Raw genomic sequence first — 57,671 nt, 5'->3', positions numbered from 1 at the left:
GTCCATTTATAATGCTTTCACTTGTCCACCGTCAATAATGAGAGATTGTCCTGTAATGTATGTATTTGCACCAGATGCTAAGAAGACAACTGCTTTCGCAAACTCCTCTGGCTGGCCGAATCGCTTCATTGGAATCTGATTCTCCGTCTCTTCTATGATTGTTTCAACACTTACTTGACGCTTTTCCGCTCTCACCTTGTATAGCTCAAGTATCCGATCCGTTTCAACCGTTCCCGGACCAACTGTATTGACTAAAATATTATCAGCACTTAATTCCTGTGCCAATGTTTTAGAAAGCCCAACAATACCTGGACGCATTGTATTCGATAGTACTAATTGGTCTAGGCTTTGTTTAATAGATGATGATGCAAGATTTACAATATGACCACGGTTTTGTTTTTGCATGAATGGAACGACTGCTCTTATTGTTCGGACAAAGCTGAGCAGATTTAATTCAAATGCGTGATACCAATCATCATCAGACATATCCATGAATGAACCCGCTGGTGGTCCTCCTGCATTATTAATGAGCACATCAATCGTACCATTCCAGGACAATGCTTTTTCAACAAGTCGATCAATTGCCTCTGAATCCTTCATATCGCAAACAGTATAATCAACCTGTTCATTTCCTGTTTCCTGCTTAATTTCCTGAACTGCAAGATGCAATGCTTCTTCATCCCTGCTACTTAATAAAACATGAGCACCTTCCTTTGCAAACTCTTTTGCAATTGCCCTCCCGAGTCCTTTGCTTCCTGCTGTTATAATCACTGACTTTCCTTTTAATTCTAAATCCATCCGGAACAACCTCCCTATTTACCTTTTTTTCAATTATAGCAAAAATCATAATGAATACGAGTAAACTTAATCACTTAATCCTTAACATGAACACAACGCGAAAATGCCCGAGACAAATTGTCTTCGGGCAAGTCACGTGTTTATTCTTTTTTCATTAAAGCAATGAAATAATAAACCCGATTACTACTATTGCTCCAATTATCATTAGTATTGTTCGAATCATATTAATCTCCCTTTTCTGGAATGCCTGAGCTTAATAAGAAGTTTCCCCTTATAATTCCATACCAAACATCTAAATTAAACAATGATATTTAACAGAATACTAAGTGTTACAATACTAACTAATGTTGCAATGAATGTAATACTTGAAACTAGGTCTGGTTCTGTATCAAACTCAATGGCGTACATTGTTGTTGTAGCAGCCGTTGGCATTGCAGAAATGATAATGATAACAGCGGCAATTACTGGATCTACATCAAGAATTGAAACAAAGATTATCCCAATTATCGGAGCAGCAATCATCTTCAATGTCACTGCAGAAATAACAACCTGCCAATTAAGTTTCAGTGCTGTTATCGAAGCTAACTGCATTCCAAGCATAATCATCATTACCGGAATAGCCGCACTTCCAACCATGTCTAATGTCGAATGAACCGAATCAGGAATTTCAACAGAAAAAAACTGGAAAACAAATGCCAAAACCGCCGCATAAGTAGTAGGCATTTTCAATACATTCTCAAACGCGCGTCGAAAACCACTTTTACTTCTGGAAGCATAATAAACACCAAAAAAGTTATTTTGTAATGCTTGAACAACCATTATGAAAATAGCATACGGTAATGCAGCGTTTCCTACTGTATACAGTACAACAGGCAAACCATAATTACCTGAATTCATAAAACCTGAAGCTAGAATCGAAGCACTTTCTGTGTTTGGATCCCATTTGAATATTTTTGCCAATATTTTATTGATGGCAACCATTATGTAAAATAATACAAGCATGTAAACTACAATCACCATATAGCCACTATTAAACTCAGTATCATATAAGGTTACAAATATAAGTGCTGGTGACAATATGTAAAGCGAAATAGCTGATATCGACCTTACATCTAGAATACGAATTCGTTGCAATATAAAACCTGAAGCAAAAACTGCCATAATCGGTACAATAATATTCAGAAATAAACTCATCCATGACATCTCCATTTTATTAGAACTATTCACTAGTTTATCACAATTTTTGGCACTTCTAGAATGAAAGACTATTTATCATATTTTCTAGCATCTAATATTTCATTGTGTCTCCCTTTTTTTATCGTAAGCTCCTTGCCCCCTCGTTCAGGTGTAAAATTATGATTTGACAGAAGTACTCATGCATGGTATGATTACTCATCTAGTAACAAATAAGTAATTCTGGCATTCTACAATGTTTTTGAAGATGCTTATTCACACTGGCGCGACTTAGGGGTCGCAAGGACGTAGAGCAGGTAGGGCTACGTTGCTTAAGTTAGAGGACATCCAGTGGAACACGTACCGCGGTTAAGTGAAATTCTTGGCAGATAGAAAAGAATAAATGCTGCTATCTGTATATTGCAATGAATATTTGCATAGAAGACTTGGTAAATACTACGTTTTTGAAAAATAACTTTATTGAATAAAACAAGTAATACACTTTCTCACGCTATCAATTAATAGCTGATGAACAAGAATTTCCCACCCGAAACAATCGGGATAATAAAATAAAATTAAACTTATGTGTTACTTTTAAATCAAAGGGGTACTCTTAATAATGAGGGTACTCCTTTTCCAATACATACTAGGATTGCGCACATTTAGGACACTTTAGAAAAGAATGAAAGTAGGTAAATATATGCATACATTACCAATAGGCAAGGTACAAACAATGACTGTTTCTCGAAAAATTGACACCGGCTATGTATTAGAAAAAAACGGACAAGAGGCGCTTTTACATCATAATGAAGCCAATCATACTTACGACGAAGGAAGAGAAATTGATGTTTTTCTCTATAATGACAAAAAAGGAAACATTGCAGCTACAGCGACATTGCCATCCGTTCAAATGGATGTCTATGATTGGGCTGAAGTAGTAGAAGTTATTCCTAAATTAGGAGCTTTTGTTAACATTGGTATCGCAAAGGAAATGCTAGTATCTGTTGACGACCTTCCATTATTCGAAGCTGTTTGGCCAAATCCAGGAGATAAACTTTTTATTACTCTAGGTAAAGATCAAAATGGACGTCTGCTTGCAATACCTGCTACGGAGGGTGTCATTGCTAGAGAAATCGAACTAGCACCAGAAGAACTATACAATCAGCCGATAAGCGGAACCGTTTATCATACAAGCAAAGAAGGATCCGCTATTATAACCGAAGATGATTATCGCGGATTCATTCATCATACAGAACGTAAAGAAGAGCCAAGACTCGGTGAATTCGTTCATGGGCGTGTGATTGATGTGAAGGAAGATGGGACATTAAATGTTTCCCTTCGCCCATTAAAACAGGATAGTATCGGAGAAGATGCTACGAGCATTTTAGCACATTTGGAAGAAAACAATGGTGTTATTCCCTTTAACGATAAGAGTGATCCAGAAGACATCCGTGGAACATTTCGTATCAGCAAGGCAGCATTTAAACGGGCTTTAGGCAGACTTTTAAAAGAAGGTAAAGTGGAACAACGTGATGGAATGACTTATTTAAAGTAAAAAACACAGCATCTTTCAAAAGATGCTGTGTTTTTTATGCAGTTACATTTTGGTAAGCGTCAATAATTGATGTAATAATAAATCCAATTGCTGCTGAGAATAATGCTGCAATTCCCCAACCACCAAATCCTGCTCCTAGTATGTCTACTTTAGGAGCAATCGATGCTACTCCTAGTAGTAATAATCCAACAATCACTAAGAAGATATTTGGATAATAGCAAGACCTTGATTCTTTTGCGGTCATTTTAACAAGTAGAACGTTTGCAAGAAGTGTTACGATTGTTAAAATTCCCCCGATTGTAAAAACTGCCAAAATCATAACTTTCACCCCATAAATATTAAATGACATTACCTATAGTCTACAATTGAAAGAAATCAAAGTCAATTAGAATATCGCTTTTCAGGTAGATCGTGTCATCTTTTTGGAAGCGGTTCCTCTGGTTAAGTCATCCCTATTTTACATGGATTCGTCCAACTTGACCGTCCTCTAATCTAACTTTAATTCCATGTGGATGAAATTCTGATTTTGTCAAAAGATCTTTCACAACTCCTGCCGTTGTTTTTCCTGTGCGTTGATTTTGCTTCAATACGATTTCTGCTTTTTGCCCAGGATAAATATTTTTTCGATATCTTCCATCAACTATCATCTTGCTATTCCCTCCCCTAACTTCATTTCTTTAACAAAAATCTGATTTTAAGCATCTCATTTACTTCTACCGTTAGCCATAATATACTAAAATAAAGAAAAATGCACGGTTATCATTCATAGCGTGTATGACTATTTTCGTAAAACTTTCTGCTTTTAGTATACAATATAATGCACTAGAAATTGATGAAGGGAATAAACAAGACATATGGCCACTATTACACAGCTTCATATTTTTTCAAAAGTTATTGAAATCGGCAATTTCACGAAGGCAGGTCAAGCCTTAAAAATGACACAACCAGCTGTCAGTCAGGCTGTTTCCAGTCTTGAGGCTGAACTTGGTGTGTCACTATTGATCCGAGATAAATCAAGGGGACTCATTCTGACAGACATCGGTGAAAAGATTCTTCTGCAAATCCGTACGATTGAAAACAGCCTTAAAATAATTGATCAGGAGGTTGCGGCAGAAAAAGGCCTTGAAACTGGCACAATCAAAGTCGCTGGTTTTCCCGATGTATCCGCACGTTTTCTGCCTAAGATTATTCAGGCAATCCAGCAAAAATATCCGAATATAACCATCGAATTATTTGAAGGGTCTGTCGAAGAAGTTTTTAACTGGATCACATCACGTATGGTTGATATTGGATTTATTTACTCTCCACATAGCAGCCTGGATATTATTCCATTAGTGGAAGATAAATATATGGCAGTATTTCCTCCTGAACATCATTTACTTAAAAAGTCATTAATTACGTTGTCAGATCTATCAAATGAATCATTGATTGTTGGTAAGTGGGGAGATCCAAAAGCGATTGAACAACTATTTATCGATAAAGGACTTCCCTATCATCAAAAATATACCGTTTCAAACTTAAATACAATGCTCGGAATGATTCAGGAAAGGCTTGGTTTATCCATACTCCCTGAACTTGCTATAAAAGATACGGAAATGTGGAAATACGCTCGTCCAATTTTGACCGATTATCGTCGAAATATCGCATTAGCTGCTATTTCACTACAGCACGTTTCGCGAGCGACCAAGCTGTTTATTGACATTGTGAAGGAACAGGTCAATTAAGAACAAAATGCACGTTACTGAAAGAACAAGCCTCCCCCCTTCTCCACGGGGGCCTTTTTTTATAGAAGTCACAATGCTTATACTTCTTCATACCTCCTCAATCCTATTAAAGGTTCAAGATGATCACCTATATGACCTAGTGTTTGTTATGAGCTTGATTAGCTGCTCATTCAGTATCTCTATCGGTGTTGTATAGTTTTGTTTATGCCACTCAATGATAATTCCGATTATTGCATTGGCGTGGTAGCTTATGAGGTAATCGAAGTCAACATCCAAATACACTGCATTATTATCTATGCTCAAGGATTCTTCCATAAATTTACGAATTGTATCAAAGACGAGATAATAATAAGTCATTGGAGATTTTCCATCAAATATAATCTGATAAAAAGCTTTATATTTTTTTACATGATTAAAAATATCAATCATATCAGGTGTCATATTATTTATATTAAAATTTGTATTCAAATATGGTTTCTCATATGCCTTTCTAAAATCTTCCACAATCACTTCAAAGTAATGACGAAACACATCATGGACATCACGATAATGCAGATAAAAGGTCCCTCGATTAATTTGCGCCAACCTACATAGCTCTGAAATGCTTATTGTTTCTAAAGTCTTTGTTTTTAATAGTGTGAGCAGTGCCTTTCGCAAGCTTTCCTCAGTCTTTATAATACGTAAATCTTTTTTCACTTTTTCTCCACCTTTAATCAACATATTTCTTAATAAGCGTATATTAATCAGCATTTCTCGATTTTCTGTTGATTGCGCTTTCTTATTAGACCATATATACTTTTATTGTACAGGTGTTCATTATCTTCATCAATATGAAGGAGGAAATTAAATGAAATTACAAGAAAAAGTTGCGATTGTAACTGGTGCTGCTTCAGGTATGGGAAAAGCAATTGCGAAGTTATATGCTAAGGAAGGTGCTAAAGTAGTTGTAGCTGACCTTAATTTTGCAGGTGCTGAAGAAGTTGTAAAAGAAATCATTGCAGATAATGGGGTTGCTGTGGCCGTTCAGGTTAATGTGGCAAACCAAGAAGATATTGATCACATGATTGATACAGCTGTTAATGAATACGGTAAATTAGATATTTTAGTAAATAATGCAGGAATTATGGATGGGTTTGAGCCAGTTGCTGACATTACGGACGAACGCTGGGATTTAATATTCGATGTAAATACGAAAGGTGTTATGCGTTCGATGCGTAAAGCAATTCCGTTATTCCTTAAGCAAGGCGCTGGTGTCATTGTGAATATCGCATCAACAGGTGGCTTAAATGGGGCACATGCGGGAGCAACCTATGGTGCTTCCAAGCATGCAGTTGTTGGTTTAACGAAGAACACAGGTTATATGTACGCACAAAAGGGTATCCGCTGCAATGCAATCGCTCCTGGTGCAGTAAATACAAATATTTCTGCTTCCATGAAAAATATTAATCCGTTTGGGATGGAGCGAACCAAAACAGTTCAAGGTGTTATTCCGAAAGTTGGGGAACCAGAAGAGATTGCAAATGCTGCACTTTTCCTTGCTACAGATGAAGCGAGCTTTGTAAATGGAACAGTTCTTACAGTTGATGGCGGCTGGACTGCTGCATTCTAATATGGATAAGGCAAAAGCACTTTCTTTTTTCACAAAAAAAGAAAGTGCTTTTAATTCTAATATATTAATACTTGCACTTCAACAGCTGTCACACAGTGAAATATTTTGGGGAATATATTCTAATGAACAATTAAACGAGTGATCCGCCACCATCTTTAAGATATTTTATAATGCCTTCTGAAGCTCTGTAAGATAGCGCACCAATCGTACCTGTCGGGTTAAATGAACTGTTATGCGGAAATGCGGAAGCACCAATAACAAATACATTCTCGGCTTCCCACATTTGTAAATAAGAGTTTACTGCCGATGTTTTCGAATCAGCCCCCATAATTACGCCACCAGTGTTATGAGTATTTGTATCCACATTCACATTAAAGGTTGCTTGTTCTTCAGTAGTTTCATAATGATCCGCGCCAATTTTCTCCGCAATTTTACGAGTTACTTTAGACATATATTTTACTAATTCTTTATCTTGTTCGGTATAGTCATATGTCATGCGTAATAATGGCATGCCATATGCATCTTTATACTCAGGATCAAGATCAAGATAATTGTCTTTATGTGGCATGCTTGCACCTTGTGATTTCACCTGTAACGTACTATTTGCGTATTTAATCGATTGCTTTTTAAACTCTGCTCCCCATGACGGTGTTCCGCTTGGTACTTGATTAATGGCAATTGGTCGGTTGCCATATTGCGTCATGCGAATCCCTGAACCATGAATAAAGTTTACATCTGAATGGTCAAAGTTATCTCCAGCGAAATCAGGAATTTCAATTCCTAAGGCCCCAGCCCCAGCATAGTTATTAAACGCTTTATCCTCATAGAATAACGTAGTAGCACCTGCACTTACTTGATAGCAATAGTTTTTGCCAATTGATCCTTCCCCAGTCTCTGGGTTATATGGTGTACCTAAGTTAGAGTTTAATAGTAAACGAACATTATTAAATACATAGCTTGTTACAATAACAACATCAGCTGGCTGTTCAAATTCTTCACCAGTAATTGTATTTACATAAACAACTCCTGTTGCTTTTGTTCCATCATTTAAAATGCGCGTTACATTGGAATGTGTTCGAAGATCGAGGTTACCTGTTTCCTTAGCAACCGGGATAACCGTAACTACTGGATCGGCCTTCGCTCCATACTCACACCCAAAGTTTTCACAGAATGCACAGTATTGACATGCTGATCGTGAGATACCATCAGGATTCGTATAGTTTTCCGATAGGTTAGCTGATGGCAACATATACGGATGATAGCCTAATTTTTTCGTTGCTTCCTCAAACAATTCAAAAGTAGGTGTCTTCACCATTGGTCCTGTTGGATAAGGATTTGAACGGTGTCCATACATTTCTACCGTTTCACCAGAAATCCCAGCCATTTTTTCGAATGTATCATAATATGGCTCAATTTCATCGTATGTAATTCCCCAGTCCTGTAATGTATACTCTGAACCTAGTTTATTTGTGCCATATTTCTCTTCAGTCAAGGATTTAATTTCAAAATCATATGGAAGAAATCGATAGGTTTGACCATTCCAGTGACTTCCTGCTCCACCAACACCATCTCCAACAATAAATGTTCCGTAACTGCGCATTGGAAGTGCACGCATATTGGGATCATTACGATGTGTAATGGTTTCTTTCGATAAGTCTTGCATTAATTCTGTTCGATGTTGAAAGCGAAGCTCATCATGTCCCATTAAATAGTCATTTGTAGTTCGCTCTTTCCCACGCTCAATGCCTACAACTTTAATTCCTGCTTTTGTCAGTTCAGAAGCAATAATGCCTCCTGCCCATCCCATTCCAACAATAACCGCAGGCACTTTAGGTAGTTTTGTGCTCATGTTTGTCAATTCCTTTCTTCAAGTCCCTCTTCAATTTAGTGCCCCATATGGCTTTGTAAACTTTCAGGTTCCAATTCAATAAATTCTTTGCTTACCACTTCATTGTTATAGTTCATTCGAGAACCCGGGAATTTGCGCATTGCCCAGCCTTCCATGTCTTTGTTCCCGCCATACATTGGATCTGCGTACGCACCTTCGATCGTTAATATACGAAGCAAGTCAAAGAAAATACTGCTCGATACACCGGAAAGTTTGTATTCCCCATTTTCAAACTCGGTCAAAATCTCATCCTGCTGTTCGCCTTCTAATGAAGTAAATTTACTGTCAAATTTATTCCCACTATAGTCATCCAGTCCCTTTAACCCCAATAAGAATAAATCTTTCCGTAAAATACGTACTTGTTCCTGTTGAGTGGCCTCTGCTTTATAAAATGCACCTAACATATAGTCCTTTGCATTAATTCCCCAAGGACTCGCCAATTGATGGTCAATATAAATAGCTACATTTAAATCAGCTGCACCTGGTCCATTCTCATCTGCAGGGAAAATCCGCTCTGTTGCAGCAATTGTAGTTTGGTACTGATCAGGTGTGAAAAACATTAATGCAGCATTTGGATTTGCTGCAGGAGCGGCATGTTCGTGCTCAGTTTTTGGTGCTTGGTGCTGTTTTTCACCACCAAAACCAATTAAGCCTCCAAGCACACTACCAACTACTACCCCGCCAGCTGCTACTCCAGAATTTCTAAGGAATTTACGCCTTGAAGACCCCTTCTCGTCAAGTCCATATTTCTCTGATTCTTCCATCATATAACCCCCAGTAAATAGACTGATAATATTTGATTTGGTTGCTTATGAAAGGAATTAATTACCCATTCAAAAGCACTACAAAGAAACTCTCACCCATTTCGGATGAGAGAGCTTCCATTTTACTATGTAGTAGAAAGCTTTTTTTAATCTCAGTTAAAAGAATTATAGCATAGTAATCCTTCTAAATAACAATGCGAATTTGGTTATATATCATAATCAAATACTTATGAAAACGTTATATATCATAATTTTAGAATTTTATGTAATCATAAATTTTAAAAAGGATTACTTAAATTTAGAGGTTTCTTTACACAAGAAGTCGAATTATTAAATGATATATATTTGAGGGGGTCCACCATGCTAAAATTTGAAGAATATGTTTATGAAAGACCTATACTCCATGAGGAACAGGCGACATTTAAAGTGCTATTAAAGAAATTTACAGATGCACAATCAGCTGAAGAAGCAATTGCTGGCACAGAAAGCATCAATGCTTTTCGTAACAGACTATCAACTTTATTTAATTTGGTCTATATACGTGCATCAATCGATACAAAAGATGAGTTTTATCAAAAGGAACGTGACTATTTCGATGAGATTCAACCAAACCTAAAAGAAATGACCACCGAATTTTATAAAGAACTGGTTAACTCTCCCTATCGCAAGAATTTAGAAAAGCAGTTCGGTTCTCAGCTCTTTCAGCTTGTCGATAACGAAATTAAAGCTTTTTCACCTGAAATAATTAGCTTATTACAAAAGGAAAACAAGCTTTCTTCAGAATACTCAAAGCTTGTAGCCTCAGCAGAAGTAGCCTTTCAAGGTGAAACCTATACATTGGCACAGCTTGCCCCATTTGCACAAAACGAAGATAGAGAAGTTCGGAGGCAAGCAGTCACTGCATATGCAGGCTTTTTCGCGAGCCATGAGGATCAATTTAATTCCATTTATGATCAGCTCGTAAAAGTGCGACATGAGATTGCCGGGAAGCTTGGTTACAAAAATTTTGTGGAAGTTGGTTACTTACGAATGCAGCGAATTGGTTATAATGCTGAAATGGTTGCCGCATTCCGTAAGCAAGTTCGGGACTACATCGTTCCACTTGCTACAAAGCTATATGAGAAACAGGCAGCACGCATCGGTGTTGATACATTAAAATTTTATGATGAAAGCTTTCAATTTAAAAGTGGAAATGCTAAACCAAAAGGTTCCCCAGAATGGATTATTGAAAACGGCCAAAAAATGTACAAGGAATTATCCAATGAAACAAATGAATTTTTCCATTTTATGCTTGATCGTAATCTGATGGATCTTGAAGCAAAAAAAGGAAAAGAAGCCGGCGGATACTGTACATTCATTGAGGATTACGAGGCTCCATTTATCTTCGCCAATTTCAATGGAACCTCTGGTGATATTGATGTGCTAACACATGAAGCAGGACATGCTTTCCAAGTTTATACTAGTCGGAATCTGAAAGTGCCAGAATACGTTTTTCCTACAAGTGAAGCTGCAGAAATTCATTCCATGAGCATGGAATTTTTAACATGGCCATGGATGGAGCTTTTCTTCAAGGAAGATACCGATAAATATAAGTACTCCCATTTAACTGATGGCCTACAATTTCTTCCTTACGGGGTTGCTGTTGATGAATTCCAGCATCTTGTATACGACAATCCAGACTGGACACCAGAACAACGTAAAGATGCTTGGAGAAAACTTGAAGAAATCTATTTACCACACCGTGATTACGACGGCAATGCATATCTAGCTTCTGGTGGGTATTGGCATCGTCAAGGACATATCTATGATATACCTTTCTATTATATTGATTACACGCTTGCTCAAATTTGCGCTTTCCAATTTTGGAAAAAGTCGCGTGAAAACCATGAGGATACATGGAAAGACTATCTAAACCTCTGTAAACAAGGCGGCTCACAGTCCTTCCTTAATCTTGTAAAGACAGCAAAACTGAATTCTCCGTTCGAGGCAGGAACAGTCCAAGCAGTTATTCAAACAATTGAAGATTGGCTCGATTCTGTGGACGATAAATCATTATAATATTATTTTAAAGCAGTATTCCGAATTGGGTACTGCTTTTTTTAGTGTATCTAAAACCCAAAAGTTAATATTATGTAAACGTAATTGGTATTAGTACAATCCAAATTTCCTTTATGCTAGAATAGACTACAAAGCATACATAAAGGAGAACATTATGAGTTATAAAGTACTTTTTCTAGATATCGACGGTACCATCCTAAAACCAGATCACACATACACAGATTCAACAAAAGATGCTATTGAACAAGCAAAGCAAAATGGGGTTGAAGTTTTTATTGCAACCGGCAGACCATATATTGAAATTCAGGATCTTGCTGAAGAATTAACTATTGATTCATTTATTGCTTATAACGGCGGATATGCAATCTATCAAGATCAAACCGTGGTCAATGAACCAATGGATCCAACGATTGTAAAAGAATTCATCGAAATCGCTAAACAGCATAATCATGAACTTGTTCTTTATACAAAGGAAAAAAACTACTTCACAGATCTTAACCATCCATTTGTTAAAAAATTCAATGACATTTTCCAGTTGAAACAAAATGCGTTATTTACTGAGGAAGTTGCAGATCAAATCATAGGTGCTACCGTATTGAATATTGAACCAGGAGATGCATCACTTTATGAAATAGAAGAAAATATTCGCTTGTCACAAGTAAATGTAGAAGGGGCAACAAAGGCCTTTGATATTATTCGAAAGAACGTCAATAAAGGAGAAGCCGTTACAAAAATTCTTCAGCGCATCGGTATACCAATGGAGCAAGCTATCGCTTTTGGAGATGGAATGAATGATTGTGAAATGCTGCAAGCTGTAGGCGAAGGATTCGCAATGGATAATGCACATCCAGAACTATTTACTTACGCAAAGCACCGTACCACATCTGTTAGTGATTCTGGTATCTATAACGGCTTAAAAAAGCTCGGGGTTATCGAGTAATGGGAATATAAAAAGCAAAACCCAACAATCAAGGGGTTTTGCTTTTTTTCATAAGTTGAGGCTTATGGAGTCGATAAGGGCTAGATCTATTTATAAAAGAAAGCCACCGTAAATAAGAGCTCCGGCAATTACAAATGCAGGGTGTATTTTAAAACGCTCGATTAATAGAAAACTAACGCCAACCAGTAGTACCGTCTGCCAAATTCCAATTCCTATATAAGATTCACTGAAAAACCTCCATGCCATAACACCGAGCAATATAGCAATGACCGGCTGAACAAAAAGCGTTAACCGCTTTACTTTAGGAGAGTCCTTATATTTTAACAACAGTCCACCAAGGAATATTAATAAAATTAGAGATGGAGCCACAGTAGCAAATACGCCTACAATCGACCCAATAACCCCTCCTACTTCATAGCCTATGTACCCTGCCATCTTCGTTGCAATTGGACCTGGTAAAGAGTTTCCAAGCGCTAAAATCTCACTAAATTCCTGCACTGACATCCAACCATATCGTAATACCACTTCATTTTCAATAAGGGGAATGGAAGCAGGTCCTCCCCCATAGCCCAGAATACCCGGAATAAAAAAGGCGACAAAAATATCAATATAGATCATACATCTTCACCTTCTTTATTCTTTTTTTGCTTCTTGTGGACTGGCAGAGACAGCGCCAGGATGAGTAGAACAGCAATCAAAATTCCTGGATGCACCTGAAGAATTTGCAAAGTGATAAAGAAAATGGCAAGAAATATACATGTCTTTACCCATCCCAAGCCAATAGCAGCTTTTTGGGCAAATTGCCATGTCAAGACAGCCATCATCATCCCCACTACTGGAACGACTGCTGCCGTCATTCCTTGCACCCAATCAAATTCTTTAACTTGTGAAAGTGTAGTGAGTAAAACAATCATTAATAAAATCGTAGGTACAATCGTAGCAAGAACGGCATTTATCATTCCTAGTGTACGGGCAACCCGATAACCAATATAACCAGGTAGCTTTGTTGCAATTGGACCCGGTAATGTGTTTGCTAAAGCAAGAATATCACCAAATTCCTCGTTATCCATCCATTTATAGTGATCAACTACTTCCTTTTGAATAAGCGGTATCGAAGCAGGTCCTCCCCCAAATCCGAGTATACCAACACGAAAAAAAGCAATAAATAAATTCCAATGTGTTTTCATTTGTCACAAACCTTTATCTATTTTTAGTATGTTGCCAGCCTATCCAGTGATGAGCTTTCGAGTAAGCCCGTGAATCCAGTAAATAGGCCCCAAATGTTGATGCTCTCTTAATGATGGAACCCCATTCGCTTTAGGTAATCAAATAACTCACTGCGCCAAGAAGCTCATAGCCTACATAACTTACAGAATGAACTTATCATTCCTTTGATTGGTAACTCATCTTTGACCAATCAAAGGAGCCTACTCTCTTCCCATTAGGACTCTCATCACTTCTATGAACGACCAAATAAACTTATTCTCTTCTCATTCGGGCACTCATCACTTCTATGAATGACCAAATATACTTACTCTCTTCTCATTCGGGCACTCATCCATTTATGATTTCCTTTAATATGACGTTCAAATCATTTATACCATTATACGTGAATGAAACATATTTTTAAATATTTCATTCCTTCTTCATCGACACGATATAGTTACAATTCTGACACACTTCTTTAACATTTTAAATAACTTCATCTAAAAATATGTGATATGATAAATATATAAAGAATGCTCAATGTTTCACAATATCTTTTTAGGAGGGTTATTATGGTTGTAACTGCTCAAAACAAAATGGATTTTAAAAGTGGAAAATGGCAAGAGGAAATTAATGTTCGCGACTTTATTATGCAAAACATTACTGTCTATACTGGTGATGAAAGCTTTTTAGCAGGATCGACAAGGAACACGACAATTTTATGGGAACAAGTGATGGATTTAACAAAGCAAGAACGAGAAAATGGTGGCGTATTGGATATGGACACATCAATTGTATCAACCATTACGTCACATGGAGCAGGCTATTTAAATAAAGGTATTGAAAAAATTGTTGGTGTCCAAACAGACCAACCTTTTAAGCGCTCTCTTCAACCATTTGGTGGTATTAGAATGGCAGAAGATGCTCTACATGCATACGGATATGAGTTGGATGAAGAAGTAAAGCATGTCTTCAACAATTATCGGAAGACACATAACCAAGGTGTTTTTGATGCATACACACCTGAAATGCGAGCAGCAAGAAAAGCTGGAATTATTACAGGTCTTCCTGATGCTTATGGACGTGGACGGATCATTGGCGATTACCGAAGAGTTGCTTTATATGGTGTTGACAGGCTAATCGCAGATAAACAAAAAGAACTTGCAGCAACGGGAGTTAATGGTGTGATGTCCGAGAAAATCATTCGTGACCGCGAAGAGCTTTCTGAACAAATTCGTGCCTTACAAGAGTTAAAACAGCTCGGTTCAGATTATGGATTTGATATTTCCAATCCTGCTACTAATGCAATCGAAGCGTTCCAATGGTTATATTTTGGTTATTTAGCAGCTATCAAGGAGCAAAACGGCGCAGCTATGAGTCTTGGCAGGGTTTCTACCTTCTTAGATATTTATATTGAGCGTGACATTCAAAATGGTGTCATTACAGAAGAAACAGCACAAGAGCTTGTCGATCATTTTGTAATGAAACTACGACTTGTAAAATTTGCAAGAACTCCAGATTACAATGAATTATTTAGTGGAGATCCAACTTGGGTTACAGAATCAATTGGTGGTATTGCTAAAGATGGTACACCGCTTGTGACAAAGAATTCGTTCCGATTTTTACACACATTAGACAATCTTGGGCCTGCACCCGAACCAAACTTAACGGTTTTATGGTCTGATCAATTACCACGCCCTTTTAAGGAATACTGTGCATCTATGTCCATTAAAACAAGTTCAATTCAATATGAAAATGATGACCTCATGAGGAAACAATTTGGAGATGATTATGGAATTGCATGCTGTGTTTCTGCAATGGAAATTGGCAAGCAAATGCAGTTCTTCGGTGCAAGAGCTAACTTAGCCAAAGCATTGCTATATGCAATTAATGGCGGGGTAGATGAACAATCGTTCACTCAAGTAGGACCGAACTATGAACCAATTACTTCCGAATATCTACACTATGAGGAAGTAATGGAAAAATATGACCAAATGCTAGAATGGCTTGCCGGATTATATATTAATACACTAAATGTGATTCACTACATGCATGACAAATATAGCTATGAACGAATTGAAATGGCATTACATGATAGAGACATTCTCCGGACAATGGCAACTGGGATTGCAGGATTATCAGTTGCAGCTGATTCACTAAGTGCAATTAAGCACGCAAAGGTAAAAGTAATCCGCAATGAAGCTGGCTATGCCATCGACTACAAAATAGAAGGAGATTTCCCGAAATACGGAAACAATGATGACCGAGTTGACGCTATTGCAGTCGAACTTGTCACAGCCTTCATGAATAAAATCAAAAAGCATCAAACATACAGAAATTCTGTACCAACACTTTCTGTATTAACAATTACTTCCAATGTCGTTTATGGGAAGAAAACTGGAATTACACCAGATGGACGAAAAGCTGGAGAGCCCTTTGCTCCTGGAGCGAACCCATTGCATGGACGTGACGAAAAAGGAGCACTTGCATCCCTCAGCTCTGTCGCAAAATTGCCTTACGAATACGCATTAGACGGAATAAGCAACACCTTTTCCATTGTACCAAAAGCATTAGGGAGAGAAGAAAGTACACGAATTCAAAATCTAGCAGGAATGCTAGACGGATATACGATAAAAGGTGGACATCATTTAAACGTCAATGTGTTTGATCGCGAAACATTGCTCGATGCAATGGAGCATCCAGAACAATATCCACAGCTAACCATCCGTGTATCTGGATATGCGGTAAACTTTATTAAATTAACGAGAGAACAACAATTAGATGTTATTAATCGAACATTCCATAAAGGGATGTAAGCAAACCACTTGTAAGGAAAAAAGCATGCAATAGTTAGATGATATAGGTCTCGCTTCCCTGTTTAAGGGGAGCACCCTATTACGTCAACAATTTTAATGGGGAGGTTTTTCAAGTGAAAGGTCGAATTCATTCTATCGAAACATGTGGAACCGTCGATGGTCCAGGTTTGCGCTATATAATTTTTATGCAAGGCTGCCCGCTCCGCTGCCAGTTTTGCCATAATCCAGACACATGGAAAATGGGCGATGGCAAGGAAATGACGGTAAATGAACTCGTCACGGACATCAAGGATTACCTCCCCTTTTTCCAAGCATCTGGTGGAGGCGTTACCGTAAGTGGCGGAGAACCATTGCTCCATGTTAAGTTTCTGATAGCCCTTTTTAAAGAACTAAAAGAATTAGGTATCCATACAGCAATTGATACTGCCGGTGGCTGTTTCTCCAAATCTCCTGCATTTCTGAAGCAGCTTGACGAACTCTTGGAACTAACTGATCTAGTGTTAATGGATATCAAACAGATTAATCCAGTGAAGCATAAAATACTAACTGGCATGTCTAACGATCATATTCTCCTACTTGCTCGTTATTTAGATAAAAAAAATATTCCTGTCTGGATCCGTCATGTGCTTGTTCCTGGACATAGTGATAATGAAGAGGATTTAAAGGATTTATCTCATTTTATTCATACACTAACTAATATCAAGAAAATCGAAGTATTACCTTATCATAAAATGGGCGTATATAAGTGGGAAGCACTAGGGTTAGAATATCCGCTTGACGCTGTCGAACCGCCAACAGATGCACGCGTTCAAAATGCAATACAAATTTTAAATGCATAACAAAAAGTCAGGACTCTCCTTTGAAAAAGGGCCCTGACTTTACATGTAATCTACTTTTCTGGTAAAACTGCTTCCGTAGTCATTTCCCATTCATGAATATCATACCCTCTTGCTCCATAAACAACATATGGATCGTTTTTCACAATTTCTTCAACCTCTTCAAAGCTTTCCGCGATGTAAATAACAAGTCCACCAGTACTATCCGTAAAACGACCTTTAGCAAAAACTTTCCTCTGTTCGGCTAACTTGCCTAAATAGTCTAAATGATCTTGACGGTACTGCCTGCTTTTTTCAGCATTCTTCATTGGTGAAAATGCAGCATAATACTTCATATGTATCCCCCTCCTAATTGAAACTAGCATTATTATATCGCAATTTTCAAAGAGTTACATAATAAAAGGTTCTTTTAAAAGGGAGCCAATCCTTTTAAGAGAACCTTTCTATCAAACTTGAATCTTCACATCATATTTACGTAGCCAATAATCAATTTGACATAAGTGTGCAATTAATTGGGGGCCGCGCATTAACTGACCATACCATGGCTCCTTAAATTCCTTCCCTTCACTGTTTACAATAGCTTCCACTTTTTCATGCTTCATAAATTCAAATAAACGAGCATTCGGATCTGCTAAAATTGTTTCCATCCACGCTATTACCTGCTTCGTATATTCTGGTTGAAAGGTCCTCGGATATGGACTCTTTTTTCGATATAAAACATCATCTGGTACAATACCTTCCAGCGCCTTGCGTAAAATTCCTTTTTCACGTCCATCGAGATTTTTCATTTCCCATGGGATATTCCAAACATATTCCACAATACGATGATCTGCATAAGGGACACGTACTTCTAGACTGGCTCCCATACTCATCCGATCCTTCCGGTCAAGCAGCTGCGCCATAAACCATTGCATATTTAAATAAAAAAGCTCTCTGCGCTTGGCTTCTTCAGGTGATTCACCATCCAGCCTTGGCGTTTCCAGAATAGTTTCCTGATAACGATTTTGAACATAGCTTTTTAAATCTAATTTCTTTTGCCATTGGGAATGAAGCAAGTCGATTCGCGCATCTAAAGAACGCATCCAAGGAAAACCATCTTGAATGGCCGACGGATCATGAAACCATGGATAGCCACCAAAGATTTCATCAGCACACTCACCGGACAATGCCACCGTTGTTTTTTCTTTAATCCGACGACAAAACCATAATAAAGATGAATCAATATCCGCTTGCCCTGGCTGATCTCGAACATCTACCGCTTCCTTCAGTAAAGCAGCAAGCTCAAGTCCAGAGATAATTTCATCATGATGATCTGTCGAAAATACATTAACCATCTGTTCAATCCAAGGCTTATCACTAGAGGGCTGGAAGGTACTTGACTGAAAATGTTGCTCATTTCCAGCATAATCTACTGAAAAAGTCGTTAATGTTCCCTTTCCTTTTTCCTTAAAATAGTCTGCAGCTATAGCTGTAATCGCGCTAGAGTCTAATCCACCAGATAACAAAGTAGATACAGGTACATCTGCTACAAGCTGCCGTTGCACTGCATCTACAACTAGTTCTCTTACCTTTTGCGCAGTATCTTCCAGTGAATCAATATGTGGCTTACTGACCATGTTCCAATAACGCCAAACTTTTAACCCATTTTTGGAAAAGATTAATGAATGCGCTGCACGAAGTTCACGTATACCTTTAAATAATCCGTGCCCAGGTGTTCTCGACGGCCCTAGACCAAAGATTTCCGATAAACCTTCATGATCTATTGCTGCATCAACAGCATCATGAGCTAGAATTGCTTTCAATTCAGAGCCAAAAATGAACTGCTCTTGTTCCTCATAAAAAAACAACGGTTTTACACCTAAACGGTCTCTCGACATAAAAAGCTGTTCTTTTTCTTCATCCCAGACACCAAATGCATAAATGCCATTGAGATAATTGACGCAATCTTCTTTCCACTCCAAGTAAGCTGTCAGCAAAACCTCTGTATCAGATGAGGTCTGGAATACATAACCTTTTTGAAGAAGCGTTTGGCGTAATTCCTCCGTATTGTAAAGCTCTCCATTATAAACAATCGTATAAGTAAAATCATTCTTTTTCTTACGCATTGGTTGTTTTCCGCCTTCTAAATCAACAACCGACAGCCGCTTATGTCCAAACCCAGTATGTTCATAGATCCAATGATTTGTTTCATCAGGTCCCCGTAATGATAACGTATCTGTCATTTTCTCCAAAACCGCTAGTCGTGTATGCGCATGCCTCTTCCAGTCAACAAATCCAGTTATTCCACACAAATGATGCCACCCTTTCCACCCACATTTTTAAGTCTACTTCTCATCGTATGCAAAAAAGTCGGATAAAGTGATAAAGTGAGACTTCATTTAGCGGGGAGACTCCTTCCAACTAAATATTAGTACCACAAGGGTATGACCTAAAGGCCCTTGAACAGAATCAGGAATTTACGGGCTGTTTTATCCCCTATCCTCAACATTTTGATTTTCTTCAGGATTGGAGGTCGAGATATCACAGCTCGTTAATGCGTGGTAAAAACACCCAAAGAATCTCTTCTAGGGTGTCTCTTCTATTACATCATTTTACTCGACAACAGTAACCGTTTCTTTATTTCCAATAATTACTTTCGTTGTCATATCGATAAATAAGCCAGTTTCTATTACTCCAACAATTTGCTTCAATTGTTTATTTAATTGATCTGGATCTGGTATTTTATTGAACGGACAATCCAATATGTAATTCCCATTATCGGTAACTAATATTTCTCCATCAAGCGTACGCAGCTTTGGCACACAGCCAAGTTTCGAAATTTCATTTGCTGTTCGTTCCCAAGCAAATGGAAGCACTTCGACAGGCAGTGGATACTCTCCCAAATGTGAAACCATTTTTGATTCATCCACAATAATAATCAGTTCCTTAGCAGCCTGTGCAATAATTTTCTCACGAAATAACGCTGCACCTCCACCTTTGATGAGTTGATGATTTTCATCTACTTCATCCGCACCATCAATTGTAATATCCAATTCCTTTACTTCCCGAAAATCAGTAAGTGGTACGCCAAATTCCTGCGCCCATTTCTCTGTTTGTTTTGATGATGGAATTCCCTCAATATTTACACCAGCATCAACAAGCTCACCTAGCTTCCGTACCATCCAATATACAGTTGATCCCGATCCAAGACCTATTTTCATACCATCTTTTACAAAAGTCGCAGCTTTTTCTCCAACTGCTTTTTTCATTTGATCTTGTTCCGTTAGCATTACTTACGCCTCCTTGATTATATAGCTATTAATTATTATAGCTTATTCGACCCGTCCAGCAAAATCAGGAGAAATTTTATAAATACACTCAAATCGCAAGTTTGATAAATTTATATTAGATACGTAACCGCACAAAAAGAAGACTCACAAAACGAGCCTTCTTTTCATTTACTATTTATTCAGCTACAATTGGTTCTTCTTGCGTAACTGCAATATCATAACGATACATGTTTGTTCCATCACCGATATAGTAATTATGAACTCGATTATTTACAGGTACAAGCTCTGAACGGTATAATGTTGGGAATACAGGAACTTCATCAATCATGAATTGCTGCCACTCATTGTATACTTTTTGACGATTCTCTAGTTCAAAGGCATCCTCCGAAACTCCAGCAGCCAGTAATTCATCGTTTTTGTCACTTGAATAACGAGAGAAGTTGAAGATCGCGTCTCGGCCATACAATCCTCTAGGATCTACGTCGATTCCAACGCCCCAAGCTGCTGAGTAAATATCAACCGCTGGGTCATCATCACCATTTTGACCTACACGATCGTAGAATGAATTAAATTCTTGTAAACGTCCATCTAAAAGCTGCACATTTAAACCAACTTGTTCCCAAGCCTGGATATAGTATTGAGCTAATGGTTCTGCCACTTCTCCTCCAGACATAGAAGCAAAATTAATAACAAGCTCTTCGCCATCAGGATTTTCGCGGAAGTTATCTCCATCTACATCTACATAACCAGCCTCATCCAAAAGTTGTTTTGCTGCTTCTGGATCATATGAAACTCCAGCGTTTGAATCATCATGGAATTCTGGATGTGACGGTGGAATGAGTGTTGTTGCATTCCAACGTAGACCGTTATAGAAACGTTCACCAACAGTCGTGTTATCTACTGCATGCCACATTGCTTTACGTAGATTAACATCTGCCATTTTTGCTTCAGGATCTGTCACAACTTCACCATTTTCTTTGTCCCAAGTACCTAATTTAAATCCAATATACGAATATGACCTATCAATTCTTCCTAAATATTCAACATTGGACATATCTGCATTGTCAGGGTATTGATCCACCTGGAATGCACTCACGGTATCAACACCACCGGATTCAAGCTCTTGTACAACCACATTCGGGTTAATTACTTTTACAGTAACACCATCTAAATTTGGCTCGCCTCTCCAGTAGTCTTCATTTTTAACCATGGTTACAGATTCCCCCGGTACAATGCTTTCTACCTTAAACGGACCAAATCCAATTGGGTTTTCACGTACTTCTGGTGATGCAGACATTTCTGCTACTTCCATATCACCAAAAATATGCTTCGCTAATGGATATGTCCAAATACTACCAGTTACTAGTGATGGTGTTGCTTGAATATAGGTGATCTCTAATGTTTTATCGTCAATCACTTTGATACCTGAAATTGTATCCGCTTCACCTGCATGGTACTCTTCCATTCCTTCAATATTAGTAAAATCTGAACCATATCGTGGACCATCATAGTCTGGATGGCCAATTACTTCATGCGCGAACAACCAATCTTCAGCAGTGACTGGCTCACCATCATGCCAGTTTACATTATCACCAATCGTGAACGTAAAGACATGCCCATCTTCACTGATTTCATACGTAGCTGCTCCATCATTTGTATACACATAGTTTTCATCCCAAGTTAACAAAGCCTCATCAAACCAATCTAAGATTTGAGCATCTGGGTCTCCTGAGTAGAAATTCCAGTTTAGCGTTCCTTCAAATGCAGTATCCGAAACTAAACCAAATGTAAGTGTTCCTCCATCAATTGCTTCCCCTTCATTTGTCTTAATTTGATTAAAATCATCAATTGAATAAAGTTCACTTTCACTATCACTTTCTCCTTCATCATCAGCCTCTGCTGAATCCCCAGAATCAGAACCACTATCAGTCCCTTCACTTTGACCATCATCAGAGTCCCCGCTACAAGCAGCTAATGCAACTAAAAGAACCAACATTAGTGCTAACAGCGCCTTCATAAGTTTTGTCTTACCCATAACTCTAACCTCCCCTTTTTTTAAAAGCTTTTTCTTAATTTCAGTTTTTAATGACTGAAATTATATATCTAACATTAATACGATTTGAATAAAGGTATTAATGTAGGTACCAAAGTAAGATGTGTACACAACCATCCTTTATTAACCTCTTCGCTGCCTTGCATCAGTAGCGCGTTTTAATGCCTGGCCAACATTATTTATAGCAAGCATCAAAATTAGAATGAGTATTGCTGCCGGTAGCCAAATCCACCATCTAAATTCAAGCGTTTGCGGATTTCTAGCATAACTGATAAGTGTTCCAAGGCTTGGTGTACTTTCCGGGAAGCCAAATCCAAGGAAAGAAAGACCAGATTCAATTCCAATATTCGCTGCTAAGTTTAATGTCATTGTAACAATAATTATAGAACTTAAGTTAGGCAGAACTTGTGCAAACATAATTTTAAAATTGGACGAACCCAAAGTCTTCGAAGCTTGAACATAATCGAGCTCCCTTTCCTGTAATGCTTTCGAACGAATAAGCCTAGCAATCCCCATCCATAAAAAGGCGGACATAATAAGAGAGAAAGACCAAATGCTATAATCAGATACAATGGTTACAAAAACAATAACGATCATTAATGTTGGCAAAACCATGAAAAAGTCAACTAACCGCATAGCAGCGTTATCAATATGGCCTCCAAAATACCCAGAAATTAAGCCGAGCAAAATCCCAACTGTTCCTGATATTAAAGTAACTAATATTCCAATAGATAACGAGTTTCTCGTTCCAATAATTAATTGGCCAAACACATCACGACCACCATAATCCGTACCTAATATAAATTGATCATTTGGAGGTTCATGTATTGCAAATAAATCAACTTTTACAATTTCCCCTTGATCTAAAAATAAAGAAATACCATATACAAACATGCATGTAAGTATCAACAGGATTAAAGATATTAACGCAACTTTATCTCGGACAATTTCCCTCCATAAAATTGAAAATCCGGAGGGACTTCTTACTTGATCAGACGCTTGAACGTCTGCATTAACCTTGTTCATTTCCATTTTAATTCACCTCAGTGTCTCTCGGATTCTACTTGATGCGTATCCTTGGATCAACGATACTTAAAATAATATCAGAAAGCAAAGCACCTAATATGGCAGCAATACCAAAAATTAATACAACTGAAGTTACGACACTATAATCTCGTAAAAGTACCGAATCAAGGAATAATTGCCCCATTCCTGGAAAAGAAAATATACTTTCAATAAATATAGATCCTCCGATTAACCCTGAAATTTCATAGCCAAAAAAAGCAGCAATGGGCAATAATGAATTCCTGAAAATATGTCGATTATATACTCTCGATTCAGGAGCTCCCTTAGCCCTCGCAGTTACAATAAAGTCTTTCTGTTTCGTATCAATTATTTCACTTCGCAAATATTGAACCGTAGAAACTGTGGTAATTACTGCCATTGAAAATGCAGGTAATAATAAATGTTGTAACTTACTTATAAAATACTCAAATGTTCCTGGTGTTAGTCCTGGTGCAACACTTCCACCTGTTGGAAACCAACCAAAATGAAAACCGAAAACCCAAACCATCAATAAGGCGGTAATAAACAGTGGGGCTGCAAATCCAATATAGGTATAGCCTGTAATTGCACGGTCTAACCACGTATCGTTCCAGCGTCCGCTAATAATGCCCAACGGAATCGCCATTGCATATGTAAAAATTAGTGTAAGAAGTGACAACCAAAATGTGTTAATCATCCGTTGTTCAATCAGATCAGATACGGGCATCTTATATCGAAATGATTGTCCAAGATCCCCTTGTACGACGCCTTTAACCCAGTCACTATATTGAACATACCATGGATTGTTGAGACCTAGCCGTTCACGCTGCTCTTCGATTGCAGCCGGATCAATATTTGGATCGATTAAGCCAGTAAGTGCATCTCCCGGCATCATTTGCGCTAGAATAAAAATAATTACACTAAGTATTACAATTTGAGGAAAAGTTACAAAAAGTCGTCTAACAATAAATTTCCACATAGAATCAACCTCTCTTCGGCAAAGCAACTTTATGTGTATCCGATATCGATTGCAAGCTGTACGCTAATCCTTCATGATCAAAATAATCATTATAGGAACTGTTGTATTCTTCTTGTACCTCTTGACGATATCGATATTGCTTTTCACGCATTCGCGGATTAATATCAGGAATTGCAGCAACGAGACGTTTCGAATAAATATGATGAGGTTTCGTAAAAATCTCTTCTTTTGTCCCTTCTTCCACATAACGTCCCTTATACATAATTCCTATGTGATCACACATATGTTTAATGATACCTAAATCATGACTAATTAATAGGTATGTCAAGTTTAGCTGATCTTGAATTTCTCGCATGAAATTGAGTACCTGGGCTTGAACAGAAACATCTAATGCTGAAACAGGCTCATCAGCAATAATTAACTTTGGTTTTAAAGCTAGTGCTCTTGCAACACCAATCCGTTGCCTCTGTCCACCAGAGAATTGATGGGGATATTTCAATATACTCTCTGGACTCAATCCTACAAGTTCCAATAAGTCTTGTACTTTCTTTTTTTCCTCCTGTTTAGAATGCATTTCGAAATTTCGCAATGGTTCTGCAATAATATCGAGAACACGCTTTTTAGGATTCAAAGACGAATACGGATCTTGAAAGATCATTTGAATATCTTTTCTCAAATCTTTTGTCTTACTTTTCATTGATGTAATATCTTTACCTTCAAATAATATCTGTCCAGAAGTTACATTTTCTAAACCAATAATTGCTCTTCCAGTGGTTGACTTCCCTGAACCTGATTCTCCAACTAGCCCGTATGTTTTACCTTGTTCCAGAGAAAAAGAAACACCATCAACGGCTTTGATATGGCCAACGGTGCGATTGAAAACTCCGCCTTTAATCGGAAAATATATTTGTAAATCCTTAACCTCAAGAAATGCCATTCTTCTCAGCCTCCTTACTTTCTTCAGAGAAGTAAAAATGCGTGTGACAACTGCACCTTACAAAATGACCTGGTTTAACCTCATGCAATACAGGATTTTCTTCGTGGACAGAGGCGTCAATCCAAGGTATTCTTGATGCAAAACGGCACCCTTTACGCGGTAAATTTTTTAACGATGGGACAATCCCTTGAATGACGTGAAGCTTGTCTTGTCCTTCCGTTGGTACTGAATTCAGTAATGATTTGGTATAAGGATGTAATGGATTTTCGAACAATGTATGTACTTCAGCAATTTCTACAATTTGTCCAGCATACATAACAGCTACCCGGTCAGCCATTTCAGCAACAACACCTAGATCATGCGTAATTAGAATAATTCCGGCATTCATTTCTTCTTTTAGCTTGCGAATTAAATCCAGTATTTGCGCCTGAATCGTTACATCTAGTGCTGTAGTCGGCTCATCTGCAATTAATAATTCTGGTTTATTCGAAATTGCAATCGCTATAACAACTCGTTGTCGCATCCCCCCAGATAATTCATGCGGGAATTGCTCATATACAAATTCCGGACGTGGAATTCCTACTAAATTTAATAATTCTATAACTCTTTGCTTACGTTGTTTCTGTGTCATTCTAGGATTATGTAAAAGTAATGCTTCACTAATCTGTTCTCCAATTTCCATTAGCGGATTTAATGCTGTCAGTGGATCTTGGAAAATCATTGCCATATCGTCACCACGTAATTTATTTAAATTAGCAGCAGACATGTCTACAATATCCTGATCATTGAGCAGAATACTTCCTTCTATTTTTGCCCGATTGTGGAGTCTCATTATGGAGAATGCAAGTGCACTTTTTCCCGAACCCGATTCTCCAACAATACCTAATACTTCGTTTTTATTTAGCGTTAATGTAACATCATCCACTGCAGCATAATAATCATCACCGATGCGGAATGAGGTTGATAGGTTTTTAATTTCCAATAATTTATTACTCAAATTAATCCCCCTAAAGTATTAATTTACCTCTACTATGAAGTATGATTGATATAAAAGAGCTACATGGTACTTAAAAAATTTAATCTACTGCACCCCCTCTAAACAGAAGGTTCTGATAATTATTAAAAAATAAAAAGTCTTCCTAACTAATAAATATAATAGACTTATAACTATTTTGTAATTATTTTCAGCATATTAGCTTTTGTGATTTTTCTAATAATTCACATCCTGAGTCAATACAAAGACAAAAAGGTTGTATTTCTTTATCGACTTATTCGGAAACTTATATTTGTTTTTTAAACATTTTGTATTATCCGAAATCAAATCGTAAATATTTCTTAATATATTAGAAGATTATAAGTGAATATTTTTATAAAAGCAATATCTTTTGATAAAATTTAACAGTAATAAATTCTGATAATTTTCGTTATTAATAAGAATTCTCTTTATAAAGTCTTTACTATTAAGGGTTTAACAAGTAAACATATAAATATTTTTTTAATTAATTTTTTTCGCATTATATGAAAATTTTAAATCTTAATATCTAATTTTGCAGATAAATTTAATTGACTAAATCAATTTTTTTCGCCTAAAATCTGACAAACTCTGACAAATCAACGGATGTATCCGCTTACCATTTTTCCTGAAAACAGAAAAAAAGCCTCTTGGAAAATAAATGCCAAGAAGCTTTTTCTTATAATGCCATGTAAGCTTTTTCTTTTTTTGGGGTTTTTTGTTCGGCAAGCTGCTGAATATTGGACATTGCACCAATATCCAAATTTCCTCCACTTACAATCACACCACAGTGCCTTGATTTTATTTTATCATTATGGGCGAATAAGGCTGCCAAGGCAGCTGCTCCCGCTCCTTCCATTAGTGTTTTATTTCGTTCGAGCATATACACAATGGCTGAAGCAATTTGCTCATCTGTCACTGTAACTATATCGTCTACATACTCCCTGATAACTGGTAAGGTTAGACTTCCTGGTTCTTTAACAGCAATTCCTTCTGCTATAGTTGAAACCTTATTCGATTTCATCACCGAATTAGCATGGTAGCTCTCATATATTGCCGGGGCCCCTTCTGCTTGAACACCGATTATTCTAATATTCCGGTTCACATGCTTCGCAGCAACAGCAATACCGCTAATTAATCCTCCCCCACCGATTGGGACGAGGATCGTATCCATTCTGTCTTCTTGCCGAAGCATCTCCATTGCAATGGTTCCCTGTCCTGCCATAATATCATAGTCATCAAAAGGATGGATATAAACTGCCCCAGATACCGATTGATGTTCGATGGATGCCTGATATGCTTCCTGGAAGCTCTCACCAATTAATACTACTTCAGCACCATAGTTTCGTGTAGCATTCACTTTCGCAAGTGGCGTACCTTCTGCCATAAAGATGGTTGCTTTCACGCCAAGCTTCGCTGCTGCATGCGCAACCCCTTGTGCATGATTTCCTGCAGAGGCAGTAAGCACACCTTTAGCAAGCTGTTCTTTTGACAGCTGCATCAGCTTAAAGCTTGCTCCACGAAACTTAAATGCTCCTGTTTTTTGCTGATTTTCCATTTTGCAATAGACGTGTTTTCCTACTATATTATCTGTCGTATGTGATGTTAATAATGGTGTACGATGAACAATGGGGGTCAGCCGCTTCATTGCATGGTAGACCTTATCACCGTTTAAGAAATCCCCAAGACCATTCACTCCTTCTTCTCGTTCAAAATTCATTTAATTTCTGTTGGCTTCATATGCTAATATTTTATTTTCTTGAAGCAAGGTTAATGCAATATCATCCCAACCATTCAACAGCTTTTCCTTATGATATTCAGGGATATCAAAGGTTATGACATTCCCCTTCTCATCAGAAATTTGTTGGTTCCGTAAATCAACATGCAAAACAAATTGTGAATCTGCAGCATCTTGCATCCATTCATGAAGTTGCTCTTCTTCCATCTTAATCGGAATAATTCCATTTTTCAATGCATTATTATAGAAGATATCAGCAAAGCTTGGTGCAAGAATCACCTTAAAACCAAAGTCTGTCAGTGCCCACGGCGCGTGTTCTCTTGAAGAGCCACAGCCAAAATTCTCACCTGCTATTAAAATCGATGCGTTTTTGTATTGCTGTTGATTTAACGTAAAGTCTTCTCTTGGGTTACCGTCATCATCAAATCGCCAGTTATAAAATAAAAATTCTCCAAAACCTGTACGCTCAATTCTTTTCAAAAACTGCTTAGGAATAATTTGATCCGTATCCACATTTGAGCGATCTAATGGGTATACTAATCCTTTATGCTCTTGAATTGCTTCCATTGTTCGTCATCTCCTAGCTAAGTACTCCTGCAAAGTTACGTACATCTACAAATCGCCCTTCAATCGCTGCGGCTGCTGCCATTTCGGGACTGACAAGATGCGTACGTGCTCCATTTCCTTGCCTTCCTTCAAAATTACGATTCGAAGTGGAAGCACAACGTCCTCCAGCTGGAACAATATCATCATTCATTCCAAGACACATACTGCACCCTGATTCTCGCCATTCAAATCCTGCTTCCGTAAAAACTTTATCCAAGCCAGCTGCTTCAGCTTGTAATTTTACACTAAAGGAACCAGGAACGACGATTGCTTTAATATGATCCTTCACTTTTCTACCTTTAACAATTGCCGCTGCTTTTTCTAGGTCACTTAATCTTGAATTTGTACATGAACCAATAAACACATGATCAATTTCAATAGAAGTAATTGGCTGATTTTCTTCCAGACCCATATATTCAAGAGCTCGCTTCACATCTTCTTTATGGTCCGAATCTGCAACAACCGGTGTATTCCCACCAATAGGTACACACATTCCTGGATTTGTCCCCCATGTAACCTGTGGTTCAATTTCATCAGCTTGAATGGTCACGGTGTGATCATACGTAGCACCTTCGTCTGTTGCTAAAGCAAGCCATTCTTCTGCTGCTTTATAGAATGCTTCTCCATTAGGAACATATTCTCTTCCTTCTAAATAATCAATCGTTTTCTGATCCGGGCTGATCAATCCTGCCCTCGCACCTGCTTCAATTGACATATTACAAACAGTCATTCTTCCTTCCATGGATAAGTTACGAATTGCTTCACCTGTATATTCCATGACATACCCTGTACCAAAGCGAACTCCAAATTTCCCTATAATAGCTAGAATCAAATCCTTTGCAGTTACACCTGGACCGAGATCACCAATAACTTTAACATTCAATGATTTTGGGCGTTCTTGCCAGATCGTTTGAGTTGCAAGTACATGCTCCACCTCACTCGTGCCAATCCCAAAAGCTAACGCACCGAATGCTCCATGCGTAGAAGTATGACTATCCCCGCATACGATTGTCTTTCCTGGCTGTGTCAACCCTAGCTGTGGTCCGATTACATGAACAATACCTTGGTCTGGGTGAAACATATCTGCAAGTTTAATTCCAAAATCGGCACAATTCTGCTTTAATGTCTCCATTTGCTTTTTTGAAATCTCATCTTTGACAACTTGTCGATTTATAGTTGGCACATTGTGATCCATCGTCGCAAATGTCAAATCAGGGCGACGAACCTTTCGATTGTTCATCCGTAAACCTTCAAAGGCTTGTGGCGAAGTTACTTCATGAACAAGGTGCTGGTCAATATATAGAAGGTCTGGTTTTCCCTCTTCTTGGTGTACCACATGCTTCTTCCATATTTTATCAATGATTGTTTCCGGTTTTCCCATTTCCTAACACCTCACTCTTTAAAATACGTATGAATCTTTTACACGTACATATTGCAAATTGAATCTGAAATACTCTTCGTAGTTAAATTCTCTAGTACGATTTCTGTTATTTTCTTAGTTCCAACCTGTTTTCCGTTTTGTATCTGCAAATCAGCCGTATGGTAGCCTTGTTCAAGACATTCATTTACTGCTCTTTCAATTTCAGAAGCTTCCTCCTCCAATCCAAAAGAGAAACGCAGCATCAATGCAGCAGATAAAATCATCCCAAATGGATTCGCAATCCCCTTACCTGCAATATCAGGTGCAGATCCGTGAACTGGCTCATACATTCCAACACCATCTGTCCTGAGACTAGCAGACGGTAACATGCCAAGTGATCCAGTTAATACGGATGCTTCATCACTTAAAATATCTCCAAATAGATTTTCCGTTACAAGAACATCAAATCGATTTGGTTGTGTAATCAATTTCATTGCGGCTGCATCTACTAATACGTGCTCAACCGTAACATCTGGATATTCCTGCATTTTTTCCTCAACAATTTCTCGCCACATACGACTGGATTCTAAAACATTTGCTTTATCTACAGAGGTTAAGTGCTTATTCCTAATCCTTGCACTTTGGAAACCTTTATCAATAATTCGTTCCATCTCTGCCCGCTTATAATAGAGTGTATCGACGACAGCATTACCATTCTCTCTTCTTTCACTCGGTTCACCAAAATATAACCCACCGGTTAATTCACGTATGATCAAAATATCACTGTCTTTTATGATTTCTTCCTTTAATGGAGAAGCATGCAACAGAGGGGAAAATCCTTTTACAGGACGAATATTTGCGAATAATCCAAGGGCTTTACGGATACCTAATAAACCTTTTTCTGGCCTTAAATGAGCCGGATTAGAATCCCATTTTGGACCTCCAACAGCACCAAGCAAAACCGCATCTGCGCTCTTACAAGCCTGTATTGTATCCTCCGGTAACGGGTTATTGTGCGTATCAATCGCACTTCCACCAATTGCATGTTCCTCGAAAGTAAAATGATGGTTATACTCAGCTGCAATTGCTAGTAACACAGCCTTAGCAGAATCCATAATTTCTTTCCCAATACCATCACCAGGAAGTAATATGATTTGCTTTTCCATACTCGGGGTCCTCCTTTTTCAAAGTATTTTTAAGAAAGCTCACGCCCGATTTTATAACTAGCTCCGGGCGCTTGCGCTCTTGGTTATTACGTCCAGCTTCAGCGCCCAGCGACTAGCGAGACTTCCCTCACCTCCGTACAATAAGTCAACATCGACTCTAGGTAAAGGATGGCCGACTAAAATCAGGCTAAAGCCTAACGTCGGCATACCCCTAAAGGGGCATGTTTCCTTTATCTCCTGCGTAAGAATGTTCGGCAAGCCGAACCACCCCAAAATACGGGGCGCAGTCAGTACGTCGCTAAACGGGCGCTTGCGCTCTTGGTTATTTCACAAGTTCTTTCTTTTCTATTGTTTTTACTTTGATAATATAACGATTTACTGCATTCAAAAATGCTGATGCAGATGCTTGAAGCACATCTTGTGCTGAACCTCTTCCATTTACGGTTTCACCATTTACAACTAGTTGAACATGTGATTCTGCTAAAGCATCCTTCCCTCCACCAACTGAGTTCAATTGGTAGTCTACTAGCTTTACATCTTCTTCCACTAAACTATCAATGGTTTGATACAAAGCTTCAACACTACCTGGAGCAGAGCAAGAATTCTCTACAACATCTCCTGCTGGTGTTTTTAAAATGACAGTAGCTGTTGGAACATTCTCTGTTCCATACTGTACTTGGAAGTTTTCTAATTGATACTTACTCACTGCTGAAGAATCTGTCTTGACTTCCATTGCAATTGTATATAAATCATCATCTGTAACTTCTTTTTTATGATCCGTAAGCTTTTTGAATTGATCAAAGGCTTGCTTCAATTCATCCTCTGTAAATTCGATTCCAAATTCTTTTACACGATCTTTAAACGCATGGCGACCAGAGTGTTTACCTAAAAACAGATTGTTTGAGCTAACGCCAACCATTTCTGGTGTAATAATTTCATAGGTTTCAGCATTTTTCAGCACGCCATCTTGATGAATTCCAGATTCATGGGCAAATGCATTTCTTCCTACAATTGCTTTATTTGCTTGAACGTACATACCAGTAAGTTTGGAAACAAGGTCACTCGTACGCTTTATCTCATTTAATTTCAAGCCTGTTTCAAAGGAATAAAAATCCGAACGAATTTTGAATGCAACTGCAAGTTCCTCTAAGGATACATTTCCAGCACGCTCTCCAATACCATTAATTGTTCCTTCGACCTGAGTGGCCCCATTTTCAACAGCTGCAATGGAGTTTGCTACTGCCAATCCAAGATCATTATGACAATGACAGGATAATGCAACTTGATCAATGTTCGGGACGGTTTCACGGATAAATCGGAATAGTTCACCATATTCTTTTGGTGTCGTATAGCCAACCGTATCCGGTAAATTTATGACCGTTGCACCAGCATCAATAACCTTTTCAATTATTTGGGCTAGAAAGTTCCAGTCCGAACGTGTAGCATCTTCAGCAGACCATTCGACCTCAGAAAACCTTTCTTTTGCGTAGGTGACCATACTGACTGCTGTCTCCATTACTTCTTCGGGAGTCTTCTTCAATTTATAAGTCATATGAATTGGTGATGTTGCAAGAAATACATGAATCGCAGGCTTCTCCGCCCCCTTTAATGCATCCCAAGCAATGTCAATATCGGATTTAACAGCTCTTGCAAGTGCAATAACGGATGTATTTTTAATCGTATCGGCGATCGCTTTTACTGCCTCAAAGTCACCTTTGGAGGAAGCAGGAAATCCTGCTTCCATCCGATCAACTCCAAAACGTTCAAGCTGTCTTGCAATTTCCAGCTTTTCTTGCTTATTCAAGTTAACCCCTGGTGATTGTTCGCCATCTCTTAGAGTCGTGTCAAAAATCTTAATTAGTGACATGTTCCTTCACATCCTTCTGTTTTGATTTAACGGATTGTTTAACAAAAGGCATTAAGTCACGGAGCTCCCTTCCAACAGTCTCAATTTGATGTTTATTTTCTTGGTTATTGATTGCATTAAATTGTGGACGACCTGCCTGGTTCTCAAGAATCCAACCTTTTGCAAATTTACCATCTTGAATATCTGTTAGAACATCTTTCATACGTGCCTTTGTATCTTCATTTACAACACGTGGTCCAGATACGAAGTCACCCCATTGTGCTGTGTCTGAGATGGAATAACGCATGTTTTCTAGTCCACCTTCATATAGAAGATCAACGATTAATTTCATTTCATGCATACATTCGAAGTAAGCAACTTCTGGCTGGTATCCAGCTTCCACTAATGTTTCGAAGCCAGATTTGATTAAGCTTGTAACCCCGCCACATAGTACTGCTTGCTCACCGAACAAATCTGTTTCTGTTTCCTCTTGGAAAGAAGTTTCCAAAACTCCTGCTCTTGCTGCTCCAATTCCTTGTGCATATGCTAATGCAAGCTCTTTTGCATTACCTGTTACATCTTGATACACACCATATAGAGCTGGTACTCCTGCACCTTCTTCATACGTTCTTCTTACAAGGTGACCAGGTCCTTTTGGAGCTACTAGAAATACATCTACATCAGATGGAGGTACAATTTGTGAAAAGTGAATATTGAACCCGTGTGCAAAAACAAGCGCATTTCCAGCCTTAAGATTTGGTTTAATGCTTTCTTCATAAACCTTTTGCTGCATTTCATCTGGAAGAAGAATCATGACAACGTCCGATTGTTCAACAGCTTCAGCTACTGAATATACATTAAAACCATCTTCCTCTGCTTTAGCTTGAGATTTTCCTGGTCTTAAACCAATAACAACATCATAACCACTTTCACGGAGATTCAATGCATGCGCATGCCCTTGTGAACCATATCCTACTACCGCAATTTTCTTTCCTTGTAATACCTCTTTTTGGATGTCTTTTTCATAAAGTACTTTAGCCATTAATATCTTCCTCTCATTAATTAGTAGTTTTTTATTAGTAAAGTATAAATACTTAACTCGCAATTTATTTGTTTCAAACCTGAATTGTTACAAAAATCAGTTAATTATATTTTGCATTCAATTTAGATGGACAACGAATTTAGTTCTGTTACCTGTTCTGGCTGCTGTCCTCTTAAAAATGCTGTAACACCAGTTTTCGTTAATTCCTTTATGCCATATGGTCTGAGTAATGCGATAAGTGCATCCACTTTATCAGGACGCCCTGTAACTTGTATGATTAAGCTGTCCTTGCTTACATCAATGACAGATGCTCTAAACGGAGTGATAATCCCCTGTATTTCAGCACGTGTCTGCCCAGTACTAACAACCTTAATGAGTGCTAATTCTCTCGCGACCATTGCTCTATCCGTTATGTCGGATACTTTTAACACATCAATTTGTTTGTTTAATTGCTTTGTCAGCTGTTCTAATTTCTGATCATCACTGACTTCTACTACAAATGTCATCTTAGAGACACCCTCTACCTCCGATGCTCCGACAGATATACTTTCAATGTTGAATTGACGTTTGTGTAACATACCCGTAATCCGATTCAGAACCCCGCCACGGTCTTGAACCGTAGCTGTTATAATTCGTTTCATTTTGTCACCCCAACCATCTCATGAATTCCTTTTCCTGGTGCGATCATCGGATAGACACAGGTTTTTCGTACAACTCGGAAATCAGCAACCACAGGACCATCATAAGCAAAGATGTCTTGTAATGTTTGGATTACATCTGCTTCCTTGTCAACTTTCACACCGCGGACACCATAGCTTTCTGCCAATTTTACGAAGTCCGGGTTTTCTGAAAACAGTGATTCTGAATAACGTTCTTCATAAAAGCTTTCCTGCCATTGTCGAACCATACCTAATGCCTCGTTATTAACGATAATTACTTTCACCGGGAGATTTCGTTCCTTGATTACGGATAATTCCTGTAACGTCATTTGGAATCCACCGTCACCAACGATCGAAATAACTAAATCATCTGGTCTTCCTAACTGTGCACCAACTGCTGCTGGAAAACCAAAGCCCATCGTACCAAGCCCACCTGAAGTTACCCAATTATTTGGCTTATCAAATTTATAGAACTGTGCTGCCCACATTTGGTGCTGACCTACATCAGTAGTAACAATCGCTTTCCCACTTGATATGTTATAAATTTGCTCAATCAGCCATTGTGGTGATATTGGTGAATCTGTGCGTTCGTACCACAGTGGATAATCCTGCTTATTTTTGGATAGCTCCTCAAGCCATTGGATATTATTTTGCATATCAATTTTACTATCTAATAATGCAATCAAGGTTTTCTTCGCATCAGCTACAACCGGAATATCCGTTTTGATATTTTTTCCGATCTCTGCCGGATCGATATCGATATGTGCAACTTTAGCGTTTGGTGCAAAGTCAGCAATCTTCCCAGTTAATCGATCATCAAACCTTGCACCAATATTGATTAACAAATCGCATTCATAAATTGCCATGTTTGCTGCATATGTTCCGTGCATCCCTGCCATACCTAGCGAAAGCTCATTCGTACCCGGAAAAGTCCCTAGACCAAGCAACGTGGTCGTGACAGGAAGCTTATATTTTTCAGCAAATTGCTTCAGTTCCTCTGAAGCATTTGCAAACAATGTACCTGCTCCTGCTAGCAGCAGTGGACGCTTTGCACGACTTAGGGCTTCTGCAAGTTTAACAATCTGTAATGGATTCGGGTTAATTGTCGGTTGATAACCTGGTAGATAAAAGTCATCTTCAAAATCATTTATCGTGATGTTCGCTGAAATATTCTTCGGTATATCAATTACGACTGGGCCAGGTCTACCTGTTGTCGCTATATGAAATGCCTCTTTAACAATTCTCGGCAAATCCGCAACGTCACTTACCTGATAATTGTACTTGGTAATCGGTGTTGTTATCCCCATTACATCTGCTTCTTGAAAGGCATCGGTCCCGATAACATTTTTAGCTACCTGACCAGTGAAGATAACAAGTGGTATAGAATCCATCATGGCATCCGTAATCCCAGTAATTAAGTTTGTTGCACCAGGACCTGATGTTGCTAGAACTACTCCAGGCTTACCTGTCACACGAGCATATCCTTCTGCTGCATGAATGGAGCCTTGCTCATGACGCGATAGGACATGCTCAAATGGTGTCTCGTTACGATACAACGCATCGTAGATCGGTAATACCGCGCCACCCGGATAACCGAATATGGTGTCCACTTTGGCGTCCACTAATGTTTTAATTAATAAATCAGCACCTGTTATCAAATTCCCCTTCATTTCCACTTCGTGACTAGCCTCAACTTTCACTACTGCTACCTCCTTAGGTTCATATTAATTTTAGAAAACTTGGCATTCAGTATGTTGCACTTATGCAGTAAGGAAATTGTGGGTTTTCCTTCCAGTAAAAAAAGACCCTTCTCTCCCCTATAATCTGCATAACATCAGAATTATTGGGGAGAAAAGAGTCTTCTTTTCACGGTACCACCCATGTTCATAGCATCCTCACGAATACTACCTCGGCAGGCTGATAATCAGCCTACTTGGATAACAGGTACACAAAAACTGCACCTGACCGAATCTAATAAAAGCATCGTTCTTACGCTCCGTTCAAAACGGCACTCAGAGAAGATGTCAGAACAATATGTATTTCTGGGCTTCCAGCAACCCCAGCTCTCTGTGAATACACGTGGCATGTTCTTTTTTTCTCGTCATCGAGTTATTGTATTTAGTTTTAAACTAACAGTTATAAGATTTTGAAAATTCATAGTAACAACTATAATTCGTTATTCAGAAAAATAGGTTTGTTAATTGAATTCTTGATATTGCGGTCAATCATATAATGTTTTCCGGGAAGAGTCAAGAGTTTTTCAGAAGTTTTTAGATAATTTTATTTAGTTCGTCTTTTTGTATGCGTTTACAACATTGAAGCCTCATGCTCTCTTAGATTTGTAAATTTTTCTTAGCAGATTTGGGATTTTCATATCCTTTAGGAAAATAATTTTCTTTCACTAATGCAGATAAAAATATTTTCATCTGTTTTCTACCTACTAAAAAACGAGCGTCTTCAAACAGACGCTCGCAATGAATGTTATCTATTCAAATAATCTGTAACAGCACCTTTGGATGAACAGGAAACATTATGTGCGTACTTGCCTAGTATCCCTTTACTGTATAACGGTGGGGCTATCCAGTCTTTACGACGTTTCTCCAGATCAGCTTCAGAAAGATCGACAGAAATTAATTTTTCACCCGAATCAATAGTTACCATGTCACCTTCTTGTAAGAGTGCAATTGGACCACCTGCTTGTGCTTCTGGTGAAATATGACCAACTACAAGACCATGTGTACCACCAGAAAATCGCCCATCGGTTAATAGCGCAACCGATTCACCCATTCCTTTACCTACAAGAATACTAGAAATGGAGAGCATTTCAGGCATACCAGGTCCGCCTTTAGGCCCCACATAACGAATTACAAGAACATCTCCATCCTTGATTTCATTCGCCATAACGGCTGCAGTCGCTTCTTTTTCGGTATCGAATACACGTGCCGGTCCTGTATGACGTGTGACTTTCACCCCGGATACTTTAGCAACAGCTCCTGTTGGCGATAAGTTCCCTTTTAAAACAATTAATGGTCCATCTTTACGTTTTGGACTATCAAAAGGCATTATGATTTCCTGACCATCTGCAAGTGATGGTGCGTCCGCAAGGTTTTCAGCGATTGTTTTTCCTGTCACCGTTAGACAATCTCCATGCAGATAGCCATTTTCAAGAAGCAGCTTCATAACTGCTTGCACCCCGCCTGCTCGATGCAAGTCTTGCATCACAAAACGTCCACTAGGTTTCAAATCTGCAAGATGCGGTACTTTATCCTGCATTCGATTAAAGTCATCAATTGTTAAATCTACTTCTGCTGCATGAGCAATTGCAAGCAAGTGAAGAATTGCATTGGTCGATCCTCCAAGTGCCATCACAACTGTAATCGCATTTTCAAATGCTTCTCTTGTCATAATATCTTTAGGATAAATATCGTTTTCCAGCATGGAATAAACAGCTTGTCCAGCAGCTTTTACATCTTCCTCTTTCTCTTTAGATTCTGCTGGATTGGAAGAGCTTCCTGGGAGACTCATTCCCATTGCTTCTACGGCCGAAGCCATTGTATTAGCAGTATACATTCCTCCACATGCACCAGCACCAGGGCATGCACTGCATTCAATCGCTTTTAATTCGTTATCATCAATATCACCATTGTTATGCTTACCAACGCCTTCAAACACGGAAACGATGTCAATGTCTTTTCCACGATGTGTTCCAGGTGCGATAGTTCCCCCATAAACAAAAACGGATGGGACATTCGAATTCGCGATTGCAATCATGCATCCTGGGATATTTTTATCACAAGCACCAATTGCCACAAGTCCATCTAAGTTTTCTGCTCCGACAACCGTTTCAATCGAATCAGCAATTATGTCACGACTTGGTAATGAATATCGCATTCCTTGTGTCCCCATCGAAATTCCATCAGATACTGTTATCGTATTAAAAATCAATGGAACACCACCAGCTTCTCGCACTCCTTTTTTAGCACGAACAGCCAGTTCATCAATATGGATATTACACGGTGTTACTTCCGCCCAAGTACTTGCTACACCTACCATTGGTTTTTTAAAATCTTCATCTGAAACACCAACAGCCCGCAGCATTGCACGATTTGGGGCTCGCATAGTTCCGTCAAAAGCATTACTTTTGATTCGCAAATCCTTACTCATTTGAGGATACCACCTTTCTTTCGCACTATTATATGATTAATCAATCTATACTTCAATCAAATTGTAAAAATAAACAGAATGTTCATAGCATGAAAATATTAAAATGGACAATGTTAAATTAATTACGGATCCAACCACATACATACATAAAGCGATTACATTTATTGCAGTTATTTTTACTGAAAAATATTACTTCGCAAAATTTGTTGACAACAGTTGTATACTTGTTATATTGAATAACTAATATGGGTTGCTATATGAATGAATTCGTTTCTCAAAAAATGACATCCGTACAAGAGTAAATGAATCATATAAACTCAAAAAAAGGAGCAGTGCAACATGCTAGCAGATCAGCATTTATTAAGAATACCCGGACCAAGCCCAATTCCACCAAGTGTGCAGCGGGCTATGAACCAAACGATGATTGGACATCGTGGAAAAGAAACAAAAGATTTAATCCAGCGAATCAAACCAAGATTAAAACCGATTTTCGGAACAGAACAAGACGTATTAATTGTTTCTGGAAGTGGTACAGCAGGACTTGAAACTGCTGTTGTTAATACAGTTAAACCTGGTGATGAGGTACTCGTTATTGTTACTGGAGCTTTCGGTGATCGTTTTGTGAAAATTTGTCAGGCATATGATGTTGCCGTACAGCGCTACGATGTAGAATGGGGTGCAGCATTTGATCCAGCATACATAAAAACATACTTAAAGGATCATCCGAATATAAAAGCCGTTTTTGCTACTTATTGTGAAACTTCCACAGGTATATTAAATCCGATTCAAGAATTGTGTACAATTGTTCACGAAAATTCGAATGCACTTGTGATTGTTGATGGTGTCTCTTGTGTTGGCGGAGTCGATACAGAAGTAGATGCATGGGGAATTGATGTACTCGTTACAGGCTCACAAAAAGCAATGATGCTTCCAGCAGGATTAACTTTTATTACAGTGAGTGAAGAAGCATGGAAAATCATTGAGCAAAACAAACAAGCCCGTTTCTACCTCGATTTGCGAAAATATCGCAAGAGTCTTGCCGATGATTCTACGCCATTCACACCTGCACTATCCTTATTGTTTGGATTAGATCAAGTGTTGAATCTTGTAGAAGAGGAAGGTCTGCAAAATGTCTATACAAGACATGAATTAATGAAAAAAATGACACGTTCAGCATTTAAAGCAATGGGAATTCCTTTGCTGACAGCGGATGATGCAGCTTCACCGACGGTTACTGCAATTAGACCGAATGATTTTGCTGCAGAGGATTTAAGAAAAGTAATGAAGCAAGAATTTAATTTATCAGTTGCTGGCGGGCAGCAGCATCTACAGGGTAAAATTTTCCGAATTGGCCATATGGGCTATTGTTCTCCTGCAGATGTGCTGCAAATTATCGGTATCGTAGAAATCAGCTTAAGAAAAATCGGCAAGCAGATTGAGTTGGGACAAGGCATACGCGCCGCTCAGGAAGTTTATTTACAACAGGGGGTACTAGCATAATGTTTAACATTTTAATCAGTGATCCGCTAAGTGAGGATGGTATCGGACCACTACGTGAAGCGCCGAATATGAATCTTGTCATCGAAACACATTTAAGTAAAGAAGAACTGGAAGATCGAATCGGCGAATTTGATGCTTTGCTCGTTCGAAGTCAAACACAGGTAACGCGTGAATTAATTAATAAAGCTAAAAAGTTAAAAATCATTGGTCGTGCTGGTGTTGGAGTTGACAATATTGACCTCGATGCTGCTACTGAGAATGGTATTATCGTTGTCAATGCGCCAAATGGAAATACCAATTCAGCAGCAGAGCATACAATTGCGATGCTTATGTCACTATCAAGAAATATTCCACAAGCGTACCATGCATTAAAACATAAAAAGTGGGACCGTAAAAAATATGTCGGTGTAGAACTAAAAAATAAGACACTTGGTGTAGTTGGTCTAGGTAGAATTGGTGCAGAAGTTGCTTTCCGTGCAAAAGGTCAGCGTATGAACGTCATTGCCTATGACCCATTTTTAACAAAAGAAAAAGCAGATAAAATGGGTATTGGTTATGGGACACTAGAAGAGGTTATTGAGCAAGCTGACTTTATTACAGTTCATACGCCATTGATGAAAGAGACAAGACATCTTATTAACGCTGAAGCCTTTGAACGCATGAAGCCAGGGGTTCACATTATAAATTGTGCACGCGGTGGAATTATTGATGAAGATGCATTATATGATGCAATTATTTCAAAAAAAGTGGCTGGGGCCGCATTAGATGTCTTTGAAGAAGAGCCTTTTATCGATCATAAATTATTAGAACTGCCAGAAGTAGTAGCGACACCACATTTAGGTGCAAGCACCATTGAAGCACAGGAAATTGTAGCTGTTGATGTCAGTCACGACGTGCTCAGCTTTTTGAATGGAGATGTCGTGAAAAATCCAGTCAACCTTCCCTCTGTTCCAAGTGAGCTGATGCATAAAATTGAACCTTATTTCCATTTAGCTGAGAAATTAGGAGTTTTCTTAATTGATTTGACGAAGGATGTAGCAGAAGAAATTAATATCTCCTATTCTGGTGACCTATCCGATATGGAAGTAGCACCATTAACACGCAACACAATTAAAGGGATTTTAAAACGTCACTTAGGTGATCACGTAAATGACGTCAATGCATTATATCTTGCAAATAAAAAAGGAATTATCGTTAATGAAAATAAAACCTCTTCAACAAAAGGATTTACGAATTTAATCACAGTAGAAGTAAAGAGCAAATCAGGAACACGTAAAGTTGCCGGTACCTTGCTGAATGGATTTGGACCGCGGATTGTGAAAGTCGACGAATATAGTATTGACGTTACTCCAGAAGGTCACCTTGTTGTTATCCAGCATGTTGACCAGCCTGGTGTTATTGGTCGAATGGGAAGCACCATTGCAAAGCATCAAATAAATATTGCTACGATGCAAGTAGACCGTTCAGATATCGGCGGGAATGCAATCATGGTACTGACGATCGATAAACATTTAGAAACAGAAGCAATGGAAGAATTAAAGAGTCTTGAGGAGATTAAAGAAGTAACATCGATTGATTTATAGCAGATTAAAAGCACACCTCTATTTTTGGACGGTGTGCTTTTGTGTATTACCTAATCTTCAAGAATTGGCAAAAGCTCTAATAAGTTTGTGATTTCATACGTTGGTTTAACATCTACTGGTTTTCTGTCATGTCGATTTAACCATACAGATGTTATCCCAGCCCTTTTTGCTCCAAGTATATCAGTATTCAGGTTGTCACCGACCATGACTACTTCACCTTTATCGAGCGAAAGCAATTTTAAAGTATGCTCAAAAATCGTTGGATCCGGTTTTCCTTTTCCAAAGTCACCAGAGATCACGATTTGATCAAAATAGGCAACTAATTCCGGTGTTAGTGTCAGTTTTGTATTTTGTAACTCTGGAGATCCATTCGTTAACATGAGCAGTTGATAGTGCCCTTTCAATTTATCCAGTACTTGAATCGTATCATCAAATAAAAGTGCTGTTTTCTTTCGCTCCCGCGGGAAAGCTTCTGCTAGCTCCAAGCCAAATTCAGGATCATCAACACCTAGCGATTTTAGCCCTGCTGTCCATGCTTCCCTACGATACAGGGGAGCAATTTCCTTCAATTTAGCAAAGTCCTCCCCTTCATCCAAGAAATTCGCCCAAAGTCCCTCAAATGGATTAATTCCGATCATTTGTGTAAATTCATATGTATCGTACGAAGCATAAAGCTTTCTAGCATGCTCTCTAACAGCAGCTTCCAGCTCATCTGGGTTGAGACCATATTTCTTAACTGCCAGCTCACAAGTCCTTTCAAAAGCGTGTTTAACACTTTTTTCATCCCAAAGCAATGTATCATCTAAGTCAAAAATTACTGCTTTAATCATTTTTCATCTCCTTTAAACCTTTTTTTCATTTTAACATATCGAAATAAAACTAACTTAACAAAATTAATTAAAAATTAAGTCTTGCACAAATTCTAAATATCTATTATGATATATAGAAACTTTTAGAACAAGGAGATAATTGATATGGAAGACAAAACAATTCGCTTACAACTAAGTGAAACAAAAAAAGAGAAGCCCAATTCTGATCAGCTTATTTTCGGCAGAGCTTTTACAGATCATATGTTTGTGATGGATTATTCTGATCCATTAGGGTGGCATAATGCGAGCATTGTACCATATCAACCTCTAATGATCGATCCTTCTTCCATGATATTCCATTACGGGCAATCCGTTTTCGAGGGATTAAAAGCATTTCGCACGGAAGACGGAGATGTACAATTGTTTAGACCAGAAAAGAATTTGGAACGATTAAACCGTTCAAGTGACCGACTTTGCATTCCGCCTATTGATGAGGAATTCGGATTAAAGGCAATTAAACAGCTTGTAGCAATGGATAAAGACTGGGTTCCTGACGCTGATGGAACATCGCTTTATATTCGACCATTTATTATTTCAACAGAGCCCTATCTTGGTGTTGCACCATCACGCAATTATAAATTTATCGTTATTCTATCCCCAGTTGGCGCTTACTACAAAGAAGGGATTAACCCTGTTAAGATTGCTGTTGAAAACAAGTACGTTCGTGCGGTTAAAGGCGGTACTGGTGAAGCAAAAACCGGTGGAAACTATGCTGCTAGCTTAAAAGCACAGGAGGATGTTGCTAAAGGCGGGTTCGCCCAGGTACTTTGGTTAGATGGTGTCGAACAAAAGTATATTGAGGAAGTTGGTAGCATGAACGTATTCTTCAAAATCAATGGAGAAGTTGTAACACCAAAGCTTAACGGAAGTATTCTTGCTGGCATAACTAGAGATTCTGTAATTGAACTTCTTAAACATTGGAATATACCAGTATCAGAACGTCGAATTTCTATGGATGAACTATATCAGGCGCATCAAGAAGGTTTATTAGAAGAAGCATTTGGTTCCGGAACTGCCGCTGTTATCTCCCCTATCGCGCAATTGTCATGGGAAGGTAAGGATATGGTAATTAACGGAGGAAAAACTGGGGAAGTTTCCCAAAAGGTTTATGACACAATAACTGGCATCCAATATGGAAAATTAGAGGATCCGTTTAACTGGATTGAGAAAGTTGAAGCAAAAAGCGCTGTAAAACAATAATTTCAAAAAGAAATCGGCATTCTGCCGGTTTCTTTTTGAAAAAAACTATCCTATACCTATGCTAAAAAAGGATACCCAACTATATAACCGGGTATCCTCAATTACTACCAACTAATTACGTTTATTAACCATACTTTCCTCAGCGATTTTGATCATTCGTTTGACCATCTCGCCACCCACCGAACCGTTTTCACGTGCAGTTGTATCAGCTCCAAGTTCTACTTTGAACTCATTTGCAATTTCTTCCTTCATGTTGTCCACTGCATTTTCCGCACCAGGCACTAACAATTGATTTCTGTTGTTACGAGCCATCATCGATCACTCCTCGGTGTAGTTGAACAGAATTAAACTGCTCCATTTTATTATGAATAGTTAAGGTTATTTCTATACTACTTAGTCTAAAAATGGCATTTGCATCATATATTAAATTTGCATGTATTCATTACATAGGCAAAGGAGGTCAGTACGCATGGCACAAAGCATCCATCATGTCGAATTAGATATGCCAAGTAAAAGGATTTGGAATTTTGTTAGTGACATGAATAACTGGGCGCCCCTTGTTCCAGGATATACGGAACATGAAATTATTAATGAGCGTCAATCAACATGGAAATTACACGGTGATATTGGAGTAGTTCAAAAAGATGTACGTGTGAAAGTCCGGATTACTGAATGGACAGAACCATCACACATTATATTTGAATTAAGTGGTTCAAGCGAAAGCTGGGTAGGTGACGGATATTTTAAAGCAACTCCCTTATCCCAAGCAAAAACACAAATAACCGGAAGCTTAAATATTACGGTTAAAGGCATGATGGGAGCGATGATCAATCCCGTATTAAAAACAGTCTTACCAAAAATCGGCAAAGAATTCACAGAGAAAGTTGCGGCAAAAATCGCTGAAACGGAAAAAATGACAGCAACTGTATAATAAGATAGCTTACACGGGTTCAACTTGAATCCGTGTTTTTATATACCCTTTCCTTTTGACCAACGCTTAGTTATATGCTATTTACTCTAATGCTCGCAAATGATAAAGTAAATAAGGTTAGGTTGAAACGGAAAGGAAATAAGCGAATGAAAAAATTAAAACAGAATAAATCAATGATGGAATATATCTATATTATCCTTGGCGCCACACTTGTCGGACTTTCTTATAACACATTTTTTCTGCCAGCAAAGCTTGCGGCAGGTGGTATATCAGGAATTAGCACCATCCTATTTGAAATATACGCACTAAGTCCAGCACTTGTTCAACTCGTGATTAACATACCAATCTTCTTTATTGGCTGGTTTGCGTTAGGTAAAGACTTCAGCTTCAAAACACTGCTAGGTACATTTTGGGTTCCTTTGATTATTTATCTTTCAGCGGATATTCCGATTGAAATTACGAATCCACTGCTAGGAGCTCTTTACGGTGGAATCTTACTCGGTATTGGACTAGGTATTGTTTATAAAGGAAATGGATCAACAGGTGGAACGGCAGCAATCGCACAAATCGTAAAGAAGTTCACCGGTATATCAAGCGGGTATTCTCAATTTATTGTGGACGGGCTTGTCGTAATTGCCTCCATCATCGTATTTAGTTTAGAACTCACTTTATTTGCGCTATTAGCTATCTACATTAGTGGAAAAGCAATTGATTTTGTTCAATTACGAACAACAGCGACAAAGTTAATTTTAATCATTACCGATGAAGAAGAAAAAATTCAAACTCTTATTCATGAAGGAATCGACCGTGGTTTAACGAAAGTTCGATCTGTCGGCGGCTATTCTAACCTTGATAAGACAATGATTCTCTGTGTAACTGAACAACAAGAGGCCGTGCAGCTGAAAAAACTGTTGCAAAAAGAAGCTCCTTCAACTTTTGTTATTTTTATTAATGCATCTGAAATTTTAGGCCGCGGTTTTTCTCTAGATCGTTATTATGGTCAAAAATTATAAGGTTTCTAGTGGCATGCACTGTAGCGTGCCTTCTTTAAGTTCACTTCTCTTTTATGTGCATAATTTTAGCATCATTATTAAAAATAAACGATAATAAGTATTGTCACAATTATAAACCTTGTTATTAGGGAACGATTTATTAAGCGTGTTTAAAAGAAAATTAAGACCGGCCTCTATTATGAAAAAAGGTGGAGCACAATGACAGCAAGCAACAATACAGTAATTCAGTTAAACCATGTGAATTATTTTGATGGAGACGTACATATTTTAAAGGATATTACCGGCTCCTTTCCTGAAGGGAAAATAACAACATTGGTTGGACCTTCAGGCGCTGGTAAAACAACATTATTTAGATTATGTAATGGACTTATATCACCAAAATCCGGTGAAATTTATATTAAAAATAAACCGATTACGGATTATGAACCAACCACATTACGTCGCAATATCGGGTTAGCATTACAAAGTGCAACTATGATAAGTGGTACGGTTTTTTCAAACTTAGCCCTGCCTTTATCATTACAAGGTAAACAGTTAAAAGAGGAAAAAGCAAAGGAATTACTGCGCGATGTTCGCTTAGATGAAGAATTTTTATATCGAAATGTCAAGGATTTATCTGGTGGACAGCGACAAAAAGTTTCAGTAGCGAGGACGCTTGTAAATCGACCAAAAGTTTTATTGCTTGATGAGATTACTTCTTCACTTGACCGTGTTTCACAACAAGATATTGAGGAATTGATTGTGAAAATTAACCAGAAATATCGTACAACAATTATATGGATTACCCACAATTTACAGCAGGCCTTATCAGTTGGGGATTATACATGGGTGATGATGAACGGAGAAGTTGTTGAAACTGGAGAAACTAGCCTTCTGGATAACCCTCAAGATGAAAGAGTAAAACAATTTGTAGAGGGGGTTAATGTATGAGCTATTTGACATTAGCCTTAGCTCTTATTTTCGTCTTGATACCAATTTTATTATCAAAAACGCTTAATCTAGGATTAGAAAAAGATACCATTGTCGCAGTGATTCGCTCAACGATACAATTATTAGCAGTTGGCTATGTTCTACAATTCGTATTTGACTCAGAAAGTATGATCTTTATCATACTCATGATTATGTTGATGATTTTTGCTGCAACACATAATGCAAGGAAAAAAGGTGTTACGATAAAAGGGATTACATGGAAACTCGTTTCGACATATGTTTTCATCGAAGTATTAACTCAAAGTATTTTACTCGGGTTCCACATTATACCACCCACGGCTCAATATATTATTCCCATTAGTGGTATGATGATCGGGAATTCGATGGTGCTTTCGATTCTATTTCTTAATCGGTTTACAGCTGAAATTGATACCCATCAAGATAAAGCAGAGCTAATTCTATCCCTTGGCGGAACACCAAAGCAAGCAATTCATAAACAACTTATTACATCGATTCAAGCAAGTACAATACCGACAATTGAAAGCCAGAAAACAATTGGGCTCGTTCAGCTTCCTGGAATGATGAGTGGACAAATCATTGCGGGTGCAGATCCTATACAAGCTGTACAATTTCAATTACTTATTCTTTTTCTAGTTTTAACTTCTGCTGTCGTTACAAGTGCCATGCTAGGATTCTTATCCTATCCAAGTCTATTTAACAATCGGATGCAATTGTTGAAGAATGATAAGAATACTTAAACTGATTCGCAGTAGCTTTTATAATTTAACCTCGTGTTTGAATGTTATTATGAACGGAAATTATAGAGGCATGCAGCAGACATGCCTCTACATATTATCTGGTTTTTAATGCTGAATATTTAGACTCCGGCATTAACAAACCTAAATGGCCCCGAAGTGTACTGTAATCATATTCCTTTCTAAATAGCCCGCGCTGTTGAAGTATTGGAATAACTTGTTCAACAAATTCGCTTAAGCCACCAGGTAAATATTGAGGCATCAAATTAAAACCATCCGCACCTTCAGCTACAATCCAAGCTTCTAATTGGTCTGCAATCTGTTCCGGTGTACCGAATATCGTGAAATGTCCTCTTGCACCAGCAATTCGTTTATAAAGCTCCCTAATTGTTAAGTTTTCTCGCCTCGCCAGTTCAATTATTAATTCTCTTCTGCTTTGGTTTCCATTCGTTTTCGGGATTTCATCCGGAAGTTGATCATCAAGTGAAAGATTTGAGAAATCCATACCACCAAGATAATCGGATAAGAAATCAAGTCCAATCTCTGAAACAATCAGGTCTTGTAATTGCTCATATTTCTCTTTAGCCTCAGCCTCTGTCCTGCCTATAAAAGGGGAAACACCTGGCATAATTTTTACTTCATCCGGTTTTCTTCCAGAGGCAATTACCTTTTTCTTTACTTTTTTATAAAATTGTTGTGCCCCTTCAAGCGTCTGCTGTGCTGTGAAAATAACATCCGCTGTCTGGGCCGCAAGCGTTGTGCCATCTTCTGAAGACCCCGCCTGAACGATAACTGGATGACCTTGCGGTGAACGCGATGCATTTAATGGTCCTTTTACAGAAAAATGCTTTCCTTCATGATTCAATGAATGCAACTTATCAGAATTAAAGTAAACACCAGATTCTTTATCACGAATAAGTACTCCGTCTTCCCAACTATCCCATAAACCTTTCACGACTTCGACAAATTCACCTGCTCGTTCATAGCGTAGGTCATGCGCTAAATGTTCCTTCTTACTAAAATTGCTTGCTTCGTGCTCATAATAGGACGTCACCACATTCCATGCTGATCTTCCATTGCTTATATGATCTAGTGAAGCAAATTTTCTAGCTAGATGAAATGGCTCATTGTATGTTGTTGATGCTGTAGCTGCAAGACCAATTTTTTTTGTAACAGCAGCTAATGCAGGAAGAAGTGTAAGCGGATCTAGCCTTACTAATTCTGCAGGGTGTGATAATCGATGAAAAGAAAGACCATCACTTAAAAAAATCATATCTAGCTTTCCTTTCTCAGCAATTTCAGCAACTTCACGATAAAAGTTAAAATCCTCAAATCCATCGGCTGGAACATCTGGGTGTCTCCATGAGGCCATATGATGACCTGTTCCCATAAGAAAAACACCTAAAGCTATCTGTTTTTTCTCCACTGTTTTCAATCCTTTCATACTATTTCTTTTGATAAACTGGATTCCACTTTAGGAGTCTGCTCTCTAATAGCTTTGCAAGAGAATCTGCCAGCTTCCCTAAAAGTGCGTATAGTAATATCGCTAGAACAACGATATCAAGTTGCATAAATTCTCGGGCATTATTTGACATGTAACCAATTCCAGAGGAAGCTGCTACTGTTTCTGCTACGATTAACGTTACCCACATTGTTCCCAGTGCATATCGAATTCCAACTAAAATAGATGGCAGTGCTCCCCTCAGTACAATTTTTGAAAAAAGCTTCTGCCTTGATAATCGATAAACATTCCCCATTTCAATTAGCCCCTTATCAACCGAACGAATGCCGTGATACGTGTTTATATAAATTGGAAAAAAGACACCAATAGCTACCAAAATAACTTTGGGCTCTTCACCAACCCCAAACCATAATATAATAAGTGGAATTAAAGCTAAATGTGGGATATTACGGAACATTTGAACGGTAGTGTCTAAATGTTTCTCCGCAATCGGATATATTCCATTTAATAAACCAAAAATTAACCCTAATCCACCACCGATTACAAAACCGGTTAATGCACGGTTAAAGCTAATAAAAATATGAGTCCACAGATCTCCATTCACAGCCATTTGAGCACCCGCTTGAACAACTTCCAAAGGGGGAGGCAATATGCTGCCTGAAATTGACCTGTTCATTGTAAATAACTGCCAACCCAATAACAATGCTACCGGAATTATCCACGGGGCTATTCGGTCATAAAAACTACTAGTTTTTTCTTTCACTTTTTTCACTTCCTTTTACTTACATAATTCATCCGTGAACTTATGAACTATGAATAGAATGTTTGGTGGTACACACCTAGATTTCACTTATGCAGATAGGAAGGTCTATACTTTCCTATCTGCTAAGCTAGCCATTAATTAACTGATTTTAATTATTCATTTTCTGGATACCAAATGTTCTCTGTGAAGTCTATTTCATTATTAATTAACCCAATGTCTAATAAATCTTTTGCTTCGACTTGTAAATCTTCTATTGCTTGATTGTCTATAAACTGTACATTGGATTGTTTTCTTGCTAAGACCGTTCCCCATGTGGCCGAAGGAATTTTGGTCGCTTCTTCTAATAGCTCAGCTGCTTCAGTAGGATCCGCATCAATACTCTTGCCAACTTGTGATAAGTGTTCAATGAATAATTCGACTACCTCAGTAGCTTCCTCGGTTATCTCAGAAGTCGCAAAGTAAAATGATCTGTATGGAACAATATCTTCTGCTGTCTGTAAAACCACATTCCCTCTAGATTCAGCATCAGCTAAATATGGATCCCAAACAACCCATGCATCTACCTCTCCTTTTTCAAAAGCAAGACTAGCATCTGGTGGATTAAGAATGACAGATTCAATATCATCAATCGATAAATCGACAGCGTGAAGCGATTTCGTTAATAAATATTGAGCAATCGATGCGTTATTATAAGCAACCTTCTTCCCTTTTAAATCTTCAAGAGACTGTATATCGGAATTTTCGCTTACTAAAATCCCCTCCGATGTTGGGGCAGATGGTTCACTAGCAATATATTTAAAGTCACTTCCTTTATCTAAAGCAAAAATAGACGGAATATCCCCGGCTCCTGCAAAGTCAATACTTCCAGAATTTAATGCTTCAAGAATTGAGCTACCAGTATTAAACTCCGACCAAGTAACTGTATAACCTAGATCTTCAAGTTCTTTTTGAAGCTCCCCATCATTCTTTAGAGTCAGTGTTGTGCCATTTTTCTGATAACCGATTTTAATTTCATCCGAGGAACCTGCAATCGCACTGCACCCTGCAAATAGAACGGATAGCAATAATATACTGAACAAAATGAACATGTTCCTTTTCGAAAAATAATCCATTTTATATACTCCTCTCACCTATACTGTTTGCCGTATGCTAATAATCTCATGCACCTTGGGTATAACCTTTTCACCTATTTCTTGTATTGTTTCTAAATGCGGGAAACCCCGTAACAATACTTTATCGAATCCTAAATCAGCAAATTCCACAATCCGTGCTGCAACCTGATCTGGCGTTCCAACGAGTGCAATCGAATTTCCAGACAATACCTGGGTCAGTCCCGCCCACAAATTAGGGCCAATCTTAAAATTATTTTCTCGCCCTTCTTCCATTAATTGGTGCAGCCTTTTTACACCAACGGAATCACCTTTTGCTGTTGCCTGCTTTTTCTCGTTTAACAAATCAATTTCAGCCTTTGTGAGCAGTCTATCAGCATTCTTATAAGCTTCTTCTTCTGTCTGACCTAATACAACTTGAAAAGAAACACTATAACTCAATTCCCGATTGTAAGCTGCTGTCCGTTTCTTCATTTCGTTAATTCGTTCTTTCGTATTTTCCAGTGTTTCCCCCCATAACATATAAACATCAGACTCCGCTGCTGCTACGTCCTTACCAACATTTGATGCGCCACCAAAATATATTTTTGGTATAGCTTCAGGCTTTGGAAATAATGTTGATCCTTGAAGTTTATAAAATTCACCTTCATGATTAACGGTTTCTTCTGTAAATAGTCGTTTCAATACTTGAATATACTCCCGAGTTCTCCGGTATCTTGTTCCATGATCCAAAAAATCACCATCAGCAGCTAAATCCACTGGAGAACCTCCTGTTACCACATTAACGAGCGCTCTTCCTCTTGACCAATAATCTACTGTAGCAAACTGTTTAGCAAATATAGATGGTTGAATCGAACCCGGGCGAATCGCAAAAAGAAATTTTAAGCGATCTGTCTGACCGATCAAATTAGCTGCAACAACTAGGGAATCCAGGCACCCTCCACCTGTTGGCAATAACAATGTTGAGAATCCTCCTTTTTCTGCTGCTTGTGCAATATCCCTAATATATTCAAATGTAGGCAGTCTTTCCGAACTTTCATCTGTCCCTGTCCAAGGGTTCACTTTTCTGCGTGAAGCATTATTGCTGGATGCGCCAACAAACTCCCCATCGCCTGATGTTGGTGCCATTGTAATAAATTCAACCATGTTAAAACCTCCACAATGTTATATATTTAACTTCTTTTTTCAAAGCCGTTGATATAAGAATAAAACTGCAATCAATCACATAGTAAAGTTATTCATTTCCAACTTTTCTCATCCTGTGTTCCTGTAAATCAAGCTTTTGTTTTCCAAGTACACTCGATAAAAGTTCTTCTTCTAACTTTGCAAATTTTGGATTTGATCGAGTTCTTGGTCTTGGGAGATCTATTCGCAAATCCAGTTTCACCGAACCGTTTTCAATTAAAATAACACGGTCCGCAAGCTTAATTGCCTCACTCATATCATGAGTAACCAGAATCGTTGTAAATTTCTGTTTCAACCAAAGTTCCTCAATAAGTAACTGCATTTCTAACCTAGTCAACGCATCAAGCGCTCCCAATGGTTCATCAAGAAGCATCAATTTTGGTTTTGATGCCAATGCTCTAGCTAAAGCAATCCGTTGCTTTTGTCCTCCTGATAAAACGGCTGGCCACTCTTTTGCCCTCTCTTCTAAGCCGACTTGTTGTAAAGCCCACTTCGCTTGTTCCATCCATTCTTTCTTTAAACCTAATCCAACTCCAACATTCTCCAGAACTGTTAACCAAGGCAATAACCGAGCATCTTGAAACATAATTCGTGCCTGTTTATTTAAACCATCTAATAGGATATCATCCTGCTTAACCTCTCCAGTGGTTGCTTTCTCAAGGCCAGCAATATGTCTAAGCAAGGTACTTTTTCCGCATCCACTCTTTCCAACAATTGCAATAAATTCACCAGGATTGATACGTAGATCAACTTCACGCAATACTTCTAAATGTCCAAAGGATTTTTCGAGTTGGTTGATTTCCAATTCGACACCTAAATTTGTCATTCTAGAGAGAGCCTCCTTCTCATTCATTTTTAAAAACTAGGAGCAATTTCATTTTCTGGCAACTCTGATTGATGCAAAAGTAAATTGGTCTTAATTCTATCTTCAAATTGGTCAAATGAGATTGAATTGCTTAACTGAAAAAACTGAATACCATCATTTCTAGCTTTTTCATATGACAGTTCACAGAATGTCTGTGGTGGGGCAACGAATGCCTCCACACCTTGCTTTTCAGCAAATTTTAATGCTGCACCCCGCCTTCCTTCTTTTAAATGTACAGCTGGATTTTCATAGTCTGCAACCTGTTTAGTTTTTGAATTATAAATCCGTAAAACCTTTCCTTCCACAATTGGTACGATAAACTTCCTTTCATCCAGTACTGCAGCAATAATCATACTTTTCTCTCCTCACTTCTTTGTATTTTTCTTTATTCTACAAAACTAGCTCCCAGGCTTTTCCGTAAAGCGGAATTAATATCAGCTTTTATATCCTCAGCATCTTCTAATCCGACCGATATTCGAATTAATTCTGGTGTAACACCGGTAATTCGCTGCTCTTCTGGTGATAATCTAGAGTGAGTAGTACTTGCCGGATGGATAACAAGTGTTTTTGAATCACCTACATTAGCGACATGTGATAAAAGCTTTACCGATTGGATAAACGTTTTTGCCGCTTCAAGTCCTCCTTTTATGCCAAATGTAAAGATTGCTCCTGCTCCATGAGGTAAATAAGTTTCCGCAAGCTCAAATTGGCCATCTCCTTTTAAACTAGGGTAGTTTACCCATGTTACCAGTTCATGCTCATTTAAATACGCAGCAATCTGTTTCGTATTTTCGACATGCTGTTTCATTCGAAGCGGCAGTGATTGAAGCCCTTGAATAAATAACCAACCATTAAAAGGAGATAAGGCTGTTCCAAGATCATGCCCTAACTCAAATCTAGCTTTTGAAATAAAAGCACTTTCACTAGTCAGTTCCACATATGATTGGTTATTTAGTGAACCTTTGGGTGTTGTAAATTCTGGAAAGTTACCATTTGCCCAGTTAAACTTTCCTGCATCGATAATGATTCCGCCAATCGATGTTCCATGCCCACCAATAAATTTCGTTGTCGAATGAATAACAATATCTGCTCCAAATGCGATCGGGCATTGGAGATACGGTGTCGTGAAAGTAGAATCTACAACTAAAGGTATACCGTGTTCATCAGCTATTTGGCTTAATTTTTCGATATCAGCTATTTGCAGCCCAGGATTCCCAATTGTCTCCGTAAAAATTGCCTTTGTATTTGCATTAATCGCATTGGTTATTTCTGAGAAATTTGTTCCATCAACGAAACGAACCGTTACACCAAAACGTTTAAACGTTTCAGAGAAAAGATTGTACGTTCCACCGTATAATGCATTTGTTGTCACAATCTCATCTCCTACTTTTGCAAGTGTTAATAAAGCGATTGTGATGGCTGACTGTCCAGAAGAAACTGCAAATGCATCCACACCACCCTCTAACCCTGCTAGGCGTTTTTCAAGGACCCGGTTAGTTGGGTTCGCATTACGTGAATAAATATATCCTTCCCCCTGCATTTGAAATAGGGACGCAGCATGATCTGTGCTTTCAAATCCATAGGATGTTGTTTGATAGATAGGTACAGCCCTAGAATGTGTTACCGCATCAAGTTCTTGCCCCCCGTGCTGTGCAATAGTATTAAAATTTAAAATACCATCATGTTCATTCGTCATTTTTTATATCTCCTTTTCATTATTTAATGGCAGCAAAACTAATTTAATTAAACAGATAGGTTAACTTGGTTTAATGGATAAAAAAACATCGCTTTTAATAACTATTTTTCAATAACAAAGAGGCTGAAAGTGTTTTTATCAGTAAACATTCAAACATGATTGACAAAAATATCCGATTCGGAAATACACTTAGAGCATCAAGCGACAGATGGTGAGCACCCTTGTGATATGTACCCCAATGTCTCACCCATGCCCCTTCCGTCTACGTATATTTTCTGCGCTAAGTTTGTCTATCGTTCTTCATTTATTTAAATACTTTAGATATCTCGCAGCCTCTTTGAATTATCACATACACCCTCCTTATTTTCAGTGGAATTAAGAATTGGCACCTTGCTACTCAACTTATGACATAATTGCTGCCGCAGGATCAGTAGACCAGATTCTTCCCCAGACTCTAGATAAGGATTTTTTATGGGTCAACTTATTTTGCACTGGGGGAACTCCCTACATGTTCTCTCAATTTCTCCAGTTCACTCCCTAAAAACCTCGCTACTTCCAGCATACCGTATTTTCCGCTTTTTGCTTCTGCTTCGCTATTGTAGTTCGTATTTGTGTTAATATCGTACGTGTAAATATTCCCATCCTTATCCTCAATAAATTCGATTCCTGCAATACGAATATTATTCGCCGCTAGGACACGCTCATATTTTTCTAATACTGGATGATTAAATCCCTCACGAATTTGAAACTTAGCTGGCTGGGCACTTTCTTCACCCACCGGGCAAAAAAGATCATCGATTGTGCAAGCATCTGCCGGACATAATTCAAATCCCTCTGATGTATCCACACGCATAGCATAAAGGAACTTTCCATTAACAAACTCACATCGCGTAATATAGGACTCCGGAGATTCAATATACTCTTGAAGTAACGTAACGCCATCAACCGGCTCTTCAAACGACTCCCCTTCCACATAATTTTGCAGTGCGTTTATGGAAGTAAATAATTGAACGCCCAAGCCTTTACCTGCACGATTATGCTTCGTTATAAACTTCTTCCCTTTAAATGCTTCTGCTGCTTGTAAAATATTTTCTTTCCCTACAGCTGCAATTGTCTTTGGTGTCTTAACACCATACTTTTCAAGCTCAAGATATTGCAGAACCTTGCTTACTTCAAGCTGCAGTGCACGACTGCCGTTTATTACAGTTCTTCCATGATGCTCTAACCACGCGAGTACAGCATTCGTTAATTCTGGTGCAAACCGATTTCCACGGGTATGTGACGAAGCACTCATCCGATTGTAAAAAACCCCTTCTGGAGGTGCTGCACTAAGATCAACCGTACCATTATCAAGCAACCAATCTTCATAAGGTAAATTAAGCTCTTTTAATCGATTAATTAAATGCTCTGTCCACTCATTATTTTCATGGATAACGTATATTTTACTCATTTATAATTCTCCCCTAACTTAGATATTCGTTAATGTATTACGTAATTCTTCAACCTTAGGCATTACTTGCTTTGCAAAGCGTTCCAATTCTTCAAGCTGTGGAGAGCATTGTAATAATAGTTGATCTACTCCGGCTGCTTCATAAGCTAAAATTCGCTTTGCAATTTGTTCCGGTGTGCCAACAAGATTCGGACGCAATCCCCGGTTTGATACTGAGTAATCTTGCAATTTAAGCTGTTGCTCAAGCTCTGATTTCGTTGTAAAATCTTTCATACCTGCATAGCCTGCTGCATCTTTAACTGTCGTAATACGGTGTAATTCTTCCTGTGCCTCTTCCTCCGTATCTCTGCAAATAACATAGGCAGCCATACTAAATGATTGCAATGCTTCTTTTTCAGCCTTCTTTCTACGTCTCTTCATATCTTCAATTTTATTCCTAACTTCTTCCACCGTTCCGCCATGCATCACATATGCGTCACAATAAGCTGTAATAACTTGCTTTCCTTTTTCACTCTCACCACCAGCATATAAAATTGGATTTGGCCGTTGAACTGGCTTTGGTGATAAATTTGTATTTTTAATGTTATAAAACTTTCCATCATAAGAAAATGTCTCTTCCGTCCATAATCCTTTTAAAACTTCTAAAAATTCACTTGTACGATCATAGCGATCATTATGCTCTGTAAATTCTCCACCATACTGTTTGGCCTCTTCCTCCCACCAACCAGAGACAACATTTAAAGTGAATCGACCATTGCTAATTTGGTCAATATTTGCGGCCATTTTAGCAGTTACCGCCGGGTTATGGAATACCGGTCGGACAGCGGTCATAATTTCCATTTTCTCGGTAACAGCTGCCAGTGCTGCGGCAGTTGTCCATGCTTCAATAGAATCGGCTTCAATCCCTTTAATATCATTCAAATATAATTCAGCTATTAACGTTGTATCATAACCCCACGTTTCAGCGTGTTGAATGACTTTCTTTGCGTAATCAAATGTTGGTGGCATATTTTCATCCTCTACATTCCTTAGCCATCCACCAAAAATCGGTAACCAAAACCCATATTTCATTGTTCCATCTCCTCCTAACTTCTGTTCAACAAAAAACCTCTATTCTA

At 38.3% G+C, this 57,671-nt stretch carries 51 protein-coding genes; 14 read left to right on the top strand and 37 right to left on the bottom strand.

Features of this window, described 5'->3' with window-relative positions; translation table 11 throughout:
* Positions 1-6 precede the first annotated feature (6 nt).
* Together D1B32_RS16220 and D1B32_RS16215 are read right to left on the bottom strand one after the other, a co-directional pair.
* Positions 7-798 (bottom strand): SDR family oxidoreductase, encoded by a 792-nt coding sequence (locus tag D1B32_RS16220; protein ID WP_118889911.1) that lies wholly within the window; start codon positions 796-798, stop codon positions 7-9.
* Between the two features lie 297 nt (positions 799-1,095).
* Positions 1,096-1,992, bottom strand: a complete 897-nt coding sequence (locus D1B32_RS16215; protein ID WP_118889910.1) for an AEC family transporter — start codon at positions 1,990-1,992, stop codon at positions 1,096-1,098.
* Between the two features lie 679 nt (positions 1,993-2,671).
* Between D1B32_RS16215 and D1B32_RS16210 the strand changes: the two genes are divergently transcribed.
* The gene (locus D1B32_RS16210; protein WP_118889909.1) at positions 2,672-3,526 is read left to right on the top strand and encodes a CvfB family protein; all 855 of its coding nucleotides are present in this window, start codon (positions 2,672-2,674) and stop codon (positions 3,524-3,526) included.
* A 34-nt stretch (positions 3,527-3,560) separates the two neighbouring features.
* Here D1B32_RS16210 and D1B32_RS16205 read toward each other — a convergent pair whose 3' ends face one another.
* Together D1B32_RS16205 and D1B32_RS16200 are read right to left on the bottom strand one after the other, a co-directional pair.
* Positions 3,561-3,845 carry a hypothetical protein gene (locus tag D1B32_RS16205; protein WP_095310688.1) on the bottom strand — a complete coding sequence of 95 codons (285 nt, stop codon included), beginning with the start codon at positions 3,843-3,845 and terminating at the stop codon, positions 3,561-3,563.
* 133 nt (positions 3,846-3,978) lie between these two features.
* Complete coding sequence (locus D1B32_RS16200) at positions 3,979-4,173, bottom strand: YwbE family protein (RefSeq protein WP_095310690.1); 195 nt, start codon at positions 4,171-4,173, stop codon at positions 3,979-3,981.
* Positions 4,174-4,380: 207 nt separating this feature from the next.
* On the opposite strand from D1B32_RS16200, the gene D1B32_RS16195 reads away from it, so the two are divergent.
* The gene (locus D1B32_RS16195; RefSeq protein ID WP_118889908.1) at positions 4,381-5,250 is read left to right on the top strand and encodes a LysR family transcriptional regulator; all 870 of its coding nucleotides are present in this window, start codon (positions 4,381-4,383) and stop codon (positions 5,248-5,250) included.
* A gap of 123 nt (positions 5,251-5,373) precedes the next feature.
* Here the strand turns inward: D1B32_RS16195 and D1B32_RS16190 are convergent, their stop codons facing one another.
* Positions 5,374-5,946, bottom strand: coding sequence for a TetR/AcrR family transcriptional regulator (locus tag D1B32_RS16190; protein ID WP_118889907.1), 573 nt, complete (start codon positions 5,944-5,946; stop codon positions 5,374-5,376).
* Positions 5,947-6,097: 151 nt separating this feature from the next.
* Here D1B32_RS16190 and D1B32_RS16185 point away from each other — a divergent pair, with 151 nt between their 5' ends.
* Positions 6,098-6,859, top strand: a complete 762-nt coding sequence (locus tag D1B32_RS16185) for an SDR family oxidoreductase (protein WP_118889906.1) — start codon at positions 6,098-6,100, stop codon at positions 6,857-6,859.
* Between the two features lie 130 nt (positions 6,860-6,989).
* Here the strand turns inward: D1B32_RS16185 and D1B32_RS16180 are convergent, their stop codons facing one another.
* Positions 6,990-8,708: a GMC family oxidoreductase gene (locus D1B32_RS16180; RefSeq protein WP_118889905.1), complete on the bottom strand. Its 1,719-nt coding sequence runs from the start codon at positions 8,706-8,708 to the stop codon at positions 6,990-6,992.
* A gap of 35 nt (positions 8,709-8,743) precedes the next feature.
* Entirely contained in the window at positions 8,744-9,511 is a 768-nt protein-coding gene (locus D1B32_RS16175; RefSeq protein WP_095310700.1) for a gluconate 2-dehydrogenase subunit 3 family protein, read from the bottom strand.
* Between the two features lie 360 nt (positions 9,512-9,871).
* Here D1B32_RS16175 and D1B32_RS16170 point away from each other — a divergent pair, with 360 nt between their 5' ends.
* Positions 9,872-11,569, top strand: coding sequence for a M3 family oligoendopeptidase (locus D1B32_RS16170; RefSeq protein WP_095310702.1), 1,698 nt, complete (start codon positions 9,872-9,874; stop codon positions 11,567-11,569).
* Positions 11,570-11,723: 154 nt separating this feature from the next.
* Complete coding sequence (locus D1B32_RS16165; protein ID WP_095310704.1) at positions 11,724-12,509, top strand: HAD family hydrolase; 786 nt, start codon at positions 11,724-11,726, stop codon at positions 12,507-12,509.
* Between the two features lie 90 nt (positions 12,510-12,599).
* Here D1B32_RS16165 and D1B32_RS16160 read toward each other — a convergent pair whose 3' ends face one another.
* Together D1B32_RS16160 and D1B32_RS16155 are read right to left on the bottom strand one after the other, a co-directional pair.
* The gene (locus D1B32_RS16160; RefSeq protein ID WP_095310705.1) at positions 12,600-13,127 is read right to left on the bottom strand and encodes a chromate transporter; all 528 of its coding nucleotides are present in this window, start codon (positions 13,125-13,127) and stop codon (positions 12,600-12,602) included.
* Positions 13,124-13,696 carry a chromate transporter gene (locus D1B32_RS16155; RefSeq protein ID WP_095310707.1) on the bottom strand — a complete coding sequence of 191 codons (573 nt, stop codon included), beginning with the start codon at positions 13,694-13,696 and terminating at the stop codon, positions 13,124-13,126. Before D1B32_RS16155 ends, D1B32_RS16160 begins: the two co-directional genes overlap by 4 nt.
* A 591-nt stretch (positions 13,697-14,287) precedes the next feature.
* Here D1B32_RS16155 and pflB point away from each other — a divergent pair.
* Entirely contained in the window at positions 14,288-16,531 is a 2,244-nt protein-coding gene (gene pflB / locus D1B32_RS16150) for a formate C-acetyltransferase (RefSeq protein WP_118889904.1), read from the top strand.
* Positions 16,532-16,644: 113 nt separating this feature from the next.
* Entirely contained in the window at positions 16,645-17,370 is a 726-nt protein-coding gene (gene pflA, locus D1B32_RS16145) for a pyruvate formate-lyase-activating protein (RefSeq protein ID WP_095310710.1), read from the top strand.
* Between the two features lie 50 nt (positions 17,371-17,420).
* Here pflA and D1B32_RS16140 read toward each other — a convergent pair whose 3' ends face one another.
* From D1B32_RS16140 to ilvD, 17 genes are all read right to left on the bottom strand, one after another.
* Positions 17,421-17,702 (bottom strand): YciI family protein, encoded by a 282-nt coding sequence (locus D1B32_RS16140; protein WP_118889903.1) that lies wholly within the window; start codon positions 17,700-17,702, stop codon positions 17,421-17,423.
* Between the two features lie 111 nt (positions 17,703-17,813).
* Positions 17,814-19,658, bottom strand: a complete 1,845-nt coding sequence (gene asnB / locus D1B32_RS16135; protein WP_118889902.1) for an asparagine synthase (glutamine-hydrolyzing) — start codon at positions 19,656-19,658, stop codon at positions 17,814-17,816.
* Between the two features lie 300 nt (positions 19,659-19,958).
* Positions 19,959-20,636, bottom strand: coding sequence for a ribose-5-phosphate isomerase RpiA (rpiA, locus tag D1B32_RS16130; protein WP_095310715.1), 678 nt, complete (start codon positions 20,634-20,636; stop codon positions 19,959-19,961).
* A 175-nt stretch (positions 20,637-20,811) separates the two neighbouring features.
* A complete protein-coding gene (opp4A, locus tag D1B32_RS16125) occupies positions 20,812-22,671 on the bottom strand; it encodes an oligopeptide ABC transporter substrate-binding protein (protein ID WP_118889901.1) in 1,860 nt (619 codons plus the stop codon).
* A 141-nt stretch (positions 22,672-22,812) separates the two neighbouring features.
* Positions 22,813-23,721: an ABC transporter permease gene (locus tag D1B32_RS16120; RefSeq protein ID WP_379600426.1), complete on the bottom strand. Its 909-nt coding sequence runs from the start codon at positions 23,719-23,721 to the stop codon at positions 22,813-22,815.
* A gap of 28 nt (positions 23,722-23,749) precedes the next feature.
* A complete protein-coding gene (gene opp4B / locus D1B32_RS16115) occupies positions 23,750-24,712 on the bottom strand; it encodes an oligopeptide ABC transporter permease (RefSeq protein ID WP_095310719.1) in 963 nt (320 codons plus the stop codon).
* A gap of 4 nt (positions 24,713-24,716) precedes the next feature.
* Complete coding sequence (locus D1B32_RS16110) at positions 24,717-25,649, bottom strand: ABC transporter ATP-binding protein (RefSeq protein ID WP_118889900.1); 933 nt, start codon at positions 25,647-25,649, stop codon at positions 24,717-24,719.
* On the bottom strand, positions 25,636-26,646 hold the full coding sequence (locus D1B32_RS16105) for an ABC transporter ATP-binding protein (protein WP_118889899.1): 1,011 nt from the start codon (positions 26,644-26,646) through the stop codon (positions 25,636-25,638). Before D1B32_RS16105 ends, D1B32_RS16110 begins: the two co-directional genes overlap by 14 nt.
* Positions 26,647-27,340: 694 nt before the next feature.
* Positions 27,341-28,381 carry a threonine ammonia-lyase gene (gene ilvA, locus D1B32_RS16100; protein WP_240033814.1) on the bottom strand — a complete coding sequence of 347 codons (1,041 nt, stop codon included), beginning with the start codon at positions 28,379-28,381 and terminating at the stop codon, positions 27,341-27,343.
* Positions 28,382-28,966: a 3-isopropylmalate dehydratase small subunit gene (gene leuD / locus D1B32_RS16095; RefSeq protein ID WP_095310725.1), complete on the bottom strand. Its 585-nt coding sequence runs from the start codon at positions 28,964-28,966 to the stop codon at positions 28,382-28,384.
* Between the two features lie 13 nt (positions 28,967-28,979).
* On the bottom strand, positions 28,980-30,386 hold the full coding sequence (gene leuC, locus D1B32_RS16090) for a 3-isopropylmalate dehydratase large subunit (RefSeq protein ID WP_118889898.1): 1,407 nt from the start codon (positions 30,384-30,386) through the stop codon (positions 28,980-28,982).
* A gap of 38 nt (positions 30,387-30,424) precedes the next feature.
* Entirely contained in the window at positions 30,425-31,531 is a 1,107-nt protein-coding gene (gene leuB, locus D1B32_RS16085; protein ID WP_118889897.1) for a 3-isopropylmalate dehydrogenase, read from the bottom strand.
* Between the two features lie 322 nt (positions 31,532-31,853).
* Positions 31,854-33,398: a 2-isopropylmalate synthase gene (locus D1B32_RS16075; RefSeq protein ID WP_118889895.1), complete on the bottom strand. Its 1,545-nt coding sequence runs from the start codon at positions 33,396-33,398 to the stop codon at positions 31,854-31,856.
* Entirely contained in the window at positions 33,385-34,419 is a 1,035-nt protein-coding gene (gene ilvC, locus D1B32_RS16070) for a ketol-acid reductoisomerase (protein WP_095310733.1), read from the bottom strand. The genes D1B32_RS16075 and ilvC overlap by 14 nt, the downstream gene beginning before the upstream one ends.
* Positions 34,420-34,541: 122 nt before the next feature.
* On the bottom strand, positions 34,542-35,060 hold the full coding sequence (gene ilvN, locus D1B32_RS16065; RefSeq protein ID WP_095310735.1) for an acetolactate synthase small subunit: 519 nt from the start codon (positions 35,058-35,060) through the stop codon (positions 34,542-34,544).
* Positions 35,057-36,778 carry a biosynthetic-type acetolactate synthase large subunit gene (ilvB, locus tag D1B32_RS16060; protein ID WP_118889894.1) on the bottom strand — a complete coding sequence of 574 codons (1,722 nt, stop codon included), beginning with the start codon at positions 36,776-36,778 and terminating at the stop codon, positions 35,057-35,059. The genes ilvN and ilvB overlap by 4 nt, the downstream gene beginning before the upstream one ends.
* Before the next feature lie 781 nt (positions 36,779-37,559).
* Positions 37,560-39,242, bottom strand: coding sequence for a dihydroxy-acid dehydratase (ilvD, locus tag D1B32_RS16055; protein ID WP_118889893.1), 1,683 nt, complete (start codon positions 39,240-39,242; stop codon positions 37,560-37,562).
* A 339-nt stretch (positions 39,243-39,581) separates the two neighbouring features.
* Between ilvD and D1B32_RS16050 the strand changes: the two genes are divergently transcribed.
* Complete coding sequence (locus tag D1B32_RS16050) at positions 39,582-40,742, top strand: pyridoxal-phosphate-dependent aminotransferase family protein (protein ID WP_118889892.1); 1,161 nt, start codon at positions 39,582-39,584, stop codon at positions 40,740-40,742.
* Positions 40,739-42,325 carry a phosphoglycerate dehydrogenase gene (gene serA, locus D1B32_RS16045; protein ID WP_095310744.1) on the top strand — a complete coding sequence of 529 codons (1,587 nt, stop codon included), beginning with the start codon at positions 40,739-40,741 and terminating at the stop codon, positions 42,323-42,325. Before D1B32_RS16050 ends, serA begins: the two co-directional genes overlap by 4 nt.
* A gap of 50 nt (positions 42,326-42,375) precedes the next feature.
* On the opposite strand, the gene D1B32_RS16040 is transcribed toward serA, so the two are convergent.
* A complete protein-coding gene (locus tag D1B32_RS16040; protein WP_118889891.1) occupies positions 42,376-43,155 on the bottom strand; it encodes an HAD family hydrolase in 780 nt (259 codons plus the stop codon).
* A 144-nt stretch (positions 43,156-43,299) separates the two neighbouring features.
* Between D1B32_RS16040 and D1B32_RS16035 the strand changes: the two genes are divergently transcribed.
* Entirely contained in the window at positions 43,300-44,394 is a 1,095-nt protein-coding gene (locus D1B32_RS16035) for a branched-chain amino acid aminotransferase (protein WP_095310749.1), read from the top strand.
* Positions 44,395-44,505: 111 nt separating this feature from the next.
* Here the strand turns inward: D1B32_RS16035 and D1B32_RS16030 are convergent, their stop codons facing one another.
* Positions 44,506-44,706, bottom strand: coding sequence for an alpha/beta-type small acid-soluble spore protein (locus tag D1B32_RS16030; protein ID WP_095310751.1), 201 nt, complete (start codon positions 44,704-44,706; stop codon positions 44,506-44,508).
* A gap of 157 nt (positions 44,707-44,863) precedes the next feature.
* Here D1B32_RS16030 and D1B32_RS16025 point away from each other — a divergent pair, with 157 nt between their 5' ends.
* From D1B32_RS16025 to D1B32_RS16010, 4 genes are all read left to right on the top strand, one after another.
* Positions 44,864-45,325 (top strand): SRPBCC family protein, encoded by a 462-nt coding sequence (locus tag D1B32_RS16025; RefSeq protein ID WP_118889890.1) that lies wholly within the window; start codon positions 44,864-44,866, stop codon positions 45,323-45,325.
* A gap of 146 nt (positions 45,326-45,471) precedes the next feature.
* Positions 45,472-46,338 (top strand): YitT family protein, encoded by an 867-nt coding sequence (locus D1B32_RS16020; RefSeq protein ID WP_095310755.1) that lies wholly within the window; start codon positions 45,472-45,474, stop codon positions 46,336-46,338.
* Positions 46,339-46,536: 198 nt separating this feature from the next.
* On the top strand, positions 46,537-47,268 hold the full coding sequence (locus D1B32_RS16015) for an ABC transporter ATP-binding protein (protein ID WP_118889889.1): 732 nt from the start codon (positions 46,537-46,539) through the stop codon (positions 47,266-47,268).
* Positions 47,265-48,026: an ABC transporter permease gene (locus D1B32_RS16010; RefSeq protein ID WP_118889888.1), complete on the top strand. Its 762-nt coding sequence runs from the start codon at positions 47,265-47,267 to the stop codon at positions 48,024-48,026. The genes D1B32_RS16015 and D1B32_RS16010 overlap by 4 nt, the downstream gene beginning before the upstream one ends.
* 94 nt (positions 48,027-48,120) lie before the next feature.
* Here D1B32_RS16010 and D1B32_RS16005 read toward each other — a convergent pair whose 3' ends face one another.
* The 9 genes from D1B32_RS16005 to D1B32_RS15965 all read right to left on the bottom strand — a co-directional run bounded on the left by D1B32_RS16005 (position 48,121) and on the right by D1B32_RS15965 (position 57,624).
* Positions 48,121-49,467, bottom strand: coding sequence for an LLM class flavin-dependent oxidoreductase (locus D1B32_RS16005; RefSeq protein WP_205126990.1), 1,347 nt, complete (start codon positions 49,465-49,467; stop codon positions 48,121-48,123).
* Position 49,468: 1 nt separating this feature from the next.
* On the bottom strand, positions 49,469-50,248 hold the full coding sequence (locus D1B32_RS16000) for an ABC transporter permease subunit (RefSeq protein WP_240033813.1): 780 nt from the start codon (positions 50,246-50,248) through the stop codon (positions 49,469-49,471).
* 152 nt (positions 50,249-50,400) lie between these two features.
* Positions 50,401-51,360, bottom strand: coding sequence for an aliphatic sulfonate ABC transporter substrate-binding protein (locus tag D1B32_RS15995; protein ID WP_118889887.1), 960 nt, complete (start codon positions 51,358-51,360; stop codon positions 50,401-50,403).
* 18 nt (positions 51,361-51,378) lie between these two features.
* Complete coding sequence (locus tag D1B32_RS15990; protein ID WP_118889886.1) at positions 51,379-52,503, bottom strand: LLM class flavin-dependent oxidoreductase; 1,125 nt, start codon at positions 52,501-52,503, stop codon at positions 51,379-51,381.
* A gap of 88 nt (positions 52,504-52,591) precedes the next feature.
* Complete coding sequence (locus tag D1B32_RS15985) at positions 52,592-53,368, bottom strand: ATP-binding cassette domain-containing protein (RefSeq protein ID WP_095310765.1); 777 nt, start codon at positions 53,366-53,368, stop codon at positions 52,592-52,594.
* 29 nt (positions 53,369-53,397) lie between these two features.
* The gene (locus D1B32_RS15980; RefSeq protein WP_118889885.1) at positions 53,398-53,760 is read right to left on the bottom strand and encodes a NifB/NifX family molybdenum-iron cluster-binding protein; all 363 of its coding nucleotides are present in this window, start codon (positions 53,758-53,760) and stop codon (positions 53,398-53,400) included.
* A 32-nt stretch (positions 53,761-53,792) separates the two neighbouring features.
* On the bottom strand, positions 53,793-55,103 hold the full coding sequence (locus tag D1B32_RS15975; RefSeq protein ID WP_118889884.1) for an O-acetylhomoserine aminocarboxypropyltransferase/cysteine synthase family protein: 1,311 nt from the start codon (positions 55,101-55,103) through the stop codon (positions 53,793-53,795).
* A 481-nt stretch (positions 55,104-55,584) separates the two neighbouring features.
* Positions 55,585-56,553, bottom strand: a complete 969-nt coding sequence (locus D1B32_RS15970) for an ATP-grasp domain-containing protein (RefSeq protein ID WP_118889883.1) — start codon at positions 56,551-56,553, stop codon at positions 55,585-55,587.
* An 18-nt stretch (positions 56,554-56,571) separates the two neighbouring features.
* Positions 56,572-57,624 carry an LLM class flavin-dependent oxidoreductase gene (locus tag D1B32_RS15965; protein WP_118889882.1) on the bottom strand — a complete coding sequence of 351 codons (1,053 nt, stop codon included), beginning with the start codon at positions 57,622-57,624 and terminating at the stop codon, positions 56,572-56,574.
* Between the last annotated feature and the right edge of the window lie 47 nt (positions 57,625-57,671).

The organism is Oceanobacillus profundus (assembly GCF_003515705.1).
Taxonomy (GTDB): domain Bacteria; phylum Bacillota; class Bacilli; order Bacillales; family Amphibacillaceae; genus Oceanobacillus; species Oceanobacillus profundus.
The sequence above is the reverse complement of the archived record's forward strand: the minus strand, read 5'-3'. Positions and strand labels throughout refer to the sequence as shown.

Excerpts from the sequence above, each read along its gene's own strand:
- D1B32_RS16220 (WP_118889911.1), bottom strand. The coding sequence starts at position 798 with ATGGATTTAGAATTAAAAGGAAAGTCAGTGATTATAACAGCAGGAAGC.
- D1B32_RS16215 (WP_118889910.1), bottom strand. The coding sequence starts at position 1,992 with ATGAGTTTATTTCTGAATATTATTGTACCGATTATGGCAGTTTTTGCT.
- D1B32_RS16210 (WP_118889909.1), top strand. The coding sequence starts at position 2,672 with ATGCATACATTACCAATAGGCAAGGTACAAACAATGACTGTTTCTCGA.
- D1B32_RS16205 (WP_095310688.1), bottom strand. The coding sequence starts at position 3,845 with ATGATTTTGGCAGTTTTTACAATCGGGGGAATTTTAACAATCGTAACA.
- D1B32_RS16200 (WP_095310690.1), bottom strand. The coding sequence starts at position 4,173 with ATGATAGTTGATGGAAGATATCGAAAAAATATTTATCCTGGGCAAAAA.
- D1B32_RS16195 (WP_118889908.1), top strand. The coding sequence starts at position 4,381 with ATGGCCACTATTACACAGCTTCATATTTTTTCAAAAGTTATTGAAATC.
- D1B32_RS16185 (WP_118889906.1), top strand. The coding sequence starts at position 6,098 with ATGAAATTACAAGAAAAAGTTGCGATTGTAACTGGTGCTGCTTCAGGT.
- D1B32_RS16180 (WP_118889905.1), bottom strand. The coding sequence starts at position 8,708 with ATGAGCACAAAACTACCTAAAGTGCCTGCGGTTATTGTTGGAATGGGA.
- D1B32_RS16175 (WP_095310700.1), bottom strand. The coding sequence starts at position 9,511 with ATGGAAGAATCAGAGAAATATGGACTTGACGAGAAGGGGTCTTCAAGG.
- D1B32_RS16170 (WP_095310702.1), top strand. The coding sequence starts at position 9,872 with ATGCTAAAATTTGAAGAATATGTTTATGAAAGACCTATACTCCATGAG.
- D1B32_RS16165 (WP_095310704.1), top strand. The coding sequence starts at position 11,724 with ATGAGTTATAAAGTACTTTTTCTAGATATCGACGGTACCATCCTAAAA.
- D1B32_RS16160 (WP_095310705.1), bottom strand. The coding sequence starts at position 13,127 with ATGATCTATATTGATATTTTTGTCGCCTTTTTTATTCCGGGTATTCTG.
- D1B32_RS16155 (WP_095310707.1), bottom strand. The coding sequence starts at position 13,696 with ATGAAAACACATTGGAATTTATTTATTGCTTTTTTTCGTGTTGGTATA.
- pflB (WP_118889904.1), top strand. The coding sequence starts at position 14,288 with ATGGTTGTAACTGCTCAAAACAAAATGGATTTTAAAAGTGGAAAATGG.
- D1B32_RS16140 (WP_118889903.1), bottom strand. The coding sequence starts at position 17,702 with ATGAAGTATTATGCTGCATTTTCACCAATGAAGAATGCTGAAAAAAGC.
- rpiA (WP_095310715.1), bottom strand. The coding sequence starts at position 20,636 with ATGCTAACGGAACAAGATCAAATGAAAAAAGCAGTTGGAGAAAAAGCT.
- opp4A (WP_118889901.1), bottom strand. The coding sequence starts at position 22,671 with ATGGGTAAGACAAAACTTATGAAGGCGCTGTTAGCACTAATGTTGGTT.
- D1B32_RS16120 (WP_379600426.1), bottom strand. The coding sequence starts at position 23,721 with ATGGAAATGAACAAGGTTAATGCAGACGTTCAAGCGTCTGATCAAGTA.
- opp4B (WP_095310719.1), bottom strand. The coding sequence starts at position 24,712 with ATGTGGAAATTTATTGTTAGACGACTTTTTGTAACTTTTCCTCAAATT.
- D1B32_RS16110 (WP_118889900.1), bottom strand. The coding sequence starts at position 25,649 with ATGGCATTTCTTGAGGTTAAGGATTTACAAATATATTTTCCGATTAAA.
- ilvA (WP_240033814.1), bottom strand. The coding sequence starts at position 28,381 with ATGAATTTTGAACGAGAAGAAGGAGTGAATGGTCTTGGGGATTTCTTA.
- leuD (WP_095310725.1), bottom strand. The coding sequence starts at position 28,966 with ATGGAAGCAATTCAAGAGCATAAAGGATTAGTATACCCATTAGATCGC.
- leuC (WP_118889898.1), bottom strand. The coding sequence starts at position 30,386 with ATGGGAAAACCGGAAACAATCATTGATAAAATATGGAAGAAGCATGTG.
- leuB (WP_118889897.1), bottom strand. The coding sequence starts at position 31,531 with ATGGAAAAGCAAATCATATTACTTCCTGGTGATGGTATTGGGAAAGAA.
- D1B32_RS16075 (WP_118889895.1), bottom strand. The coding sequence starts at position 33,398 with ATGTCACTAATTAAGATTTTTGACACGACTCTAAGAGATGGCGAACAA.
- ilvC (WP_095310733.1), bottom strand. The coding sequence starts at position 34,419 with ATGGCTAAAGTACTTTATGAAAAAGACATCCAAAAAGAGGTATTACAA.
- ilvN (WP_095310735.1), bottom strand. The coding sequence starts at position 35,060 with ATGAAACGAATTATAACAGCTACGGTTCAAGACCGTGGCGGGGTTCTG.
- ilvD (WP_118889893.1), bottom strand. The coding sequence starts at position 39,242 with ATGAGTAAGGATTTGCGAATCAAAAGTAATGCTTTTGACGGAACTATG.
- D1B32_RS16050 (WP_118889892.1), top strand. The coding sequence starts at position 39,582 with ATGCTAGCAGATCAGCATTTATTAAGAATACCCGGACCAAGCCCAATT.
- D1B32_RS16040 (WP_118889891.1), bottom strand. The coding sequence starts at position 43,155 with ATGATTAAAGCAGTAATTTTTGACTTAGATGATACATTGCTTTGGGAT.
- D1B32_RS16035 (WP_095310749.1), top strand. The coding sequence starts at position 43,300 with ATGGAAGACAAAACAATTCGCTTACAACTAAGTGAAACAAAAAAAGAG.
- D1B32_RS16030 (WP_095310751.1), bottom strand. The coding sequence starts at position 44,706 with ATGGCTCGTAACAACAGAAATCAATTGTTAGTGCCTGGTGCGGAAAAT.
- D1B32_RS16025 (WP_118889890.1), top strand. The coding sequence starts at position 44,864 with ATGGCACAAAGCATCCATCATGTCGAATTAGATATGCCAAGTAAAAGG.
- D1B32_RS16020 (WP_095310755.1), top strand. The coding sequence starts at position 45,472 with ATGAAAAAATTAAAACAGAATAAATCAATGATGGAATATATCTATATT.
- D1B32_RS16015 (WP_118889889.1), top strand. The coding sequence starts at position 46,537 with ATGACAGCAAGCAACAATACAGTAATTCAGTTAAACCATGTGAATTAT.
- D1B32_RS16010 (WP_118889888.1), top strand. The coding sequence starts at position 47,265 with ATGAGCTATTTGACATTAGCCTTAGCTCTTATTTTCGTCTTGATACCA.
- D1B32_RS16005 (WP_205126990.1), bottom strand. The coding sequence starts at position 49,467 with ATGAAAGGATTGAAAACAGTGGAGAAAAAACAGATAGCTTTAGGTGTT.
- D1B32_RS15995 (WP_118889887.1), bottom strand. The coding sequence starts at position 51,360 with ATGGATTATTTTTCGAAAAGGAACATGTTCATTTTGTTCAGTATATTA.
- D1B32_RS15990 (WP_118889886.1), bottom strand. The coding sequence starts at position 52,503 with ATGGTTGAATTTATTACAATGGCACCAACATCAGGCGATGGGGAGTTT.
- D1B32_RS15985 (WP_095310765.1), bottom strand. The coding sequence starts at position 53,368 with ATGACAAATTTAGGTGTCGAATTGGAAATCAACCAACTCGAAAAATCC.
- D1B32_RS15980 (WP_118889885.1), bottom strand. The coding sequence starts at position 53,760 with ATGATTATTGCTGCAGTACTGGATGAAAGGAAGTTTATCGTACCAATT.
- D1B32_RS15975 (WP_118889884.1), bottom strand. The coding sequence starts at position 55,103 with ATGACGAATGAACATGATGGTATTTTAAATTTTAATACTATTGCACAG.
- D1B32_RS15970 (WP_118889883.1), bottom strand. The coding sequence starts at position 56,553 with ATGAGTAAAATATACGTTATCCATGAAAATAATGAGTGGACAGAGCAT.
- D1B32_RS15965 (WP_118889882.1), bottom strand. The coding sequence starts at position 57,624 with ATGAAATATGGGTTTTGGTTACCGATTTTTGGTGGATGGCTAAGGAAT.